Raw genomic sequence first — 57,671 nt, forward strand, 5'->3', positions numbered from 1 at the left:
GGTACAAGCCGCTTAGCTCCTTTTTCATCCACATCTTTACCTTTTCCAAACCATAGTTCTGTCCCGAGCATCAACAATAGTTACTTTTGGGACAGCCTCTTCTTTCCATTCAAGTTCAGAGATGAAGCGTAACGCCATTCTCGCGTCGCGTTGAGCATCTCTTTCCCCTTCCTACAGCCACAAGATCCGCATCCTCATTCCCAATCACAGCATTCGCCTACGACGGTTCATCTAATATTACTTCGTGTTTAGAGATGCTGCGTTTGGTCTAAACTTGCCGTCATTTGTGGTAAGGCTCACCCCGAATAATTTTAAACACCCGATACACCTGCTCCACCAGCACCAGCCGCATCAGCTGGTGCGGCAAGGTCATGCGCCCGAACGCCAGCTTCAGCTCGGCGCGCGCCAACACCGCGGGGGCTAGGCCCAGCGAGCCCCCGATCACAAACGCCACGTGGCTGCGCCCATACGTGGCTAAGCCCTCAACATGCCGCGCCAACTCGTCGCTCGTAAGCGGCTTGCCATCAAGAGCGAGCGCCACGACGTAGGCGTCGCTCTTGATTTGCGCGAGGATACGTTCCCCCTCGCGCTGCCTGACGAGCGCCTCTTCAGCGGCGCTCATGGAGTCTGGTGCCCGCTCATCGGGCACCTCAACAATCTGCACCTTGGCGTACGCCCCAAGGCGCTTCACATACTCGGCAATCCCTTGCACGAGATAAGCCTCCTTCAACTTGCCAACCGCAATAATCTGAATCTGCTGCATACGCAACCTCCTGTGATCTATTTTTTATGCTCAACAGCACTCCTACAAGCAGCCCCATACACAAAAAGAAGCCCCATGCCGCAACCAACACGCGACAGTAAGGCTTCTTTTCTTATCGGATGTTATCTGCTCTTACCCGCTATACAACCAAAAACCTTGCCTGCTCTGCACACCGCTCACAATGGACAGGTGGCTTCCATGCGGTAAAGGACACTTCCTGGATATCCACGATATCGGGTGCATCCTCGTACTCATCAACAAACTGATCAATCGCTAATTCCAAATGCTCCTTGCATACGACAAACATAACCTGACCCCACTCTTCTCTATACTAGATCCTCGCTGTTAGCGGTCCTTCAGCTCTGCCATCGTCATGGTAGCAGTCGCCTTTTTCCCGCCGCGGTAATACGTAATCGTGATTTTATCGCCAATTTTCTTTTGACTGTATATATATTTACGAAGCGCCAGCGTGCTGTCCACTGCCTGCGTATCCAATTGTACAATAACATCGTTTGTCTTCAAGCCCGCATCCTTGGCAGGACCTGTGACATCGAGCACGATAATACCAGCTTTCACATCAGCAGGCAGCTTTAATACCTCTGTCCCTGTAAAAGATTGCAAATCCTGCGTCACCACACCCATATATGGTCTTTTGATCTTGTGGTCCTTGATCAGCACCTCAACAATCGACTTCACCGAATTGATGGGAATGGCAAAACCTAACCCTTCCACGCCGGTGTCGGCCACCTTCAGCGTATTGATTCCGACGATCTTACCTTCCAGATTGACGAGCGCACCGCCGCTGTTGCCCTGATTGATCGCCGCATCAGTTTGGATGACGTCCATTTCCCAATCATAATCACCCTGTGCACCCAACGACACAGGAATGGTCCGCTTCGGCCAGCTGATGATGCCTCTGGTCACCGTTGGTGCATAACCCAAGCCAAGCGGATTCCCCACGGCAATTACCGTCTCGCCTGCCCGCAGCGCATCCGAATCGCCGAAGTCCGCTACCGATTTGATCCCGCTGCCTTCAATTTCCAGAACGGCCAGGTCCGTCATTTGGTCCCGACCGAGCAGCGTCGCTTTCTTGCGTTCACCGCTTGAGGTTACGACGTCCAGCTGAGCAAAACCTTCCACGACATGGTTGTTCGTCACGATCCGTATTTTATCTCCCGATCTTTGGAACATAACACCCGATCCGAGTCCCATCGATCCGCGCGCGCCTGCCTTTTCGCCTTCCTTTTGAGAGCCGATAATGCTGATGACCGTTGGGCCAATCCTTTCTGCCGCTTTGACAACCGAGTCACTGCTCAGCTTCTGGGTATCCGTTCCATTCCCGGATGCAGGTTCGGTTCCATTCGTAACAGCCGCAGCGACAGGTGCCGCTGCTGGCTCGGAGCCGCTGCCCAGACGGAACAACGCTAAGACAATCAGCATAATTGCGGCTCCTCCGAAAGCAGGAAGAAGCCAGGAAGGGACTTGTCGTCTTCTATAGCCGCCATGAAACTTCTTTCCTTTGACTGACCATTCATTACGGCGAGACACCTTTGTAGAATAAAAATCATCGTCAAACAACCCCATCGTCTTCCGCTCCCCCCTCTGCCGTTCCCCGTACAGAGCACCCATCCATACTAGCAATCTCAAAAACTTTCAAATAACAGGAATGATTTCTACAAGTTCGGACTAGACTAAGTATATAACCCTTGAATCCGGAAAGGACGAACCCTCCCATGAATCGTATTAATCAGCATTTGGACCAGGTCAATTGGATTGCCCAGCTAGCCGATCTGAAGCATGCCCATTACCATAACAGCCTGCTTGTTACAGCTCTTATCGAGCTGCTAGTCGAGAAAGGAATTATGACTGCCCATGATATTGCCGTGATGTCGGCCGAGCTCGACAAGTCGTTTACTCCTCTTCCAGCCGATCCCAAGCTGTAGCACGGTCATAATACGTATCCATCAGCCGGGCGCGGTGATCATCAGGAGCTAACCGCTCCTCCACCATCTGGCTGACCGTCAGTTTGGCTAAATCCATCATATTATGGTCGCGGCTCAAATGCGCCAAATACACACGTTGGGTTTTCTCTGTCATCACATCACACAAGCCGATACCGGATGCCTCATTGGATAAATGCCCGATATCACTCAAAATACGACGTTTAATATTCCACGGATATTTCCCGACGCGCAGCATCTCGACATCGTGGTTCGATTCCAGCACCAGCACGTCGCTATCGTCGATTTGCTCCTTTACCTTGGGGCTCATATAGCCCAGATCCGTTGCCACACTCAGCTTTTGATTCTCGTGATAGAAGCAATAGCCTACCGGCTCGGCAGCATCATGGGAAATCCCGAACGATTCCACTCTCAGCTTGCCCAGATCCAATACACCGCCTGTTTCCATCACACAGCGTTTGTCATTGGCAATTCCGCCTATCAGCCTATCGAGCTGCTCCCAGGTCTTTTCATTGGCGTAAACCGGCAAATCATATTTACGAGCCATGGCTCCAAGACCTTTGATATGGTCGGAATGCTCATGCGTCACGACAATCGCATCCAGATCGGCGCCCGACAAATCCTTTTCGTTCAACAGCTGCTCCACCCGTTTCGCACTCAAACCGGCATCAATCAGCACCTTGCTATCCTCTGTTGCCACGATCGTACTGTTCCCCGTGGAACCACTTGCTAACACACTAAACCGTATTCCCATCTAACTAGCTCCCATCTGACCCCTTAACCTGATGCATTACTTTTATTTTTCTGCGGCGGCTCAACAGCCCCGTTAAACGCATGCACATAATATATATCTCCGTTACCCAGCGTTACCCGCCAATACGGAACCAGGAACATCGTCTGTGAATCAAATACTTGGCCATGATAACCAAGCTTAATGCTGCTAACTACTGAACCGCTTGGGAAATAAGTTTCGATTAAGCTGCGAAGTACCGTATAAGGAGAGATTACCTTTTGCTCCTTCTGGGCACCTGTCAGCTGATCCTCCACATACCCCTGTCGGTAAGCAGTCACCATCCCATTTTGCTCAATCAATTCAAGCCTTACTTCGAACATCGGCAGTGTCCCATACAGCTGATGAAATACATACTGCTCATTAGAGCTCATCACCGGATCATATTGATACTTATCGAGATTCGGGATGGCGGCCCGCGCTGCCACATTATCCTTGGAAGAACCTTTACTTGCCAATGGGTTATACTTGAACGGAATTTCGAGATTAATCTGCTTATTCGAATTTCCCGGCTCTGTAAATCTGACCACAATCTCCTTCAGACGGGGCACTTCCTTGGGCAGCTCCGCTGAGATCTGAATATTTTTGCTTTTCAAAAGCCGCTGAATTTCCTCTGCTGCGCTCGTTGTATTGGCATCGAACTCCAGCAGGTCGGAACGGGTCGTCCACAGCTGGTAGCCGAGCACAGCATTCAATATAAAGAATGACACAATGAGAATCATTTTGGCCCGGCCCCAGTCCATCGCTTACCCCCTTCTCGGCTTAACCGCTTGCTGTACACTGCCGCATTATTCCAGAAACTCATAGCTTCCATCCCGCAGCTCCACAGCCCAAGCGGGTATCAGATCCATCGATTGATCATTGACAACGGTACGATATCCGGGGAATACGGAGATTACTGAATTCTTTTTGCTATATTCATTCAGCTTCTCATCCAGCGCATCGCCACCGATAATCGTCGTCTCCTTGTTGCTTATGCTGCTCATATCGGGAATAATCGTCGATCGCTCATAGCTGGCGACTACCCCTTTTTGCACAATAATTTTCATCGGTCCGAGCGTATACATCCGTTGATCAATCAACGGCAGCGAACCGTAATATTGCCGGAAAATAAAAGGCTGATTGCCCGGCAGCAGTCGCTGCGGAACCTTTTGCAGAGAATACACTCCATTCCAACCGCCATGCTGATTCACGAATTGAACGGCTGACAACAGGTTTTCCTGCAAGCCCTCTTTATTGTCAACAGCCGTTGCTGCTGCGACCGGGTCGGAATAGGTCATCCACCTCTGGTCGTTTTTGAGCTGGAGGCCTCGCTTGGCATCTGTATAAATTTCTGAACCGTCGCGCTCTGAGAGATTGCGGGTAATCGCCGGATCCACGAAAAAGCTTCGCTTCAGCTGATCTACGGTGAACTGTTTGAACGGCAGTCTTACCTCGGCAAACGTAACAGGCTTCAACGGCAAATAATAATCCCCGTTCGTTGTTTTATAAGGAATCATCACTTCCTTACCACTTGCATCCGGCTTCTGCACCTCAGTTACAAACCGTTCGATATCCTTGCCGGAAATATCTGATTTCTGCACTTCATACACGAGATTCGGTATATCGGTGAACAGTACCGTCCTTACCTCATCCTTGGTTTCCTTCGTAAAGATCCAGATTTTAGTGATAGTGTCATTTTCAAGCGGCATCTCACCCTTAAGCTGCATAACCCGTTGTAACACATTAATCGGTATGCCATCACGAAATTTCACTTCAATGCCTTGCTGCTTGTTACGTACATCATCCCAATTTATATTTAAGGCGCTCAGATTCATTTTACGAAACCCTTCAAGCGAACGCTGATTTACACCCTCTACTACCATCCGATAAGCAGGTGTTCCCCGATATAGAACCGTATGCTGCAGGTTACCCACATGCAAAACGACCTGATCCGGAAACAATAAATCCTCCAGCACCGCCTGTGAGCCGATACGATCCGTCTTTACATACTCGTCCTGCACTAAGGGATCAAAATTCGGGGAGCTGTAGGATAAAAAATAGCTTTGTACGAAACTGAGTCCAACAAGCAATATTAGAGTAGCCGATTTCAGCGTCTCCATCATAATGCAGCCTCCTCATCCCCAGGGTACGGCAGCGTGAATGTCACTTTCGTTCCCTGACCAAACTCCGAATCCAGCCATACGTTCCCACCATGCAGTCTTACTATTTCCCGGGCAATCGAGAGACCAAGTCCTGTCCCGCCCATATTACGCGAGCGAGCCTTATCCACACGATAAAACCGTTCAAATATCCGACTCAAGTCCTTCTTCGGGATTCCGATTCCGTTATCCTGCACAGCAATTTCCAGCATATCCGGGTCAGGAAGGCGAGCCCCAATCCTTATGTGTCCTTGCTCTGACGTATACTTAATGGCATTGGACACGAGATTATCGAGCACCTGGTCGATCCGGTCGCGGTCAATCTTGATTTCCTCCAGAAAAGGGGCTACCTCAATCACAATCTTGATTCCCCGCTGCTCCAATTGAAATGAGAACCGGTCTGCCACTTCTTCCAGCATCTCGAATACATTCGTGTATTCCTTGCTGAGTGTCGCCTGCTTCGAATCCAGTCTGGAGAGCTGGAGCAAATCGGTTACCAGCCGAATCATACGCTCCGTTTCGTTACGCGTTACACTAATGAATTTGCCAGCCAGCTGCGGATCGTTGATAGCACCATCCTCCAAGGCCTCCACATAGCTTTTAATCGTCGTCAGCGGTGTCCGCAGCTCATGGGATACATTCGCTACAAACTCCCGTCTGGAGTCCTCCAGCTTCTCCTGATCTGTCACATCCTGGAGCATCGCAATGGTGCCGGAGCGGCCCTTTTCCGTATTGGACAGGCCTGTAAAGCTTAGCTTCACAGACAGCCGTTCTTCCTCGTCATGTTCAATCTGCAGCAGCAGCGTCGGATCTTCACCGAATTCGAACTGTCGCAGCACATCCCTTGAAATACCGAGTACCTCATGCAGCTGCTTGCCCAGTGTCGTGTCCTCATTCACCTGCAGAATCTGCTTGGCGCGTCGATTAATCACAATCACCTTGCCATCATCGTCCGCAGCAATCAAGCCATCATTCATATTCGTGAGGATCGAGGCCAGCTTTTCCTTCTCCTCTTCATTCAAGGAGAGTGCTTCCTTCAAGCGCCCCATCATAAAATTAAACGTTTGCCCCAGCTGCCCGATCTCATCCCGGCCGAGTACCGGTACCTCCGCATTAAATCGTCCTTCAGCGACAGCCGTTGCCTGTTTCGTGATTGCTTTGATCGGGTTCGTAATGGTGGCTGACAGCATCACTCCGAGAATCGCCGTCAAGGCCAGCGCCATCAGCGTACCCGTGATCAAAAAACGATTGATTAAATTCATCGGCTTATACATTTCTTCCATGGAAGCGATAATATAAACCGCGCCGTTCACCTTGACGCCCGTACCTACAGGCTTGGCAATGATCATCTTGCGCACTCCGTCAAAGTCAGTAAACATCCGCTGGTTATCCTTAATTCCCTGCAAGGCACGAGTGACCTCGGTCTGGATGTTCTTCTGATTCACTACCGCCTGATGGCTTGCCATCGACGTCGACAGCACAATCCCGTTGGCATCGATAACCTGAATCTCCGCATTGCTGATCGCAAACAAATTATTGACGACATCATTAAGATCGGCATTCGTCTTACGTGCTTCCCCTGACTTCGTCTCTTCATTGTTCACAGATAAGTAAGGCTCCACATATTGGGCCAGCAGCTGTGCCTGCGTGTTATGGGAATTAATAAATTCGGTTTTAAAATAGCTCTCCAGCGTTCGGGTAAAGTAGACTCCGATCAATTGCATCGCTATGACAATCAGCAGCACATAAATAATAATCAGCTTAGCCTGGATCGATTGAAAAAACCGAAGACCTTTCATGGATCAAAAGCTCCCGGTCTTCGGATTACGCATCATATATCCGAGTCCACGGCGTGTCATAATATATTCCGGCCGGCTCGGGTCATCCTCGATTTTCTCACGCAGTCTGCGAATAGTAACGTCCACGGTGCGCACATCTCCGAAGTATTCAAAGCCCCATACAGCCTGCAGCAGATGCTCCCGAGTCATCACTTTACCACTTTGCTTGGCCAAATATTGTACCAGCTCAAACTCACGATGTGTCAGATCCAGCGGCTGCTCTCCCTTGTACACCATATACATATCACTGTCGATAAATAAGTCATGGATCTTAAAGCCTTGGCGGGCATCCGATTCCACAGGAGGTGTCAGCTGCACCTTCGTCTGTCTGCGCAAATGCGCCTTCACCCTTGCCAGCAGCTCCCGGGTTCCAAACGGTTTGGTGACATAATCATCCGCTCCCAGCTCCAGACCCAGTACCTTATCAATCTCGTTATCTTTTGCGGTCAGCATAATGATAGGTGTGTTCAGCTTCATTCGTACCTCACGGCACACATCCATACCATCCTTAACCGGAAGCATCAAATCCAGTAGGATCAAGTCCGGCTTCTCTTCAAAGGCAAGCTCTACCGCTCTGCCCCCATCATAAGCGCATATGACCTCATGGCCTTCCTTTTCCAAATTAAACTTTAATATATCCGCAATCGGTTGTTCATCATCGACAACGAGTATTTTCGCCATCCTTACGATCACCGCCTGTTCCTTCTCGAATTCACTATCTGTATCTTACCACATCCTGAAGCGAGGATAAACGGCTGTACCTGCTTTAGACCGTCAATTTACACATCATGGTAATAAAAAGAGAGATAACGAGCAGCCTTTCGCTGCCGGTTATCTCTCAAGCTATCATTCACGATTCCAATAACATATAATTACGGTTTTGGGGAATATCCTCAACCTGTATAAGTGCTAACGATTCAAATATTTCGATGGATTTTCGGCGGTATCATTTTTTTGTACCTCAAAGTGCAAATGTACACCTGTAGAGTTGCCGGTACTGCCCATAAAACCTATCTTCTCGCCTTTTTCTACGATTTGTCCAACTTTCACATACATTTGACTCATATGTCCGTACAACGTTTTGTAGCCATTCATATGATCGAGAATCACATGATTGCCATAGCCGTTATCATAGCTCGCATATACGACCTTTCCGTTATCCGAAGCCAGGATCGTTTTATTCGGTGATGTGAGATCAAGCCCTTTATGCAATGCGCCCCAACGGTAGCCGAATGTACTGGTAATACTGTAGGATTGAACCGGCCATGCAAATTTACCTGTACCCTGGCCTGTAATGACCTTCGTACCCTTACGCACAAGCGCCTTGACTGGCTGCACGACAACTTCCTCGCCCTGGACGGCTTCCTCAATGACCAAGCCATTCACTTTTGTAACGAGAATCGTTATTTTTTTCATGCCATTTTTGCCTTGCCTCAACGTCTCATCTGTCCCCAGCATCACGTTGCTGTCCTTTTCGAAATCCGTATCGAACTGGATCTCCTGGTTCTCGACTACCTTCTCTACGGTACGAACCGCTAATGTTGGCTGCAGCACGGTTAAATCAAGCTTTTGGCCTACTTTTAATTTATCATCTACGACCGTAGGGTTATTTTGATAGATGACTTGCTTGGAAATATTAAGCTTGGTTGCGATGCAGGAGACACAATCGCCCTGTACCACTGTATACTGTACCGGCTGCACATCTCCGGTTTCCAGCTTTTTTCTGAGCTCATCAGGATTGACTACATCCTGAGGCTGAATCGGAATATCGTGAAGCTCTACCTTTTGCACAAACTCTATCTTCTGCAGCTCCCCCGATTCTACGGGTGCCGCCGCTGATAGAATCCGAACCTTTGCGTCCTTCTTCTTATCGAGCACGTTCGTCTTGATCTGCTCCAGAACCTGATTGGCGGTTTCCTTGTTTTTCACAACGCCTACGTTTTTACCGTCAACCAACAGCTCGGTCCCGATCGGATAGGCTGATATATAACCTGTAAGCTTGTCCAATACTTCCTTATCGTTGGTTTTTCCCATGAAAGCCTTTTCAGCACTATATGTGACCATAGGCTCCTGAACAACCATTCTCAAATCTTGTTGGCTACTAGCTAATTCTTTGACTTTAGAAGCCTCAAACTGCTCAACCATCGATACATCAGACACGACACCAATCTCTGTACCATTCACGGACACATGATACACCTGGTTCATATTGCTAACAATATAATGGTTACCACCCCATATTACTGCCGTAATCACACTGGCAACAGCTGCCGTCTTGACTAGGGTCCACTTATGTCCAAGTCTAAGGATTCCTTTTGTTCTATGTATCGCTTCTTCAGTTGCTACTGACGCCAATACTTGCTCGGTTTCCACGGTTTCTGCTGCTGATAAGGTATCTGTACCTTCTACTTTCTCTACCAATTGTACGGTTTCTATCGATTCTGATGTTTCTACTGCTTGTACGATCTCTATCGATTCCTTAGAATCTACCGATTCTACGAGTTGGATTGCTTCTGCTGGTATATGTGATTGTTCATGTTCATTCGTCGATGCGGCCGATTTCAGATGACGCTTTAAGTTCAAATTGCGTAACGGGTTATTGGTAAGCTTCTGCTTCGACTTGTCCAGCAGCTCCTTAGCCCAGCCCATTCCTTTTAAAACACTCATGTTGTTCTCCTTTAACTTGTTTTTTGCCAAATACATAAACAAAACTTAAGTAGGCATACTAATGAAAGCCGTAGGCTCTTAATCAATTTAACATAGGTTAACTGTGAATTTCAACACATTGTTAAGGAAGCGTGTAAACGAAGGTCGAAACATGACGGGGGTGTGAAGCCATTAAATGGAAAGTTTAATAGCCAGTTTTAGCAGTCAGACAGATATGGAATCCGCAATCCGCTTACTGAAAGAGCAGGGAGTAATCGATATTAACATGCAAGCTGGGGATTTGGCTGCAAACAATGGAGCAGAGTCAGCGATCCCGAGCTTGTCGAATACTGCATCCGAACCCACCTCTGGATTCATGATGCAAGTCGTTGTCGAGTCATCGCGACTCCGCCAAACGGAGGATACGATTGCGAAATATGGAGGCATTGCAGGACAAGCCGGGGTGGAAGGCTAAGGTTTGATCATACCAAGAAGCTGGGAGAATTCTTCCGGCTTCAAATAATTTTTGAGGATCTTCTCGATTTCACTCAACTCACTGGCTGTGATCCCATCCTCCATCATACTGGAAATATGTTGAATTTCAGTCTGAGGGACACGGGTCAGCAGCAGTTTGAAAATCTGATTCTTATCCTCGTTGGATAGCTGCTCCTTTTTCTTCGTGAACTCTTCTCCGGAAACGACCACTTTTCCACCTGAACCAATATCCGTACTGCCGTCCGCTTTGAGACTGCTGCTTAAACTGTTCGGTGAAGCTTCAGAAACCGCTCCAGCATTTGGCTTATTTAACCCACTGCCAGCTTCAGAGGAATTCGGGGTATTGGTCGAGCTTCCTGTGTTAGCTTGATTTTCCGATTTGCTCTCTTCTTTCTTGTCAGTACCCTGCTGATGTCCAAATACAGCTATCGCATCATTCGGTGGTGTCTCGCGGTTAGTGCCTGTTCGATTATCAGGTTGTGTTCCTTTTGGTGGGATTTCGTTCTTACCCTCCGCAAATAAATGAAAGCCTTCCGCTTGCTTACCCAAATGGGCAATAAATTGCGACCAGCTTGGTGCTGTTAGTGTACTTGATTTCAGTTCATATTGATCAAGAACCATATCGACATAGGCATTCATGACTGTGAATGTACATACTACACATACGATAGAGGTGATCATGATGCTTACTAGCAGCTTGATCGTACCTTGAATTAGTTTCATTTGTTATCCGCTCCCGCCATTCAGTTCTCAGCAGCTGCTAATACAGCTTGCTTCCTTCAGTATGGACGGCTTTGCGCCAAATCAACCCATTTCAAGCAAAAAATCTCTCAAAACCTGTGAAACAGGCCTTGAGAGATTGAATAGAGCAAGCTTTAAAATTAGAAAATTTCATGTACCAAATTCGTTTGCTCACGGTTACGGCCTACAGAGAAAATCGAGATCGGAATCCCGGTCAGCTCTACAACACGTTCGATATATTTACGGGCATTAACTGGCAGATCCTCCAGCTTCCGAACGCCTGTAATGTCCTCGCTCCAACCTGGCAGCTCCTCATAGACAGCTACACACTCGGACAGCATTTTCAAGCTGGCTGGGTAATGCTCAATCGTTTCACCGCGGTACTGATACGATGTGCAAATTTTCACAGTTTCTAAGCCCGCCAGCACATCCAGCGAGTTCAGGGATAGTCCTGTAATACTACTTACTCTGCGAGCATGACGGATGACTACACTGTCAAACCAGCCCACACGGCGAGGACGACCTGTTACCGTACCGTACTCGTGGCCTTTTTCACGAATCCAATCACCGATATCGTTGTTAAGCTCGGTTGGGAATGGACCGTCGCCTACACGTGTTGTGTAAGACTTGGCAACCCCGATAACCTGTTGAATTTTGCTCGGTCCTACACCGGAACCGATACAAACGCCACCTGCGGATGGATTGGATGATGTAACGAATGGATAAGTCCCTTGGTCGATGTCAAGCATAACGCCTTGAGCACCTTCAAATAATACTTTCTTATCAGCATCGATCAAATCGTTCAGGATGACAGAGGTATCGGTTACATAAGGGCGAATCCGCTCTGCATATCCCAAATACTCAGTAATGATAGCCTCTGCATCTACAGCTGCTGCGCCGTATACTTGCTCGATCAACACATTTTTCTCGGCAACAACCTGACGTACGCGGTTCGTGAATTCCTCAGCATCCATCAAATCGGCAATCCGGATACCATTACGAGCTGCTTTATCCATATAGCAAGGACCAATTCCCTTACGTGTCGTACCGATCTTGTTCTCACCCTTGCGATCTTCTTCCAGACCATCAAGCAGCAAATGATACGGCATAATGACATGTGCGCGGTCACTAATTTTCAAATTATTCGTAGTAAAACCATTATCATGAATATATTGAATCTCTTCAAGCAGCGCGCCTGGATTAATTACCATACCATTACCAATAACGCACACTTTATTTTCATAAAAAATGCCTGAAGGAACCATTGTTAATTTGTACTTTTTTTCATCAATCAAAATCGTATGACCCGCATTGTTACCACCCTGGTAACGTGCCACCACTTCTGCAGACTCAGCAAGAAAATCGGTAATTTTACCTTTTCCTTCGTCGCCCCATTGGGTTCCGACAACCACAACCGTTGACATGCAATCTAACCCCCATCAGGTGAAAGTTTCACCTATAATTAGCCAAAAAGGCATAAAGCACCTTTAGTATTCTAGCAGTTACTTGACCTAAAGTCAATAAAAACGAACGTTTGTACAGCTTCGTGTTGAAATGTTCGTCCATTGGTTTATCGGCCTGCTGCTTCCTGATGCGTGCGATCCAGCCCGACAAATTTATTATAATTTTTCAAAAAGGCCAGCTCTACCGTACCTACCGGACCATTCCGCTGTTTGGCGATGATAATCTCGATAATGTTCTTTTTTTCGGATTCCTTATCATAGTAATCATCACGATACAAGAAGGCGACGATATCGGCATCTTGCTCAATGGAGCCCGATTCCCGTAAGTCCGACATCATCGGACGTTTATCCTGACGCTGCTCGACACCACGACTCAGCTGGGACAATGCAATGACCGGTACATCCAGCTCCCGGGCAATTTGCTTCAAGGTACGGGAAATTTCCGATACCTCCTGCTGCCGGTTATCGCCTTTACCGCGGCCATGAATCAACTGCAGGTAATCGATGAGGATCATCCCAAGCCCCCGCTCCTGCTTGAGTCTGCGGCATCTTGCGCGAATATCCGCAACCGTCACCGACGGGGAATCATCAATGTAGATGTTGGCTTCCGACAGGGAACCAATCGCCATCGTCATCTTCTCCCAATCCTCGGCCTCCAAGGAGCCCGTACGCATCCGAGTCGCATCCACGTTCGCTTCCGCACAAATCATCCGCTGTACCAGCTGCGGAGCACCCATTTCCAGACTGAAAATAGCAACGGTTTCCTTCTCCCGTACACCTACATTTTGCGCAATATTCAGGGCAAATGCCGTCTTTCCTACCGAAGGACGTGCGGCAACGATGATTAAATCCGAACGCTGAAAACCGGATGTCATTTTATCCAGATCCTGGAATCCAGACTTGACTCCGGTCGTTCCGCCTTTATTGTTATAAAGGTATTCGACCTTGTCAAAAACCTCCATTAACACATCACGAATCGCTATGAACCCGGTTGAGGAACGGCGCTGGGAAATTTCTAGAATCTTCTTCTCTGCTTCACCCAGCAGCTCAGCCACATCGTCCGTACTGGCATAACCATCCGTAACGATGTTGGTAGCCGCCCGAATTAACCGCCGCAGCATCGACTTCTCTTCCACAATCTGTGCGTAGTAGTCGATGTTGGCCGCAGTAGGCACCGCATTTGCAAGCTCAGATAAATACTTGATCCCGCCGATTTCCTCCAGCTGCTGCTTATTTTGCAGCTTGGACGTCAGCGTGATCAAGTCAATCGGCTCATCCTCCTCAGCCAGCTCCAGCATCGATTCAAAAATCCGCTGATGCGACGTACGATAGAAGTCGTCACTATTGATCCGCTCCATCGCAGTGACGAGTGATTCGCCGTCAAGCAAAATAGCGCCGAGCACGGCCTGCTCGGCTTCCAGATTTTGCGGAGGGATACGATCCAAAAACATGCCCTCGTTCAATGATTTCCCCTCCTGGGCACTTCCATCAAGAAAGTTTACTTATCCTCACTCACATGAATCTTCAGTTTAGCGGACACTTCTGTGTGCAGCTTCACACCAACCTCTGTCACACCCAACGTACGAATCGGCTCGTCCATAAGAATTTTCCGTTTATCCAGCTTCAGCTTGAACTGCTTTTCCAGCTCCTCAGCTACCTGCTTGCTTGGAATGGCTCCGAACAAACGGCCATCCTTACCTGACTTCGCCTTCAATTCCACGGTTAATGATTCCAGCTTCTTCCCAAGCTCTACAGCATCTGCCTTCTCTTGCTCTTTCTTGCGCTGCTCAGCTTTCTTCTGCTGGTCCAACATTTTCACTGAACCTTCGTTAGCGGCAGCTGCCAGCTTCTGTGGCAGCAGGAAATTCGTTGCATATCCCTCGGAAACCTCTTTAATATCGCCTTTTTTGCCTTGACCCTTAACGTCCTTTAATAAGATAACTTTCATTCAAAAAGCCCCTCCTCAGCATTCATCTCATTTAAAATTAATTTTAGCTTCTCAGCTGCTGCCTCAAGCGTCCCTTCGAACTGCGTAGCTGCATTCGTTAAATGGCCGCCGCCACCCATCCGCTCCATGACAACCTGTACATTCAATTGTCCCAACGAACGGGCGCTAATACCGACTAATCCATCAGGTCTTTCACTGATGACGAATGAGGCCGACACACCGGTCATCGTTAGCAGTGTATCGGCTGCCTGGGCAATCAGCAGCTGTGAATATTTACGATTTGGCTCCGTTACGGCCAGTGCAATGTGTTCATGAATGACCACTGCATTCTTAATGACATCCGCACGCTGGATATAAGCCTCCAGATCTTCCTTCAGCAGTCTCTGAATGAGCGAGGAATCCGCTCCATTGCGCCTCAGGAAGGAAGCCGCCTCAAAGGTACGGGCGCCCGTGCTGAGTGAAAAACTTTTCGTATCAACGACAATGCCTGCGAGCAGCGCGGTTGCTTCAAGCACACCCATTGTCAGACGATCGTTAAAATATTGCAGCAGCTCCGTCACCAGCTCGCAGGTCGAGGAAGCGTAAGGCTCCATATAAACCAGTGTCGCATCCTGAATAAATTCCTCGCCGCGTCGATGATGATCAACGACAAATTTACGATTCGTCAGCTGCAGCAGCTTCGGCTCGGCTACCATCGACGCTTTGTGGGTATCGACAACAACGGCCAGTGACCGTTGATTCGTAATCTGCATCGCCTGCTCTGGTGTGATAAACCAGCGGTTCAGCTTCTCGTCCTCATAGATCGTTTCCATCAGCTTCTGGATCGAAGGGTTTACCCCTTCCAGTACAATATAGCCTTCCTTATTGCTGACATGGGCCGCTTTCAGCACACCGATAGCCGCGCCAATCGAATCCATATCCGGATATCGATGACCCATAATGATAACCTTGTCACATTCCTTGATCAAATCACGCAGCGCATGGGATATTACCCTTGCCCGGACTCTCGTTCGTTTCTCAACAGCATTGGATCGGCCTCCATAAAAGGATAACCTTTCACCGATCTTAACAGCAACCTGATCACCGCCGCGGCCAAGCGCCATATCCAGACTTGTCTGCGCCAATTGCCCCAACTCCGTTAAGGAGTTGTTGCCGGAAGCGATTCCCATACTTAAAGTCAGCTGCAGCTTATGCTCGATCGTCAGATCGCGGACCTCGTCCAAGATTTCAAAACGTGACTGCTCCAGCATTTTCAGACCCTTCTGGTCAATCAATATCAAGTAACGATCCGAGGCCGTACGACGTAAATACACGTTATACTTTTGCGCCCATTCGGTAATCTCACCGGTTACCTTGGCCATCATGATACTCCTGGATTGATCATCCATACCTTGTGTCGCTTCTTCCAGATTATCCATCATAATAATACCGATCGACAATCGTTCTTCCTCATAACGTATGGATAGTGTTTTATAGGCCGTAATATCCGTCACATACAGCAGCCGTTCATTCGGCTTTACCTGCACCTGATAAATACATTTACCAAGAGTAATCTCGACCTTGCCTACATCCTTGTCCTTACGACCTTTCAAGATCGGGAACAATTCCAACAAACCTTCACCGATCAGAGAGTCCTTGCCGACCATTTTGGCCACAAATGGATTGTGCCACTCCACGATCTTTTCTTCGTTATACAGCAAAATGCCGATAGGCAATTCATTGATCACCTCATTGCCTGCCCGCTTGATGCGGTGGGACAATGTCGTTACGTATTTATTCATATCCTTGCTGAATGCCTGCTCGGCCCTCATCGTAAAAAATCCGAGAATCACGCATGCAAGCAAGGCGATCACACCAACTACCCATTGAAACAGCATGAGCACAAAAATTAATATCGTCATTACAGCAAAAATCCATACGATATGCGCGCCATGCCATCGATTTAACAGGAACTTCGGCATCCCTTTCGCCCCTAATCCAATCTTATTTTCGAGTCACACGTTCACGGAGCGGAAAAGCAGTATCGAACACACCCAGCAAACTTAATATAAAGGGTGCAAAAAGCAACGATACGATAATTCCGCAAATCGGCAAAACCCGGTTCCAACGTTTATAGTGAGCCAGGAAAAACAGAAAGGAAATGGCCTGCACCGCGAACAAGAACGACAGCATAGGCAGCAGGTTAATCAGGATCGTGAATAGCATCGAGCTCGTGTCTCTTACAAAAAACTCCATAAACAAAGCGATTACGTAATACCAAACTAACGATTTGTGAAGCTTCCAATCACGAATGGGTCGAAACCCTTGAATATGCTCGCCTGATCGATTGAGCAGCTTTCTGGCTGCCCAGTGCGTCACTAATACGATAAATAAAGAAATCCCGATCATGTAGAGGGGAAGCATATGACTTGCGATCTTTACCAGCATTTCTTTATCCATGACCAGTGAATTTTGCAGGTAAGCAGGCATCATGCTTATGCTTTCCAACATGAACATTTTCATTTTTTCGATCAAATTAATTCCAAAAGCATAACAGACTACCAAGCTAAGCAGCATCTCCGCCAGCAGGGTAAGTGTTCCCGCAGTGACTACATTTCGCGCTGGTGCGCCTTTTTTGTATTGATTGCCCATTTGGAAAACGGGGGGTAAAAAGAATATGGATACGGCAATAAGCATGACAGCAACCCATCCCACCATCAGCAAGGAGGTTACCAGATAAACGACAATCAGACTAATTGCGTAAAATACTAAAAAACGTTTCGTATCCAGCTTCACGTACTGTACCAGCAGTGGCACCATCAACAAGCAGATCGTAATGCTACTGACTAGCGGTACCATTATCGACAGCAATAAAACAACCGTCGCCAAGCCCCAACCCAGTAATCCCAAGGAACCGTTCCTCAATCCGTTCACCTCTTACACATATGTTCTCACCTTTAACCTGTTAACGACGACTTGACCATTATAACACATCTCACACCTTTTGTTCTGCCTGCCACAACTTGAAGCAATAATCAATAATTTCTCTTCTGCGAATGATTCCGATAAAAACCTCATTGTCATCGATCACGGGAACATAGTTCTGGTTGGTTGCGAGCAGGATCAGATCCTCCATCTGTTGATCAATCCGGACCGGTTTGATCTCCACATGCTGAGCAACGTCCTTCAACAGGACTTTGTGCGTATGGTCAAATCCGATTTGCGGCTCACGTTTGAGCTTCCACAATAAATCGCCCTCCGTAATCGTTCCGGCGTACTTGCCGGCATCGTCGATGAGCGGAACTGCCGAATACCGATGGTATTCCATTCTTTCAAGCGCTTGGCGCATCGTGGAATTCGGAGATAAGTAAATGACGTCTTCTTTAGGAACAAGAAAAAACGCGATGTTCACAAAACCAATCCTTTCCTGACTGAAATCACAGTATATCCTATCTACTTAATAATACACTATGACGCAATTAGAAGATATACAACTAAACCCCTTCTATATTTAACAATAGTAGACAATAGCAGGCTCACCTATTCCGACTATGACCGCCAAGCCACAATTTACGAATAGTAAGCGAGTACCCGGATGCGAGAACATATACCAAGAAAGTATCCCAAATGCCATGCTGCAAATGTTTGATCGTATATTCCAAGAAAAAGCACAGTCAGCGCGAGGCTGACTGTGCTTTTTCGTTGCCTGTCTCTATTATTTAACAGTGACCTGCACGTACCATCTGATATTGGAGAACATAACCGTTACTCTCGTTTTCCCTTTGCCGGTCGCTTTAATAACGCCGTCCTTTACATCGGCTATCATACTATTCGCTGATGTCCACATTGCAGGGATCGTAACATCTTCATCTGAGCCATCCGAGTAAGTTCCTGTTGCTGTAATCTGAACCTCTTGACCCTCTGTAAGATCTACCTTCACGACGTCAGTCTTCAAATATTTGAGCGTGTTCACATCGATAGGCAAGCCGATCGATTTTCCACCGAAGGTACCTGTCACGATCGCTTTACCGGAGCCTACAGCAGTAATCGTTCCTGCAGTCACATCGGCCACTTTATAAGCCGAAGTTTTCCAGGTAGCCGCGGAAGTCACATCTCTTGTGCTTCCATCAGACAACGTTGCGGTTAGCTTAACGGGAACTGACAGACCTGTCTTCATCGAAATGAAACGTTGATCGACTTCCAGCTTTTGTACAACACCGATTTCCACACTGATGGTAACACTTTTGCCACCATAACTCGCTGTGATCGTAGCTTTACCTCTGGATACAGGAGTAATAGTCCCCTTGGACACCTGCGCAATTTGTGCATTGCTCGTTTTCCATTCGGCCTCGGCTTCTACATTTTTGGTTACATTTAATGGATCTGTTGCTGTTAACACAATTTGCTTGATCTCACCCAGATCAAATACCAAATAGGTGCTGCTTGCGGTCAAGTCATCAGCCGTATCCACACTGACCGTAATGCTGACTGACTTGTTATCCAGGGTTGCGGTAATCGTAGATTGACCCGAACCCACAGCTGTCAATTTCCCAGCCTCAACGGTTACAGCCTTCAGGTTGGAGCTTGTCCATACCGCTTCAGCACCGGCATCCTCTTTGATCGTACCATCCTTATACTTCGCTTTTACAGCTATATTGTTAATATCGCCCTTTTTCAAAACCAGCTCTGTTTTTTCTGTAGTCAGGCTTTCCAGTACACCTACGGTTACCTGTATCGATACCGTTCTTGTTCCATATTTGGCTGTAACCACAGCGGAGCCTGTTGCAAGACCCGTTATAAGACCACCGGAAACACCAACAACGTCAGGAGTACTTGATTTCCACTCCGCTGCGTTGGTTACCGTATCTTTTCTGGTTGCATCATTGGCATATGACGCTTCCAAAGTGATTTGTTCATAGCTGCCAACCGCTAAATTTAGCGTTTTCTTATTCGCCGTTACAAAGCTCGGGATATCCACCAATACTTTAACCTGAATGGTTTTACCTCCGTAAGTAGCTGTAACCAGCGCCTCACCGGATTTATAAGCTGTAATTTTACCTTTTACTACATCGATCGCCGAGCTGTTGTCTACGGTCCATTCAGCACGGTCTGTGACAGCCTCTCTTGGCGCGGTGGAATCTGCATACGTAGCATACAGAATAATCTGGGAGTTTTCCCCTGATTTTAACGAGATCGTTTCTTCATCCACTTCCAGTCGGCGCGGTACATCAACATAGATGGTCCTTGTAATTTGCTTTTCACCATACTTGGCTGTAATCGTAACTTCACCGATCTCATTGGCTGTAAGCTTGCCTTTTAACGCATAAACAATACTGTCATCACTGGAGGACCATTCTGCACGATCCGTAATATTCTCTGTATTTCCATTGGCATAGGTTGCATTCAGCGTAAGCTGCAAGGTTCCATTTTTCTTCATCAAATGCGTCTGCTCAACGAAATCCAGCTTGATAGCATTGTCAACATCAACTTTAATCGTTGTGCTTTTTGTTCCATACGTAGCCTTTAACGTAGCTTGACCCGGGCCATATCCGGTAACCGTGCCTTTAAGCACATCAGCAACCGTAGATTTATCCGTTTCCCACTCTGCCTTTTCTGCCACATCCTCCGTCGTTCCATCTGGATATGTCGCTATCAGCTTGATCTTCTCTGTACCCTTAAGCAGCAACGATACCTGGGACTTATCGGCATCAATACGCTGAACGATTTCTACATTGACGGGCAAGCTTAAGCTTAAGCTATTATATTTCGCCGTGATCGTAGCTTTACCTGAGCTGAGACCCTTCACCTGTCCATTGGTAACGGTAGCGATGGAGTTGTTGTCGCTGCTCCAGTCGGCTTTATTGGTCACGTCAGCGGACGTACCATCATCATAATAGGCTGTAATCAATACGTTATCCGACTGATTCAAACGTAAATTAATCAACTGCTTATCTTTGGTTAATGATTTCACTTTTTTAGTTACAGTTACATGAATAATAACGGTTTTGCCCATGTAAGTAGCTGTTACCGTAGCGGTGCCTTCCTTCTTCGCTGATATGGCGCCAGCATATACGGTTGCCACATCCGTCGACCCGGAATTCCAATCTGTCTTGACCGTTACATTCTCAGTAGTACCACTTGTAAACACCGCAGTTGCTGTTATATTCGACGTACTTCCTACCTCTAGAGTGACCTCATTCTTGCTCACTACTAAACTTGCAATGTCGTCTGCCGCCAACACACGGGTTCCGTTCAAATTGCCTGCTGCCACAATCAGCACGAGTAACAAGGATAACACTCTAGCCATTCTAACCATCATAAATAATTTACCTCCAATAATATAAATCTTCATTCTTCAGGTCCAGCTATACTTGATCCTACTATCGACATTGGCATCAGGGCATTGATTTTCATGCAAATAACATGACTTCTAAGTTTTATCGGAATTTTGTCGATTAAAATGAATACCTGACTGTCGATTCTTTGTTTTATCCAACCCGGCTATCTGCAATTATTTACAAAATAGGGATAACGGGCCTTTGTTTTTTTTGTGATCGATTCTGTTATCATAGGATGTAGCACTATTCTGATATTCTAGCCTGTACACGAAGAAAGAAGGATTTATGTCATGAGCTTTCAACTGACCCAACGGGTTATTAAATTGTTATGCGGTCGTTTTGCCTACGAAGATGGAGAGGCCTACTTTCAGAACCATAAAGTAAAGCTGATCGAACAAAATACAGATGAGCGCATCTATGAAGCAGAGGTTCAAGGAACACGCCTCTATCAGGTCAAGGTCCAGATCGATCTGCAAGGTGATATTGATACCGAGTGCACCTGTCCTTCATATTCCCAGCATCCTTACTGTAAGCATATTGCCGCCTTGCTGCTGCACATACACGAGAGCCAACAGACAGACCGATCACCCGTTCGTTCCGGCATCTCCTCGCTCAGAGCTTCCGGGAGTTCAGCATCAGATCTGCGACTTATGGATGAAATGCTCGATCTTTTCAGTGAGAAGCCGCTGCGGCCCACCAGTTCACGATCTCTAATGCATACCCGACTGATGCTGGATATGGAAATCATTTGCCGGCCTTTCTCCTACAGCTATCGCAAGCATATGCTCGGTATTGAGCTGAAAATAGGACCGAAACGACTCTACATCGTGCAAAAAATAAGAGAGTTTCTCGACCACTTCGACAAGCGGGAAGCTTATGTGTTTTCCAAGCATTTTATTTATGATCCGCTGCTGCACAGCATTCAGGAGCAGCAGGCTGCCATTCTTCAACAGCTTATCGAGATTTATCACAATGAAAAAATGTACCGAGAAACGCTGAGTGGCTATTCCATGCATTCCAGCAGCTCTAGCGGTGAACGGATGCTGCTGATCCCACCGCTCTCCTGGGAGTCTCTCTACCCGCTGCTTGCAGCGGCGCCTGGTGTACAGCTCCATCAGGGTAACCGCATCTTCGAAGGTATTCATGTATCAGACGAGCCTATCCCGCTCCAGTTTGAGTTCGATGAGGCACAGGCAGAAGGCTACCAGCTGGACGTTCAAGGAATGGAAACTTTGACCGTCATGGAAGCCTATGGTCTTGTCCTGTCCGAAGGAAAGCTGTTAAAGATGCAGCCGAATTCGATCAAGCGGCTTTCGGAATTGAAGCATATACTGGCCGACTCTCGTAACCGCCACATTCAGATTCCACAGGAGCAAATGGAAGCTTTTATGGAAAAAGTCATCCCCAGTCTCATGAAGCTGGGCAGCGTCAGCATTGCTCATACGATTTCCGAACGTGTTGTTCACTTGTCTTTAAAGGCCAAGCTGTATTTGGATCGGGTCAAATCGCGGCTGCTGGCCGGATTGGAATTTCAATATGGTGATATTGTTATCAATCCTCTGGAGGCAAATGGCCCCGTGCGCGGTTCTGACCAGATTCTGATGCGGGACGGCGAGCAGGAACGACGCATTCTGGAGCTAATGGAGCAGTCTCCTTTTGCCAAAACCGATGCCGGGTATTTTATGGATGACGAAGATTCGGAGTACGAGTTTTTGTATCATACCGTCCCTGAGCTTGAAAAACTTCTTGATGTATACGCGACCTCTGCCGTAAAGGCAAGGCTTCACAGCGGCCCTGTTGCTCCCAAAGTAACCGTGGATATGAATGAACGGACAGATTGGCTCGAATTCCGCTTTGAGATGGAAGGAATCCCTGAATCGGATATTCGCAAGCTGTTACAGGCCCTTGAGGAGAAGCATAAGTATTACCGCCTGCCGAATGGTTCCCTGCTTCCGCTCGAAAGCTCGGAGTTTCAGGAAATCATTCGCTTTATGAACGAAATCGGTATCCAGAAAGCCGATTTGTCGGGACCGAACATAAGGCTGCCTGTGCTCCGCGGCATGCATTTGTTGGACTCACCCAGACAAGGCAATGCCATTAAGCTCGGCAAATCGTTCCGTCGACTGCTGGAAAATATGCGCAACCCGGACCATTTGGATTTCCCTGTGCCCGACAGCCTGTCTTCTGTGCTGCGGGATTACCAGCATTATGGGTATCAATGGTTACGGACGTTGGCCCACTACCATTTTGGCGGCATCCTGGCTGACGATATGGGACTCGGCAAGACGCTGCAAAGCATCGCATTTATCTTATCCATGCTTCCGGAGATTCGTAATCGACAGCAGCCTGCGATCATCGTCTCCCCTGCATCGCTGATTTATAACTGGCACAATGAGCTTAAGAAATTCGCACCCGAGCTGCGTGCTGTTATTGTGGACGGAAGCAAGGAAGAACGCAGCAATAAACTAAAGGTTACACACAAGTCTCAGGTGGATGTCATCATTACCTCCTACCCGCTATTGCGTCGGGACATCGAGCTGTACGCCAGGCTATCGTTTCATACGCTGATTTTGGATGAAGCACAGGTTTTCAAGAACCATACGACGCAAACGGCAAAGGCAGTCAAAGCAATTCAGGCGGTATACCGGTTTGCGCTTACGGGAACGCCAGTGGAGAACAGGCTGGAGGAATTATGGTCGATTTTCGACGCTGTATTTCCCGAGCTGTTCCCGAGCCGCAAGACATTTAATGAATTACCGAGAGAAACTGTCGCCAGGCGGGTTCGCCCTTTCCTGCTGCGCCGCTTGAAGACGGACGTGCTTAAGGAGCTGCCGGATAAGATCGAATCGCTGCAAGCCTCTGAGCTATTGCCCGAGCAAAAGAAGTTGTATGTCGCCTATTTGGCCAAGCTGCAGCAGGAAACCGTGAAGCATTTGAACGAAAAAGGCTTTCAGAAAAACCGGATCAAAATCCTTGCCGGCTTGACACGACTTCGCCAGCTATGCTGCCACCCTGCGCTGTTTGTCGAGGGCTATACCGGAAGCTCCGCCAAATTCGAGCAGCTTATGGAAATAATTGAGGAATGCCGAAGTGCGGGAAAACGAATGCTCGTCTTTTCCCAATTTACCGAAATGCTTGGTCTGATCCGACGGGAGCTCGGCTATCAAGGGTTACCGCATTTCTACCTCGACGGCAGCACACCTGCATCTGAGCGCGTAGCGCTGTGCAATCGATTTAACGAGGGCGAACGCGATCTGTTTCTCATTTCGTTAAAAGCAGGCGGTACTGGACTGAATCTGACTGGAGCCGATACGGTAATCCTTTACGATCTGTGGTGGAACCCCGCTGTGGAGCAGCAGGCAGCCGACCGGGCACATCGAATTGGGCAGAAAAACGTTGTACAGGTGATTCGTCTCGTCACCCAGGGCACCGTTGAGGATAAAATGTATGAGCTTCAACAGAAGAAAAAGAATCTGATCGACGAAGTCATCCAGCCTGGACAAGAGGCTTTATCTACGTTAACAGAGCAGGAGCTTCGCGAGATTCTGATGATACCATAAAGATGACGCTCAAGATTGCACTCAAATAGTAACATCATATATAAACCTTAGCCGTGTATATCACGGCTTTTTTTATTGATTTTATAAATTAAAGCTCGATTGCAGCCATGCTTCCAAACAAAACGAACAAAATATTTACGAGCGAGCCCAAAAATATTCCATTCAATTTAAATATCAGGATGACTATAATTTGAACAGTAAACGAACGAAAATCATCATTAGCCTTAGGGGGAATCAACTTGAATCATAAAAAGAAAATGTTATTACCGCTTTTGATATGCAGCAGCACACTTATTTTTACGGCTTGTGGTAATACACCTGAAGCGTCCACGGATGGTGGCAAAAAACCAGCTCAAGAAGGTGGGGCACTGACTCTATGGATGTTTGATACGACCGATTATATTAAGCCGGCAGCCGAAGAGGTAGCCAAAGAAATGAACCTGAAGTTGAATTATGAGTTCATTAATCCGGAAACGTACAAGACCAAAATTAAAGTCGCTGTTGCAGCCAATGAGCTGCCAGATGTATTCGGGCAATATAACGGCAGATCCGAACGCGAATTAATATTGAATTCAAAAATGGCCGCACCTTTAAACGATGTGTTGAAATCGACCGGGCTCGAATCCAAATATTTAAACGGCAGCCTGATTAAGGAAGCTGACGGTAACGTTTACTCCATGCCCTACCGTTCTGAGCAATCCGAGGTGTTAGTTTACAACAAAAAACTGTTGGCTCAAATGGGCCTGCAAGCTCCAAAAACGTGGGAAGAGCTTGTCAATGTCATCAAGGTTGCCAACTCCAAAAATATCGTTCCCATCGCTTTAGGCGGAAAGGACCGTTGGCCGGGAGATTTGATTTATAATACATTCGTGTTAAGAGAAGACATAGATGCTTACGCCAAAGCGCAAAAAGGCGAAATCAAATTCACCGATAAGCCTTTCGAGGATGCAGCTCAGAAAATCATTCAATTAGTCAACGAGAAAGCATTTCAACCCGGGTTTTTAGGAAATAGCGATCTTGAGGCGCGTGAAATGTTTTACAGCGGTAAAGCGTTGATGGTCATGAATGGCTCCTGGGTTTTTGCTAAAGCGATCCCTGCCCTTGGAGACGATCTAGGATATATCAAATTCCCACAAACCGGAGCAGCCAAAGATCCATTTAGCTCCAATACCGGAGATCGGAACAACGCGCCTTATGGTCTATTCGTCAACGTTCAATCCAAGCAGCTGCAAAAAGCAAAGGAATTCGCCATCCGCTATTCCCTGAAAGTTAACGATCAACTCGTCAAATCAGGTCAGCCTTCCTATGCGAATACAGAAGCTAAGCCGGATAATAAAATCAACGAATCGTATGCTCAATACTTGGACGATTACAAAGGCTACAAATTTATTCAAACGTATTGGTATGATACGGTACCGGCCGCTGTAGGGGACGAATATCGCGATCTGAATCAAAAGCTGTACACAGGGACGTTATCCGCTGCCGAGTTTACTCAAAAAATGGAACAAATTATGAAAAAACGATAGATGAATGTTGAGAGGCACTTATACCTCGGTAGTGCCTCTTTTACCATGTCTAGAATTGTAGAGGGGGATTTACATGGAAAAAGCTTTATCGAACCGCTGGGTGCTAAGTTTATTTTTACTGCCTGGTTTACTATTGTTCACGGTTTTCTTTATATACCCTGTTGCCCAAACCGTCTATTACAGCTTGCATCAATGGGATGGCGTAACCCCTATGAAGTTTATCGGAATAGATAACTACGTGAAGATGATGACTGACGATCCGAACTTTGTAAAAGCGTTCAAAAATGGTTTGATTTTCGTTTTTTTCTCATTGCTTTTCCAGCTTCCGTCAGCCTTTGTATTGGCACTGCTCGTTTCCAGAAAGGTTAAAGGAAGCAAATGGTTCCGTAACATCTATTTCTTCCCTGTTATCATGTCGACCACGATGGTTAGCTTGATGTGGGGGAAAATGTTCGACCCTACCATTGGTTTAATCAACAGCTTCTTCCGATCCATAGGATTAGGATCATGGGCTCAGCTATGGCTGGGTGATAGTCATACAGCGATCTATGCGGTTGCTTTTGTCCTTGTCTGGCATTATATCGGGTACCATATGCTGATTATGTACGCAGGTATTCAGAGCATCCCCGAACAGATTTACGAGGCTGCCAAACTGGATGGTGCTACAAGCTGGAGGCTGGTGTATCACATTACCATCCCGCTTTTGGCCGATGTGCTCAAAGTCAATGTGGTTCTATCCGTAGTCGGTTCTCTAAAAGTATTCGAGCAAATCTATGTCATGACAGGCGGCGGGCCTGACAATAGTACGACGGTTATCGCCCTGCGCATGTTCCAGGAAGCATTCCTGAAAATGAATTTTGGTTATGGAAGTGCGTTGGCTGTTTTTCTGGTAATCCAGTGCATGGGAATCGCTTACCTCATCAATAAACTTTTTTCCAGAAGTGTTGCTCGATTGTAGGAGGGATTTATGCCATATGATAATTGAAAAAAACAATTCTTCATCCTTTACTTCCACTAGGAGAAGGGATCGTAATTCAAAGTCGGTTAAGAAGCTCAGTGTGTATACGATAATGGTGATTATCGCTCTGCTGCAGTTGATTCCTTTAGCCTGGTTAGTCTTGATTTCGTTTAAAAATAATTCCGAAATACAACTAGGCGGCATATTTAGCCTTCCTAAAGTGTGGCTGTTCAGCAATTATTCATCCGCCTGGGTTCAAGGGCAAGTCGGCGAGAACTTTTTAAATAGTTTAATCGTTGGCATCATCACCGTATTTTTCGTTCTATTGCTTAGCTCTATGATGGCCTATGCGCTTACGCGTATGAGGTTTAAGTTCAGTAATATATTGCTGCTCATCTTGCTTGCTGGCGTCATGGTTCCGATTCATGCCACATTGGTGCCGCTTTTCATACTGTTGAAAAATCTCGGATTGCTAAAGACACAATTGTCGATCATTCTTCCTTACATAACTATCAATATTCCGGTAGGCATATTTATTCTTTCAAGCTTTTTGCGCAGCTTGCCCAAGGAATTGGAGGAAGCCGCATTTATTGACGGATACGGGATTATTCGCACCTTTTTCCAGGTCGTACTTCCCCTCTTGAAGCCGACACTTGCATCTGTTGGAATCTTTACATTCCTCCATGTATGGAATGAACTACTTATGGCCGCCACCTTTATTCAAAAATCTTCACTCCGTACGCTCCCCTTGGGCTTGATGAATTTTAGTGGAGAGTATAGTGTGGAGTGGGGGCCGCTATGTGCAGCAATGTTAATCTCGACCATTCCTTTGATTCTCATTTATATTTACTTTAGTGAACAAATGGAGAAAAGCTTTACAGCTGGCTCTATCTTAAAATAGACAATACCATCTATTGGATAGGTGACATTAAAGGATAACTGCATAGATTACCGAATACAGAAGGAGGAGCATGATAGGTAGCTCCTCTTTGATTTACGTGCATAACGTTTATGGGTGGGGATGTTATTAAACCAATCACATATTTTCAGGACATGCCGATTCGAAAAAAAATTCAGATTATTAATATACTGATCATTTTGCCCAGCATTCTTTTTCTTACGATCACTCTATACAATATGACACTTAATCAGGTCATGGAACGTGCCCTTCGCAGCTCCGACCATAAGCTGGAGTTAATCACCAACACGATCAACACGTTATTTAATAATATAGAGAATTATTCGAAGCTGGCTATAATTAACAAGCCCTACCAGTCCGTGCTGAATTCAGACGGTACCGACCCACAAAGCCTCGAAGATATTCAACTGATGTATGTAGGATTAACTTCATTGGTAGAATCGAGTCCGTACATTGATTCAGTCGTCATCCAATCGATTCAAGGGAATAAAACCTACTATACCAACAATTTAACTAATGTTACCGAAAATAACCTTTCCATCTATCCGGGAGATCAGCTTATCACGGCAAAAGGATCAGCGGTGTGGATTGAAACCTTCCAGAGCCCCTTTCTTGTCAATGCTCAACATATTAATTTGCTCGCCGTTGGGAGACGAATTATTAATATTAGCAACGGTATCCCTCTGGGCTATATTTATATCAATATGGATGAGAGTAAATTGTCCAAGCTATATGGCAACGATGAAGAAGGCCTACAAAGCAAGCTGATGATTATTAATGCTAATGGAACTATCATTTCTTCGAATGATCCTGGCTTGCTGCAGACCACCTTGGATACAGAGAAATTACAAATGATATTCAGCAATGACAACAGCTCGCAAATCTTCGATAACGGCAAAGAAACAACGATTATTTCCTCCAAGGCTTTAAGTAAAAAGGATTGGCGTATCGTTTATGAGGTGCCCAGCAAAGCGCTTATGAAGGATCAGTGGAAAATCACCCTGTTTATTTTGGGTTACGGCGCACTGGGATTATTGTTTGCCCTGGTCCTTTCGATTGTTTTCTCTAATTGGATTACGAAGCCGATTGTCAGGTTAAGCCGCGCCATGATGGCTGTTGGGAATGGTAAGCTGGACACACGATCACCCATCACTTCTAAAGATGAAGTCGGTCAGCTCGCTTATAAGTTCAATGATATGGTTGGAGAGATCCAAGGGCTTATGGACACTGTGAATCAAGAGGAGAAGCAAAAAAGGAGCTTGGAGCTCCGATTGATGTACTCACAGATTAAACCTCACTTTTTGTATAATACCTTGGAAACGATTCGTTCCATGGCATTGATGACGAAGGCACATGACATCAGTAAGGTAGTCAAAGCTTTGGGTGACTTTTACCGAATGTCGCTCAATAAAGGCCAGGAGCTTATCCCTGTCATACAGGAAAAGAAGCACCTGGAAAGCTACTTATATATACAAACGATCAGATACAGTCATATTGATTATATAATTGACTTTGATAGCCAGATAGAAAATTGCCGCATACCGAATATGCTTCTGCAGCCGCTCGTCGAAAATTCGATTCAACATGGATTAAGAGAAAAGCAGACAGGTGCATTGTGCGAAATATCGGGGTTCATTGAAACCAAGGACGGCGCGGACGTTGTATGCTTTGTCATCAAGGATAACGGTAAGGGTATGAATGAGGAACTGCTAGCCAATATATGGCATCGAGAACAGAACCAGCTTGATTTATCCAGCTTTGGTATCCGCAATATACAAGAACGTATTCAGCTCCGATATGGCCCGGGTTATGGCATTAGCATCTCTTCGGTCATTGGATCAGGTGTGGAAGTACAGCTGAGAATACCTCTTGCTTTTGACAAAAAAGGACTTCCAGAAAGGTCTGTAAAGAGTTCATGACATCTAACTGTTATCGCGTAATGATTGTGGACGATGAGTATTATTTTCGCAAGCTTCTTATCCATTTGATCGATTGGACTCAGCTCGGATATGTGATTGAGGATGAAGCCGAGAATGGCTCCCAGGCGTTGGAATTGGCACACAACCATCATTATGATTTAATTATCGTTGATATTAACATGCCAGGTATTACAGGACTCGATTTTGTTGAAGCATTAAGAACCGCGAACATCGAGGCCAAAGTCATTTTTATTACAAGCTATGATATTTTTGAGTATGCGAGGGCTGCCGTAAGCTTAGGAGCCTCTTACTATTTGCTGAAGCCGATCGACGAAGATGAACTGATGAAAGCATTAGTCGAAATTCGTGGCGACCTGGACCGGGAATTGGAAGACACCGACTATTTGATAACACTGAAGGAGCAGGCTGAGCGAGCGAAGCCTCTTATCAAGGATCAGTTTGTCCGCCAGCTTTTACTTCATGAGCCTTCCGTTCAACCGGAAATACTAGAGCGTCAAGCCGAGTACTATCACATTCCTATAAGTCCTATTTATGTAGTCATTGTGGCAGAGATTGATCAATTGAACCATCGGTTTAACAAAGAGGAAGAGCGCCAGCTTTGGCGATTTGCGGTCAAAAATATTTTACAGGAAAGTCTGGAGACAGGTGGAGCTTATTGTGAGGTCATTGATGGGGAGGACAACCACGTTGTTGTTTTGACCGGCTTCCCACAGATTACAGACTCCGAGCTTTACACCCTTTGCGAGCATGCCCGAACCTTTATTGATCATAGAATGAAACTTCGCATTACTTTGGCTTTTGGTCAAACGTATGAAAGCTTGAGTCAGGTACACCTTTCCTATTCAGAAAGTGTTCATGCTTTAAAGCAAAAGTTCATCAATGGGGGCAATCAGGTTATTGCCTATACCCATGATCATATCAGCTCAGAGGATGCCATATTTTCTCCGCCTCTGAATCGGGTTGAATGGCTTAGGGTCATTCGTCAAAGAAATCGTGAAGAAGTGGTTCTTAAAGTCGATGAAAGCTGTATGGAGCTTATCAACAATCGTGCGAGTAAAGAAACGGCGTTGTTTGTTTTGATGGAATGTATTTCTCTGGGCAACACAGCCATCCTGGAGCAAGGTGGGACTCTTCCTGTCGGCTGGATGACAGACCGCCACCCTTTGTTTCAGCAAATGCATGGTCTGGAGACCGTTACCAGTATGCAACAGTGGCTTGTTACTTTTTTTGATGACATTGTATTTAGAGAGCTGGATGATCAGCTGCCGCGCCGAAGAGGCTCTGACATTGTGTTCAAAGCAACAGAATATATCGAAAAGCAGTTCTCGCAGGAGTCCGTCACCTTGCAGCAAGCCGCGCGGGAATTATCCGTGAATCCGAGTTATTTAAGCCATATTTTCAAGAAGGAAACAGGGAAATCCTTTATTGAATTTTTGACAGATGTGCGGCTGGATAAGGCCATGGAATTGTTGAAGGATGTTCCTCATGGAACATCGGTATCGCTCAAGATCGTCGACGTTTCACAAAGTGTAGGTTATGCCGATCCCTATTATTTCAGTAGATGCTTCAAAAAGAAGTTTGGGGTTGTACCAAGTAAAATCCTGTTATAAAAACTCAATCCTACGTCCTTCATATATGTAAAAAACACAAAAGCTGCCTCCGAGTCATTACGACTTGGGGACAGCTCTTTTTTTGGGAATCGTTACCTATTCCGTTGTGTATGGCAGCAATGCGATTTGACGCGAGCGTTTGATCGCAATTGTCAATGCACGTTGGTATTTAGCAGAAGTACCTGTTACACGGCGTGGAAGAATCTTACCACGTTCGCTAACAAATTTCTTCAGAGTTTCGATATCCTTATAGTCAATGTGAGTAATTTTATTCACAGTGAAGTAACATACTTTACGACGTTTTCCGCCTTTGCCACCCTTACGGCCGCCAAATTTGCGTTCGCCACGTTCTTCGCTATTGTTATCTCTTCTTTGAAAACCCATTCGTTTATTCAGTCCTTTCTACGTCAAAATGGCAAATCATCATCGGAAATATCAATCGGTTTTCCGTCATCCTGAAATGGATCTTGATTGTTGTCGCGCGGTCCAGCATTACGCTGTTGACCATAGCCTTGATCTTGACGGCCGCCCATTCCTTCTTCACGATTTCCTCCACCACTATTGGAAGATTCCAGGAAACGTACATTATCAGCAACGACTTCCGTCACGTATACGCGGCGACCTTCGTTATTGTCATAGTTACGCACCTGCATTCTGCCTTCTACTGCGGCAAGTCTACCTTTACGCAGATAGTTGGCACATGTTTCAGCAAGCTGACGCCATGTCACAACAGGGATAAAGTCTGCTTCCCGTTCCTTCTGTTGGTTCGCATAAGGACGATCCACAGCTAGTGTAAACGTAGTTACAGCTACTCCCGCAGGAGTATAACGTAATTCAGGGTCTTTAGTAAGCCTTCCGATCAGAATCACACGATTTAGCAATCTAAACCCTCCCAGCATGTCAATTACAGCATTTCGTACTGTTTACGCTACATCTTGTGTGATCAGGAAACGAATGATTTCATCAGAAATCTTCATTACACGATCAAGCTCGGTCAATACCGTATTGTTAGCGTTGAACTTAACTAACACATAATGGCCATCACGATGCTTGTTGATCTCATACGCAAGACGGCGCTTACCCATTACATCATGCTTCGTAATTTCTCCACCGTTGTTGATGATGTTTTGAAACTTTTCAACCGTAGCCTGAACAGCTTCTTGTTCGATATCCGGACGAATGATATACATAATCTCATATTTGCGCATGGTTTCACCTCCTTTTGGACTAAACGGCTCCACAGATCGACAATGGTCAATCGGAGCAAGGAGCGAGCAATTAAATAGTATTCAAAACTCGCACTGTAATACTATATCAAAACGTGAGGACAATAACAAGTGCAAGTTCAAATGCTTCTTCTTAATGTCCCCAAAAGGGATAGTTGGCAATATTTATCGTCATGACTTGATGCCTTGCTGGACATTCTATCTATATACTTCGTAAGGAGGTCTAACAACGATGGGCGAATGGCGTCAATTCAGTCCAGGTGATACAGCTCCCAATGATGGGAAGTACATCGAGGTCGGAGAAAATGATTTTCACATGGGCATCAATGATCCCCAAATCATTACCTTGGTGAAAGGTGAGGCTTTCCCGCAAACCTCCAACCATAACCGCAAGTGGATACGTAGAAAAGCATAGGTCAAGCCCTCTACACCCACGCACACGGCCTTAAAGGGGGTGTAGAGGCCCATAACAACATTAAAGGAGCATCCTTATGAGATACACATACACCCTGCTCTTGACAGCTATAGGAGCCGCACTGTGCCTGATGCACATGATTGGCCACGATTCGGACCCTGTCTATATGATTTTTTACAGTCTTAGCGTCCCCGCCTGGATTTACTCTTTATTTACCTACACCAGAGTTAGCATGACTCTTCTCTATACTACGACTATTTTATCGTGGACTCTTATTGGCTACGTGATCGATCGTTTGTCATGGAGAAAAAGAGTTCGGCATTAGCTCCGTCGGTTTTTTATCTTGTTGAGAAGGATAATCGTTCTCATTTACTTATTTTTTATAACAAGCTTTACTTTAGTAAGTAAGTGTTATATACTTAACAATATGAAAAACCAAATAGGCAGGAGGCTACACAAATGGGTAAATGTGCATGTGGTAACACTCAAAACACGGAAGGCAACTGCGACGGATCTCACGCTAAGAAAGACAGCAAGTAATCAATAGCAGCTAGCAGCTGTATCCTCTTCAAAGGCTGCAGCACAAAAACGACCACGGATCTTTATGATCTGTGGTCGTTTTTGTGCTGCAATCTCATTTTTCATCATTGTGGATTCATTTTGTGGATATGTGAATAGGTAGCTGGATTCCTTGTTTAGTCCGGTTATCCACATGTGTACAACATCATGCTTTATGTTATCCCCAATGTTAACAAGTTCGGATGACTTCAAAGATATTCACAACGGGACAAAAAAAGCCTTTCACGACCTGAATCGTAAAAGACTTCTTTATACTTATTTAGCTTATGTACCTTGCCGTATATGAACCGCACGCAGCGGACCTTAAACGAAAATGGCGGAAAGAGTGGGAGTCGAACCCACGCACGCCTTGCGACGCCTAACTGATTTCGAGTCAGCCCCCTTGGACCACTTGGGTACCTTTCCATGAAAATCGGACAATTGCTATTGTATCACAGCCAAGAGATACTTTGCAACCCCCTGGCTGGATTTTTTTATTGGAGCTTTGGATCTAATCCTCACCCTCACGGGAAGCAGCTTCCGGATTGGAGCGCAGCACCTTTTTCAGCTTACTTTCAAATTTGGCACGAGGCACGAGTACGCTGTGCTTACAGCCTACGCATTTGATACGGATGTCCATGCCCAGACGAATGACCTCCATCTCGTTGGTCCCGCAGGGATGCGGCTTCTTCATCTGCACAATATCCCCCAATTGATACTGCTTTCTTTCCATGCTATTCCCCCCTTGAGCTAGCCACTTCCAGGCGATATTTGTCCAACGCCTTTTTCACCTCTGCGTTAAGCTCGCGTGATATTTGCAGCTGGCTATTAGGCTTGCATTCGACCGTTGTTCGAATAATGATCTCTGAAGCGCTTAACGTTTGTACGCCCAATACCTCTGGCTCCTTGACCATATTCACGTTATTTTCGTAATTTTTCATAACGGTATCTTTCAACACCTGTATCGCATTGTCTATATTCATATCTGCCGGGATCGACACATCTACAACGGCAATCGAGTTATTGACTGAAAAATTAGTTACCTGCGTAATCGTACCATTCGGAATAATATGAACCTCACCCGTCCAGCTTCTAACCCGAGTGATCCTGAGTCCGATTTCTTCAACTGTACCTTTGTAAGTGCCGGTTTGAATAACATCCCCAACAGCAAATTGATCTTCGAAGATGATAAAAAATCCGGTTATGACGTCTTTCACCAAGCTCTGTGCCCCAAATCCGATAGCTAGGCCCACTACTCCGGCACCGGCCAATAATGGCTCCAAACGAATCCCAAATTGATTCAGAACCATCAAGATCATAATAAAGTTGACGACATATGAAGTAATATTGCCCAGCAGCTTGCCAATCGTTTTGGTACGTCTACGATCCAGATTCAATGGATTGCGTTCCCGTTCCACCATTACATGCTCTAGAGCCTTGTTGGCCAGCTTAATAATGATTCTTGCACCTAATAATATAAAGGTTACCTTTACAAGAATGAGGATAAATCCTGTCCATACCGCAGGGTCAGCAATGTATTGGAACAATTGATCGCCAAGCTTCTCCCAGGATGATATTACCGAAGCTGCGCTCTCTCCTGTCAGGTATGATATGTGCCATTGCTTCATCTGTCAAACCACCTTATACCTCAACATAATAGTCTTCTTTTTTCATATAAATACCACGGATCTCTACATTTTCTTCGCTCACAATTTGCTTCACTTGGTCCAGGTCGTCCTCAGGGAATTCCAATGACAATGCACAGCCTGCCGTAATCTGTTTGGGAGTCGGACACATATCGTTTTCAATGTCAGCATATTCTAGCAGCATCTCGGCACGCAGCGCCTGCTGTGTGGAGTCAAATGCCATCAGCAGCATGTGGATTCCTCCCCCATTATTTATGGAGTTACGTATAAATTACCATCACTATCCGTATACTAATAAAAATATCATTCTTTCATAAAGATACGGAGGTTATAAGATGACATTGCCTTTTCGTAGAGAGATTGCAAGCCCTCAAATGATTGAAAATATTAAGGTATTACATTCAGACCTTAACACGATTGACACGCTCGCAGAAAGACTTTATTCGATATTGGGACAAATCCCCAGTCATCAGCCCATCCTCATCATTTGCGTAGGTACAGATCGTTCTACAGGCGATTCGTTAGGACCTCTGGTTGGCTCATATTTGGAAAAACAAAACCTGCATGGCGTCCACCTCTATGGGACACTCGATCAACCCGTACACGCTGTAAATTTAAAGGATACACTCGAGTCTATCCAGCAGCTCCACCATAACCCCTTTATTATAGCCATTGATGCTTGTTTAGGACAGCTGGCAAGTGTAGGCTGCATCCAAATCGGTAACGGCCCTGTCAAGCCCGGTGCAGGCGTTAATAAGGATCTCCCACCAGTCGGCAATATGCACATAACAGGCATTGTTAATGTTGGCGGATTTATGGAGTACTTTGTGCTGCAAAACACAAGACTTAGCCTGGTCGTAAATATGGCCGAGGTTATTGCACAATCGTTTCAGGTCGCGCTCAGCAGCCTCAATCGGTTCACTGCTACTTCTTTTGCCCAGATCGAAGGATAGCTTCCTTTTCCTCCGGTGAAAGCATGTATTTGGAAATCCCACGCTCTAGCGGCTTGGCAAATACATAGGTTTCATCCCGATTATGAATACCTGATATGACCACACCGTCCTGCTCATCATCCACTAATGCAATAGAAAAGCTCTGGTCGCTGCCGCTCTCTGCAAAAGCATTGAAGCGGTAGACGCCCAAATTTGATTTCATTTTTTTCATTTGGCCTACGATAGCATCCATTTGCTGCTGTGCATTGTCTGTCTCCTGCTTTAACACCGCATTGTTTTGTTGAATTTCTATCAGTGTCTCCTCGACGTTCAGCGTTCCACTGCCATTCAGCATACTCAGATACATTTTGCGAAGCTTGTTTAACTTGCTCCATAATATAATAACCACAATCAAAAATACAAGAATAAGGACGGAGCATGCCAAAAGAAGCAGTCTCGCGTCTAATAATTGTACCAGATTTTCCATGTTAATTCCCCCTGCAAGTCTGTCTAGCTTTATGATTTCATATGCTTGGCAATTTCCTTGACGGCTGTAACCAGTCGATCCACTTCTTCATCCGTTGTAAAATAACCGACACTTGCCCGTACCGCACCACGTTCAAGAGTTCCTGCAGCTTCGTGAGCAAGCGGTGTGCAGTGATAACCGGCACGAACCGCAATATTAAAGGTTTGATCGAGAATAAAAGCAACTTCAGAGGAATCCGTTTGATGAATAGTAAAAGAAACGATACCGGTTTTATTTTGCCCAAGATCCGGCCCTAATAGCTGTACCCCTTCAATCTCCATTAACGCTGACATGAGCTGCTGCGTCTGAGCCCATTCTTTGCCATGTATTTGTGCTACTGTTTCTTTCAGCACGAACTTCACACCTTCTCCTAACCCCGCAATACCAACTGTGTTCTGTGTACCCGACTCATATCGATCCGGACGCACGTTCGGCTGCTCAATCATTTCTGACTGACTGCCTGTACCTCCAAATAGCAGCGGCTCCAGCTCCAGCTCCGGTTCTATGTATAATCCGCCAGTCCCTTGTGGTCCCAACAAGCTCTTGTGTCCGGGAAAACCCAGCATGTGAATGCCCATCTTCCCAACATCGATATCAAGGGTTCCAGCTGACTGCGCCGCGTCCACTAACAATTTAATCCCATTTTTTTTGCAAAGCTCACCTAACTCTGCTACAGGCAGTATGCTGCCAAGTAAATTCGAGCTGTGACTGCATACCATAAGCGAAGTCCGATTCGTAACCGCTTCTTTGACTTTATCAAGGCTAAGCTCGCCTTTGGAATTGGTTTGCACATAAGTAATCTGAACACCACGCGTTTTTTTCACATATTCAAGAGGTCTGCGGACCGAATTATGCTCTACCGATGTACATATCACATGATCTCCCTCTTTTAGGAAACCAAGAATTGCCTGATTTAGCGCCATCGTGGTGTTTAATGCAAACGAAATATCATTTGGATTTTTGATTTTAAATAGCTTAGCCAATTGTTTACGAGTTTCAAATAAAATCCGGCTTGCTTTCACAGCCATTTGATGACTGCCTCTCCCCGGATTGGCTGCAGCATGCAGCATACACTCCTGCATCGCCAGCAATACTTCTGGCGGCTTAGGCCAGGATGAAGCGGCATGATCGAAATAAGCAACGTTCAACCGAAACACTCTCCTTCACAAAAAGTAGCATACCTATTCTGCCCAAGCGAGATGGCAATAATCAGGTATGCTACCTATGTTATCATGATTGATTTCACACTGAACCATTTCTAAAGGTTGTTCAAAAAGTCCCCTTTTGATCACGAAGTCACACAGGAAGCTTACAACATTTAAGAGATTTTACCTTGCAGGATCTCTAACAGCCTGTTCAAATCATCTTTGGAGTAATACAGCAATTCGATCTTGCCTTTATTATTGTTATGCTTAATTTTTACCGTTGTACTATATAATTCTCTTAAGTTTTCTTCCAGTTCATTGATATAAGGATCACTCTTTTTCGACTTGGATTTAGCTTTAGCCGTTTCCGGTTTATCCTCAAGTCGTTTAACTTCTTCTTCCAGCTCACGAACGCTCCACTGCTCTTTAATTGATTTTTCAGCTAAAGCACGAATCAACTTCGCATCCTTCAAACCAATAATGGCTTTTGCGTGACCCATCGAAAGTGTTCCACGTGAAACATACTGTTTTACCTCATCAGGTAATTGCAGTAATCTCAAAAAATTAGCAATATGCGATCTACTTTTCCCAACTTTAACGGATAACTCTTCTTGAGTCAAAGAAAATTGGTCAATTAAAGCCTGATAGGCGATAGCGATCTCCAAAGCATTCAAATCTTCCCTTTGCAGGTTTTCAATAAGAGCAATTTCCATTACTTGTTGATCCGTAAACTTCTTTATAACTGCAGACACGGTAGCTAACCCGCATACTTGAGAGGCTCTGAATCGACGCTCGCCTGCAATAATTTCATATCCCTTCAAAACACTTCTTACAATAATCGGTTGAATAATCCCATGCTCCTTAATAGAAGCAGCCAGCTCATTGATCGATTCATCATTAAAATTTCTGCGAGGCTGATAAGGACTCGGTCTGAGCTGTGATAATGGAATTTCCATTACCTTATCATCATCATTAATACTAAGCGCAGGAAGAAGTGCATCTAATCCTTTTCCAAGACGTTTACTCAAAACTGATCACTTCCTTCGCAAGTTCCATATACACTTCAGCACCTTTAGAACGAGGATCATAGGTTATTATCGACTGACCATGGCTCGGCGCCTCACTCAGCCTGACATTACGTGGAATAATGGTTTTATATACTTTTTGTTGGAAATATTTCTTAACCTCTTCAATCACCTGCATACCCAAATTCGTTCTGGCGTCAAACATCGTTAACAATACGCCTTCGATCTGCAGCGTTGTGTTCAAATGCTTTTGCACCAAACGAACCGTATTCAACAGCTGACTTAATCCCTCCAACGCATAATACTCGCATTGAATGGGAATAATAACCGAATCGGCAGCAGTCAAAGAATTAACGGTAAGAATGCCAAGTGACGGTGGGCAATCGATCAATATATAATCAAATAAATGTTTAACCAGCTGCAAAGACTTTTTCAATCTCACTTCACGGGAGATCGTAGGAACTAATTCAATCTCAGCACCTGCCAGTTGAATCGTAGCTGGAATGATTTTCAAATTCGGTATGTTCGTATCGACCATAACATCTTTAGGGTGAATATCGTTGATAATCATATCATAGATACAATAAACAACATCGGCTTTATTAATACCGATACCACTTGTCGTGTTTCCTTGAGGATCAATATCGACGAGCAGTACCCGCTTGCCTAATGCTGCCAGTGAAGCACCCAAATTTACCGATGTAGTCGTTTTACCAACCCCACCCTTTTGATTTGTAATTGCAATAATCTTAGCCAAAATCTGTTCACCTCAGTATCTAAATGAAAAACATACACACGAAATCTGCCCCTTAACGCAAAGCTGCATAACAAAGAAGTTTGGAACAAACAATTATTTTTTAGGAATTTTGATAACTATTTCGTAGTGATCCTCATAATCTTGCTCCGAGGTATTAATTTGCAGACCTGAAGACGTGACCATATCCACGGATTGTCTAATCGTGTTTAAAGCCAACCGAACATCCTTGGAGAAGGATACACGTTTTGTTTTTTTGACTGCAACTACTTCTTTTAAAAGCTGTATTCTCGCTTCTGTTTGTTTAACATTTAACTCCTTGGTAATAATTTCATCCAAAACTTTCTGCTGCAGCTCTTCCTGGCTTAATGATAATAAAGCACGCGCATGCCTCTCCGTGATTTTTCGTTCCATTAAAGCCTGCTTAACAGGCTCACTTAGATTTAACAGACGGATTTTGTTAGCTATCGTGGACTGACTTTTCCCGATTCGTTGAGCAAGACTTTCTTGCGTCAAATGATGCAAGTCGATAAGCTGCTGATAAGCGCTAGCCTCTTCAATCGCAGTAAGGCCTTCACGCTGCAAATTTTCAATTAATGCAATAGATGCAGCTTGCGAATCATTGAAATCGCGAACAATAGCAGGAATCGTATCCAGTCCGAGCTTTGTAACGGCTCTCCATCTGCGTTCCCCAGCAATCAACTCATACACATTATTCCGAATTCGAACAATGATAGGCTGTATAACTCCGAGGGTTTTAATGGTTTGACACAATTCTTCAATCCGCTCATCATCAAAAATAGTTCTGGGCTGATATGGACTTGGGACAATATCTTGGATGGAAATATTTCTAATTTCATCTGACGATGATTTTTCCGTAAATCCAAACAATTTCGAAAGTTGTTCCTTCATTCAATTACCATCCGATCTTTATTTGCATCAAAGTTTACCCAGACATCTGCATTGCCTTACTATTAAATATTCTCTAGTAATATCCTTTTTCCTGCCAGCCCGAGGCCAACTATATGAATATATCTTATAATTAATATGTTCTACGTGGAACATTATTTGATCAATGGCGTTTTCAATGGCGTACCTGCCTTACGCGGGTATGATTTCGGAGTAGGCGCAAACTTCCGTATAAACAATAGATTTCTGGAGGAATGTTCTGCGTCAGGTAATTCCAAACTTCGGGTGTAAATATATTTGCCACGAAGTTCATTCAAACTGTAGGAAGAATCCTCCAGTTCCTGTTGAAAATCGCTTCCTTTCATCGCTACAAAAGTACCGTTAACTTTAACAAAAGGCAAGCAAAGCTCATTCAACCCGGCCAACTTTGCGACTGCTCTCGCTGTTACAAGATCATATCGATCCCGATGCTCCGGCAGCCGCGCAATATCCTCAGCCCTGCCATGAACACAGCTTACATCACTCAGCCCCAATGCAGCAGTCAAATGATTTAAAAATTGAATTCGTTTATTTAAAGAATCGACGATTGTCACTTTCATATGTGGAAACATGATTTTCAGAGGAATACTTGGGAATCCTGCACCAGAGCCAATGTCGGCCATCTGCGTCACATCACGCATCGAAACAAAAAAAGAAACTGACAGAGAATCGTAAAAATGTTTTACGTATACTTCTTCTCTATCAGTTATACCAGTCAAATTCATTTTTTCATTCCAAGTAACAAGCTCATGAAAGTAAGTTTCAAATTGAGACAATTGATGCTCGCTTAATTCTATATTTTTCATGGCCAATTGTTCTCGGAAACGGGTTTGTATCAGATCCATTGTCATCTATCCTCTAGCCGCCAATACTCGGTTATAGTGTTCCAGGTGAACTAGTAGTACGGAAATATCTGCTGGCGTTACACCAGACATTCGGGATGCCTGACCAATCGAAAGTGGGCGAATTTTCATTAGCTTTTGTTTGGCCTCTGTTGCAATTCCGTATACTTCTTCATAATTAATATCGTCCGGAATTTTCTTTTTCTCCATCTTGCGAAGTCGTTCTACTTGAATTAATTGTTTATCAATATACCCTGCATATTTGATTTGTATTTCGACCTGCTCCGTTACTTCATCGGATAGCTCAATAGGTGCTGGAGACATCTGGTGAATATGTGCATAAGCTACCTCTGGACGTCGCAACAAGGAAAGCAGATCGATCGCGTTATTCACTTCCGCACTGCCTATCGAAATCAAAAGCTCCTGGATGTCTGCCGGCTTCACTTTAACCGATTTTAAACGCTCCACTTCTTCCTCGATAAGACGTACCTTTTCAAGGAAACGCTGATGACGCGCCTCGGGAATTAATCCAATTTTATAGCCAATCGGCGTTAGTCTTTGGTCTGCATTATCATGTCTGAGCAGCAAACGGTATTCGGCACGTGAAGTCAGCAATCGATAAGGCTCGTTAGTCCCCTTTGTCACGAGGTCATCGATCAATACGCCGATATAGCCTTCAGAGCGATCCAGTACAATCGCTTCTTCGCCTTGTACCTTGCGGGCTGCATTGATCCCGGCCATAACACCCTGACCAGCTGCTTCTTCATATCCGGACGTGCCATTGATTTGTCCAGCTGTAAATAAGCCGGCAACAGCTTTTGTTTCCAACGATGGTTTCAGCTGTGTTGGAACAACCGCATCATATTCAATCGCATAACCTGTTCGCATCATTTCAACCTTTTCCAGTCCAGGTATCGAACGAAGTATGCTTAACTGCACATCCTCAGGCATACTCGTAGACAAGCCTTGAACATAATACTCTGAAGTGTTGCGTCCTTCCGGCTCAAGAAAAATTTGATGCTTTGGCTTATCATTAAATCGAACGATTTTATCTTCAATGGAAGGGCAATAACGGGGCCCCGTTCCTTCAATTGCGCCAGAGAACATAGGAGCCCGATGCAAATTATCTGTAATAATTTGATGGGTTTGCTCCGTCGTATAAGTCAGCCAGCAAGGCAATTGATCAGGTATTTCCTCAGTGGAATCAAAACTGAAAAATCGCACCTTTTCATCCCCTGGTTGAATAACGGTTTGACCAAAATCAATCGAGTCCTTGTGTACACGCGGAGGTGTCCCTGTTTTAAAACGAACAAGCTCGAGACCATGCTCTCGCAGGGAATGAGACAACTTGACAGCAGGCTGCTGATTGTTCGGCCCACTCTCATACATCAATTCACCCATAATAATTTTGCCGCGCAAATACGTTCCGGTTGTCACAACCACTGCTTTCGCCAAATATTGTGCGCCTGTTTTGCTGATGACACCTTTACAGACACCATCCTCAACAATCAATTCTTCAACCAAACCTTGACGAAGGGTCAGCTTCGGTTCATTTTCCATCGTTTGCTTCATTGTGTGCTGATATAGGAATTTGTCTGCTTGTGCACGCAGTGCATGTACAGCCGGACCTTTTCCTGTATTCAGCATCCGCATTTGTATATAAGTTCTATCAATATTACGACCCATCTCTCCACCGAGAGCATCAATCTCACGCACAACGTGACCTTTAGCCGGACCACCTATGGAAGGATTACATGGCATAAACGCAACCATATCCAGGTTGATCGTAATCATCAATGTTTCACAGCCCATTCTTGCTGCCGCCAAAGCCGCCTCACAGCCGGCATGACCCGCGCCAACAACTATGACATCATAATTTCCTGCAATATAACTCATTATAAACCTCCTTAAATCGTTGTATTAGAATCGCTTACCCGAGTAAGCGAAATTGAAAGTATAACTTTATTTACCGAGACAAAACTGCGAAAATATTTGATCGATCAACGATTCACCGACAGAATCACCAATAATTTCACCCAGGTATTCCCAAGCATTACGAATATCAATTTGAATCAAATCTATCGGGACCCCAGCACCAGCAGCCTCAAAAGCATCATCTATCGCGATTTTCGCTTTTTTCAACAAAGCTATATGACGTACATTACTTACATAGGTCTGATCGTTTAATTCTACCTGCCCACTGAAAAATAGGCTAGCTATAGCTTTTTCCAAATCAGCAATCCCCTGCTGTTCCAGAAGCGACATCATGACAATACGCTCAGCTGGAAAATGGCCAGCCAGTATGTCATTCTCAATCTGCTGCGGCAAATCAAGCTTATTCACGATTACGATGGTTTGCTTATCCTTCAGCTGCTCGATCAAGCTCAGCTCATCAGACTCCAGCTTTTCCGAACCGTTGAACACGAGCAAAATCAGATCCGCATCCGCTAGAGCGCCTTTCGATTTCTCCACACCAATTCGCTCAACAATATCCGAGGTTTCCCGAATGCCGGCTGTATCCAGCAGCTTCAATGGAATACCATTAACCGTAACGAACTCTTCGATAACATCACGCGTTGTCCCTGGAATTTCAGTGACGATAGCTCTATTTTCCTGGGCAAGTGCATTCATGAGCGAAGATTTTCCGACATTGGGTTTCCCGATAATCGCGGTAACAATACCTTCACGCAAAATTTTACCCTGATTCGCCGTATTCAGCAATTGCTCGATCTTTCCAAGCGCCTGGGTACAACTGTTGGTTATAAAAGCATTGGTCATCTCTTCCACATCATGCTCTGGATAATCGATATTGACCTCGATATGAGCCATCAATTCCACTAGATTATGTCGCAGCAGTTTGATATTCGTAGAGAGACTGCCCTCTGCCTGCTTCAAGGCAATACGATGGGCACGATCCGATTTGGCTCGAATTAAATCAATGACTGCCTCTGCCTGTGACAGATCAATACGTCCATTCAAATAGGCACGCTTTGTAAATTCACCTGGCTCTGCCAATCGTACCTGCTGCTCTAACAGCAGATCGAGCACTTTTTTCACCGAAATAAATCCGCCGTGACAGCTAATCTCCACCACATCTTCCATGGTGAACGATTTGGGTGCTTTCATGACTGTGACCAACACCTCATCCACTCGTTCCAGTGTGAGCGGATGCTTAATAAAACCATAATGAACCGTATGTGAAGGCACTACACCTAATTCGCTTTTGCCAAAAAAAATGCGATCCGCCGCCGCAACCGCCTCATCGCCACTTATGCGTATAACGGCAATACCTCCCTCTCCCATTGGAGTGGAGATAGCAGCAATCGTATCCTGGATCATAATTCACACCTCAACTTCTTATATCTTATTCTTAGCAATTTCGAACTTAAAGAAAATCTATTAAAAAAAAGCAATGAGTCATAACGATGACATCATTGCAGCAGTTCACCTTATCTGAATACGATTACGACTCTTCGATTCGGTTCCTCACCTCTACTGAACGTACGGACCTTGGCATGATCCTGCAGTTGGGCATGAATCACCTTCCGCTCATGTGGTGACATCGGTTCGAGAATAACCTCTTTTTTGGTTCGAATGACTCTCTCTGCCAATCGATCGGCTAATTCCTCTAACGTTTTTTTCCGGCGCTCCCGAAAATTTTCCGCATCCAGTACGATTCGCATATGAGTGCTTGAATATCGATTAGCTACAATATTCATTAAATATTGCAGGGCATCCAAGGTTTGTCCTCTTCTGCCAATCAGTATCCCCAGATCAGCCCCATATAGATGAAGCTCCAAATTTTCGTTATCCAGCTTTTTTTCAATTCTGACTTCAAGCTTCATGGTACGAAAGACATCCTGTAAAAAATAAATGGTTTCTTCAACAGCATCAGGAATAAGCTCCAGTTCAACTTTCGCATCCCTGGTTCCTATTAGGCCAAACAACCCTCGAGAGGGTTGTTCAAGCACAACAATTTTTACCCGATCCTCCGTGGTATTCCATTGACGAAGGCCATTTTGCACGGCCTCCTCAATCGATTTACCCGTAACCAACAATTTTTTCATTTTGTCAGGCCACCCTTATTGTTTTGAGGTTCTTTCGGTTTTTTATAAATAAAGTAGGATTGTACGATTGTAAACGTATTACTGAATACCCAATACAATGGAAGGGCAGCAGCAAAATTCATTGCCATAACGAAAATCAAAACCGGGAAAATGAACATCAGATTTTGCATTTGTGGAGTCATTTGCGATGACATCATCTTCTGTTGGAAGAAGGTAGTGACCGCAGCGAGTAACGGTAGAATATAGTAAGGATCTTTTGTTCCCAATTGAAGCCAGAGGAAGGAATGCTCTGCAATCGAGTGGTTTCGCATAATCGCGTTATATAAAGCAATCAGGATCGGCATCTGCACAATTAGCGGAAAACAACCGGCTAATGGATTAACACCATTGCTTTGAAACAGCTTCATTGTTTCTTCCTGCTGCTTTTTGGCATCGTCCTTGTATTTCTCTTTCAACTTTTTGAGCTCAGGCTGTAAATCCTGCATCCGTTTGGAGCTTTTGTACTGCTTCAGCGTAAGCGGTAATATAATCAAACGAATAATAATGGTTACAACCAATATGGACAATCCGTACTGTCCCCATAGTGCTGCCGCAAACCAATCCAAAACATCAGCCAAAGGACCTACGAAATACTTGTCCCAAAAACTATTGGTAGGGTCGATTTTAGTTGTTGCCGGCGTACATCCAGCAAGCAGTAAAAAGACGAAAAAAAGCGGCCAATATTTAGCTAATCGACGGGTCAAAATGAAATCCTCCTAAATGTTCTTTTCCAATAATAAACTATAGCATATCTCACCCCAAAAAAGAAATGCAGCTTTCTACTTTCTTATAAGTAAAGAGCCGCGCATTAACACATGCAAAATACATTTTTCCATTTCCTTATATTTCATCCCGACTACGGGTTTGCGAGCAATCAATATGAAGTCATAGCCACCCATTACTTTGGGGGCATTCAGACGGACAATTTCCTTGATCATGCGGCGAATCCGGTTACGAACTACGGCATTACCCAGCTTTTTGCTGACCGAGATTCCCAGGCGAAAGGATGGCTGCCGAGCCCGGGTATAGGAATAGAGCACAAACTGGTGGTTAGCCACCGACTTTCCTCCGCGATATACCTTGTCAAAATATTCTCTCTTCGTTAGACGATGTTCTTTATCCACATTCAGCTCTCCATTACTTCCGGATCGTTGCGACTTGATTCCATTCATTTCATTATACATGTAGTTATCTGAACAACAAAAAAGACCACCTGATGAGTGGCCTCTTGTATTACGCGCTTAGAACTTTTCTACCCTTTAAACGACGAGCAGATAATACTTTACGACCGTTCACGGAACTCATTCTTTTGCGAAAGCCGTGTACCTTCTTGCGTTTTCTAGTATTCGGTTTAAACGTAGGACCCATCTATCCTGCACCTCCTTGAGGAAAAAGCATTCCCAAAAATACCTCTTAATATTAAACCACATAATCGCTAGAAAAGTCAATCTAAATAAAACCGCGCATTTTGCAGGCGGGTGAACAACTTTTACGTCGAAATTTACGACCTGTGTATAAAAATTAAAGATTTCCACACCTTCTGTCGATTTAATCACAGGGTACCAACAATATATAGTGCTGTTGATAAAACTTACACACAAGCTATAGACAATGTGGATAATTCTAAACAATACGTTGATAATGCCTACAAATTTTGATATTATGGTTATGCCCTCCCTGTGGATAGCCACTTTTTCATGATAATGTTATCAACATGCTGTGGATATCTTTGTGCACAAGTATTTGGCTTATGTATAAGTTATTAGATGTGCCTTGCACACTGTGGACAATATTCGACAGATTCCGATAATTTTAATATATACGTTTTCCGGCTTACGCCACATCGCTTAATTTCCAAAGGAGTGAACAGATTGTGGAAAGCCATCCTAACGAGCAATGGCAGCAAGTTCTTTCCATTATTCAAACACGGCTTAGTAAACCAAGTTTCGAGACCTGGTTTACATCCACAAGAGCCGTAACTTTTAATGATGCCAAGGTTGTGATATGTGCCCCTAACAACTTTGCCCGCGAATGGCTAGAAAATCGTTACACCAAGCTGATTCGTGATACCATCGTGGATTACAATGGGAAATCTACAGATGTCAAATTTATTATCGAATCCGAGGAAGACAAAAACGTTGATCTTCCCCCCTCTTCGGCGCAATCCAGTGCACAATCTACGCTAGCTGTCCCTGAAGAAACCTTCAGTCATATGATGAATTCCAAATACACATTTGATACGTTTGTCATAGGTTCAGGTAATCGATTTGCCCACGCAGCCTCGCTTGCTGTTGCAGAAGCACCGGCCAAAGCCTACAATCCTTTGTTTTTGTACGGGGGTGTGGGACTGGGAAAGACACATTTGATGCATGCGATCGGACATTTTGTTCTCGAGCATAACCCGCGTGCCAAGGTTCTTTATATTTCGTCCGAAAAATTTACAAACGAATTTATCAATGCGATACGGGATAACCGCGGCGAAAGCTTCCGCAACAAATATCGCAATATTGACGTGCTGCTGATCGATGATATTCAATTTTTGGCTGGTAAAGAAGGAACGCAAGAGGAGTTTTTCCACACTTTTAATGCTCTTCATGAGGAACGTAAGCAGATCATTATTTCCAGTGATCGGCCTCCCAAAGAGATCCCAACGCTCGAAGAACGATTAAGATCCCGCTTTGAATGGGGATTAATTACGGATATTCAGCCGCCCGACCTGGAAACCCGGATTGCTATCCTGCGCAAGAAAGCCAAGGCAGACAATCTTGAGGTTCCTATAGAAGCGATGGTGTACATAGCCAATCAAATCGATACGAACATTCGGGAGCTTGAGGGTGCATTAATCCGCGTCGTTGCTTACTCATCATTGATTAATGCCGATATTACATCCCATCTCGCAGCTGAAGCGTTAAAGGACATCATGCCAAGCAGTCGTCCACGTGTCATCACGATCCAGGATATCCAGCAGAAGGTTGGAGAATTTTATGGGATGAAGATGGAGGATTTTAAAGCACGCAAACGTACCAAAATGGTCGCCTATCCGCGTCAAATCGCAATGTATTTGTCACGCGAGCTGACCGACTTTTCATTGCCCAAAATCGGTGAGGCTTTCGGTGGCCGTGACCATACGACTGTGATTCATGCGCATGAGAAAATCTCTGTAGCGCTGAAGACCGATCAGGAGCTCTACAAAATTGTCCACAGCCTGATTGAAAAAGTAAAAAATGTAACTGCCTGAACCATCTATTAACAACCAAATATTCAGTCTGTATAACTTGAGGCCTATGCACAAACTATTCACATGTGGATAGGCTTTTGTATTGCGCCTTTTGTTCACATATCCACATATCCAGAGCCCCTACTACTATTACTAATAAAAAAAGAGTAATATAAGGGGATAAAGTTGTAATTACATTTTTGAATTCTAGGAGTGACAGAATGAAATTAACAATCCTTAAAGAATACTTGAATGAATCCATTCAACATGTATCAAAAGCCATATCGAGCAAAACTCCGATCCCCATTCTGAGCGGAATAAAAATAGATCTGGATTCGAGCGGAATGACGCTGACTGCCAGTGATACCGATATCTCCATTCAAAGCTTTATCCCATTAGAAAAAAATGAACTCAACATCATTGAAATAGAGCGTCAGGGCAGTATTGTGCTGTCAGCCAAATTTTTTGTTGAAATTATTCGTAAGCTTCCAGCCCAAAAGGTAGAAATTGAGGTCAAGGAAAATTTCCAAACGATCATTCGTTCGGGTTCTTCGGAAATTCAATTGGTCGGACTTGATCCGGAAGAATATCCAACCTTGCCAAGTATCGAAGAATATAGAAGATTTCAGCTTCCCAGTGATTTATTAAGAACGATGATCAAACAAACGACCTTTGCGGTATCGACTAATGAATCAACACCGATTCTTACGGGTGTTCTGTGGACTGTGGATAACGGAAAGCTTAAATTTACGGCCTGTGATCGCCATCGCTTGGGGACTCGTGAAACAAATATAGAAGTGGATGCCGACTTTAACCTTAATAATATTTCCATTTCTGGGAAAACTTTAAATGAACTGTCCAAAATTTTACCGGATCAAAACACGCTGATCGATATTATCTTTGCTGAAAATCAGGTGTTATTTAAGCTGAGCTCGATATTATTTTATACCCGGATTTTGGACGGCACTTATCCCGACACCTCCAAGCTGATCCCGCAATCCTATAAAACAGAGCTGGTCATTAACGCACACCAGCTGGCCGATGCGATTGATCGTGCTTATCTGCTTTCTAAAGAAGAAAAGACGAACATCGTCAAGCTGATCATGAATGAGGATCAAACCATCGAGATTTCTTCCAGCTCCTCCGAGCTTGGAAAAGTAACCGAACAGCTGGAAGTTTCAAGCTTAAGCGGAGAGCTGCTTCGCATTTCGTTCAATTCCAAATATATGCTGGACGCACTCAAGGTCATGGATAGCCAATTGATTCATATCGGATTCACAGGTGCGATGCAGCCGATCATTATCCGACCGGAAGAAACGACCTCTCTTCTGCAATTGATTCTCCCTTACCGAACAACTAATTAAGCAAAAGGAGCACGGCTTGTCATGAATCCTATATCTATTCATACGGATTACATCACGTTAGGCCAATTTTTGAAATTGGCAGATTGCATATCTACAGGGGGGCAGGCTAAATTTTTTCTGCAGGAGACCGTTATCCATGTCAATGGAGAGCTGGAAAATCGGCGGGGCAAGAAGCTGGTTCATCTGGATCAGGTCCGTGTCGATGGCTGCGGGGAATTTCAGGTCGTACGTTCTTAATAACCTTGTAAAACGGCTTTGCTTGGCAGAGTCAGTCTGTAGGAGGAACCGTTTTGCAGCTGAATAAGCTTTCCTTGCGGAATTACCGCAACTATGAAGAAGTGCATTTTGAAACCAGAGATATGGTTAATATCATTATCGGCCCTAATGCACAGGGCAAGACGAACCTGCTGGAAGCCATTTTCGTGCTGGCTCTGACCAAATCCCACCGTACCCATCAGGATAAAGAGTTAATTCATTGGGATGCACGCCAAACCATGCTGCATGGAGAAGTTGAAAAAAAGTACGGAACCTGCAAGCTGGATCTCACTATTTCTCCGCAGGGCAAAAAAGCTAAAATAAATGGCTTGGAGCAAAAGAAGCTGAGCCATTTTATCGGCTCTATCAATGTCGTGATGTTTGCACCTGAAGATCTCGAAATTGTTAAGGGCTCCCCATCTGTCCGACGGCGTTTTCTCGATATGGAAATTGGCCAGGTCCATCCCACATATTTGTACGATTTATCCCAATATCAAAAAGTACTGCAGCAGCGGAACAATTATTTAAAGCAGCTTTTTACTACACGGGACACGAAAGCAGTGCTAATGGACGTGTGGAATGAACAATTGATCCAGCTCGGTATTAAAATTATCAAAAAGCGTCAAAGCTTTATACAGAAGCTCCAGCGGTGGGCAGAAAAAATTCATTATGGCATAACGGCAGGTCAGGAGCATATTCAGATTACATATGCCAGCTCCTTTGACGCTAACAGCCTTGAAGATGAAACTGTTTTATTTGATCAATTTATGATAAAGTTATCACAGGTGAAAGAACAGGAGCTTCGGCGCGGTGTGACTATGGTAGGCCCGCATCGGGATGATTTGTTGTTTACGATCAATGGCAAGGATGTGCAGACCTTCGGTTCGCAGGGCCAGCAGAGGACCACGGCGCTTTCTCTGAAGCTTGCGGAAATCGAACTGATTCATGAGGAAGTAGGCGAATACCCTATTCTACTTTTGGATGATGTGCTATCCGAGCTTGACCAGTACCGACAAACTCAACTGATCGAAACGTTTCAAAATAAAGTGCAAACCTTTATTACAACAACCGGAATTGAAAGCATAGATCGTTCAAAGCTGGAAAACGCTTCTGTGATTCACGTACGGAACGGAAGCCTGATTTAAGTCATTGCCTGCAAGTAGTCTCACGTTTTGAGGAGATGTCCCCCATGTTCATTCATTTAGGCGGAGAAAAAATCATTCGTGCATCCGAGCTCGTGGCTATATTTGATCTATCCATAGAGAAATCATCCAAAATATCAAAGCAATTTTTAAGCTATGCCAATAAAGAGAAAAAGGTTGAAGTGATCGGAGAGGAAGACAGCAAATCGCTCGTCGTTACCAAATCAAAGGTATATTACTCTCCGATTTCATCTATGACCCTCAAGAAACGGGCAAACCAATTGTTAACAAACTAGATTTTACCTTGGAAAAGAGGGTGTCAGCATGTCTGTGAATGAAAATGCATATGATGAAAGTCAAATACAGGTGCTCGAGGGTCTCGAAGCTGTTCGTAAGCGTCCGGGGATGTATATCGGATCCACCAGCTCAAGAGGTCTCCATCATCTGGTTTGGGAAGTTGTAGATAATAGTATCGATGAGGCTCTTGCCGGCCATTGTTCCAAAATCGATGTTATCATTCATCGTGATAACAGCATTACGGTTATAGATAACGGGCGTGGTATCCCTGTTGGGGAGAACACCAAGCTGAAGAAGTCTACGCTTGAGGTTGTTTTGACCGTATTACACGCGGGCGGTAAGTTCGGCGGGGAAGGCTATAAAGTTTCCGGGGGACTGCATGGGGTTGGTGTATCGGTTGTTAATGCGCTTTCCAAGAAATTAATCGTTCAGGTCAAGCGAGATGGACACATCCACCAGCAGGAATATCAACAAGGTGCGCCTCAATATGATATCAAAGTGGTTGGAGACGCTGAGGATACCGGTACCAAGATTACTTTTTGGCCTGATGACGAGATTTTTACGGAAGTTACTGAATATGACTATGACACGCTGCAATCACGGATCCGTGAGCTGGCGTATTTAAATAAAGGCATTGAAATTACTTTGGCGGATGAGCGGACAGATGTAGCCAATTCCTTTTTGTATGAAGGTGGAATTGTCTCTTTTGTTGAGTATTTGAACCGTAACCGCGAACCGCTGCATGCTCCGATTTATACCGAGGGCTCCAAAGACAATATTCAGGTTGAGGTTGCCATTCAATACAATGAGGGCTACTCCGAAAATATTTATTCATTCGCTAATAACATTAATACACATGAAGGCGGTACCCATGAATCCGGGTTTAAGAGTGCTCTTACCCGTATTATGAATGATTTTGCGCGTAAATATAACGCGATTAAAGAAAGTGACGCCAATTTGTCCGGTGATGATGTGCGTGAAGGCTTGATTGCGATCATTTCCGTGAAAATTCCTGATCCGCAGTTTGAAGGACAAACCAAAACCAAGCTTGGCAACAGTGAGGTTCGCGGTATCGTGGAATCCTTGTTCTCCGAGAAGCTTAGTGAATTCATGAACGAAAATCCAGCGACAGCCAAGAAAATCGTGGAAAAAGGCATACAAGCCTCACGTGCCAGAGAAGCAGCCCGCAAAGCCCGCGAATTGACGCGTCGTAAAAGCGCTTTGGAAGTTAGCTCACTGCCAGGCAAGCTGGCTGACTGCTCTTCCAAGGATGCTTCGATCAGCGAAGTTTATATCGTGGAAGGTGACTCTGCCGGTGGTTCTGCCAAGCAGGGGCGTGACCGTCATTTTCAGGCGATATTGCCGCTGCGCGGTAAAATATTGAACGTGGAAAAATCGCGTCTTGATAAAATTTTATCCAATGCGGAAATTCGCGCTATTATTACAGCCTCAGGCACAGGCATCGGGGACGATTTTGACGTCGCCAAAGCCCGTTATCACAAAATTATTATTATGACCGATGCAGACGTCGATGGTGCACATATCCGAACCTTGCTGCTTACCTTCTTTTTCCGTTATATGCGTAAGCTGATTGAAGTCGGTTATATTTACATCGCTCAACCGCCGTTATATAAGATCGAACGTAACAAAACGATTCGATATGCCTACAATGACAAGCAGAAGGATCAGATTACGCAGGAATTCGGAGAAGGCGTCAAACTTAATATACAACGCTATAAAGGTCTTGGTGAAATGGACCCTGGACAGCTATGGGAAACGACCATGGACCCGGATACTCGTACTCTGCTGCAGGTTAGTATTCAGGATGCGATTGAGGCCGATGCGATTTTCGATACCTTGATGGGCGATAACGTAGAGCCGCGCAGAGACTTTATCCAGGAGCACGCCAAATACGTAAAAAATCTAGATTTTTAAGCCGATCATGCTTACGAAGTAAACTTTCCCTTAGGGAGAGTTCTGTATATGTTTACGAAGTAAACTTTCCCGCAGGGAAAGTTCTTAGGAGGACAAAATGTCGGAAGAACAGTTTTCTCAAATAAAAGAAATAGATATCGGGTTGGAGATGCGTACTTCCTTTATGGACTACGCAATGAGCATAATCGTCAGTCGTGCTCTGCCGGATGTTCGTGATGGCTTAAAGCCTGTTCATCGCCGAATTTTGTTTGCGATGTCGGAGCTTGGCATGTATTCAGATAAGCCGCATAAGAAATCAGCCAGAATTGTCGGCGAAGTTATTGGTAAATACCATCCGCATGGTGATTCCTCCGTATACTTCACGATGGTACGGATGGCGCAGGATTTTTCCTTGCGTTATATGCTCGTCGATGGTCATGGTAACTTTGGTTCGATCGATGGAGACATGGCAGCGGCGATGCGGTATACGGAAGCTCGTCTGTCGAAGATTGCGATGGAGCTTTTACGTGATATTAATAAAGAGACAATTGACTTTATACCCAACTATGATGGTGAAGAGCATGAGCCTGCTGTTCTTCCTTCGCGTTTTCCGAATCTGCTCGTAAACGGCAGCTCTGGTATTGCGGTAGGGATGGCCACGAGTATTCCTCCACACAATTTAACGGAAGTGATCAACGGACTTCAGCAGCTTATTGAAAATCCGGATGTCACGCCGATGGAATTAATGCAATCTATCAAGGGCCCGGATTTTCCTACAGCGGGATTTATTTTGGGACGAGAAGGTATTAAGCAAGCCTATAATACAGGCCGTGGATCGGTTACGATGAGAGCCAGAGCCGTTATAGAAGAAAACAATAACAAAGCAAAAATCTTGGTGCATGAGCTGCCCTATCAAGTAAATAAAGCTCATTTGATCGAAAAAATTGCGGAATTGGTCAGAGATAAAAAGATTGATGGTATCACCGATCTGCGCGACGAGTCGGACCGTAACGGAATGCGTATTGTAATTGAGCTGCGCCGCGACGTGAATCCGAATGTAATCTTGAATAACCTCTACAAGCAAACTTCGATGCAGTCTAATTTCGGTATCATTATGCTGGCTCTCGTTAACGGGGAACCGAAGGTCCTGAACCTGAAGGATATGCTGTATCACTATTTGGAGCATCAAAAGGTCGTTATTCGTCGTCGGACGGAATATGAACTGCGCAAGGCTGAAGCCAGAGCGCATATCCTCGAAGGTTTGCGTATCGCACTCGATCATCTTGATGAAGTGATCACACTGATCCGTTCATCACAAAATGCGGAAGAAGCACGTGAAGGGTTGATCGAAAGATTTTCATTAAGCTATGATCAAGCTCAAGCTATTCTGGATATGCGTCTACAGCGCTTAACCGGTTTGGAACGCGACAAGATTGAAGAAGAATACGCAGAGCTGTTGAAGAAAATCGCTGAGTACAAGGCTATCCTCGGAGACGAGCAATTAGTGTTAGCGATTATTAGTACCGAGCTTAATGAAATCAAGGAAAAATTCGGTGATGAGCGCCGTTCGGAAATAACGATTGGTGGAGAAAGCATCGAGGATGAGGATCTGATTCCTCAAGAAGAAGTGATTATCACTATCACGCATAGCGGTTATATCAAAAGATTGCCGGTTACCACCTATCGCAGCCAGAAGCGCGGCGGTCGAGGCGTCATTGGGATGGATACGAAGGACAAAGACTTTGTTGAACATTTATTTGTCACCAATACGCATCACTTCTTGCTCTTCTTTACGAATAAAGGCAAGGTGTACCGCCTGAAGGCTTATGAGATCCCTGACCTTAGCCGTACAGCTCGTGGAACGCCAATTATTAATCTGTTACAGATTGAGCAGGGTGAAACGATTAATGCGGTCATTCCAGTGGAGGGCTTTGAGTCCGAGCAGGAGCTTTTCTTTGCTACCAAAAATGGTCTGGTCAAAAAGACGGCTTTGAACGAATACGGGAATATCCGTAAGGGCGGATTGATTGCGATCACGCTGCGTGAAGATGACGATCTGATTGGAGTCAGACTGACAGAAGGCAATCAATCGATCATTATGGGAACTGCGCAAGGTGTCTCGATTCACTTTCCAGAGCAGGACGTCCGTTCAATGGGCCGTTCGGCAACGGGAGTCAAAGGCATTAATATCGGTGAGGACGATACCGTTATCGCGATGGATGTCGTTCATCCCGATGATACGGTGCTGATTGTAACGTCCAAAGGATTCGGTAAACGAACACCGGTTGCTGATTACAGACTTCAATCACGCGGTGGTAAAGGTATCAAAACTCTGAACGTCACTCCGAAGAATGGACCTGTCGTCAGTCTGAAGATTGTAAAAGATGATGAAGATCTAATGATTATTACAGCATTAGGTACGATTATTCGAACCAGTATGGCGGGAATTTCTGTTATGGGCCGTTATACCCAGGGGGTAAGACTGATTCATATCCGCGATGAAGATGAAGTGGCAACAGTAGCTAGAGTTGAAAAGAGCGAAGATGCCGCAGAGGATGAAATCGATGGAGAAGAAACAGCCTTGTCCCCAGAGAGTGAAGAATAAATAAATATATCAAAAAAGGTTGAAGAATGGGGTGACAGCCCCATTCTTTTTCGTTTAGAATAGGGAGAAGATAGAAAGTAAAGCGAGGGAATACCATGGCCACAATTTCCGTTTCCCAGTTAAAGACCGGCGAAAAGATGAGCGATAACGTACAAACGAAGCTCGGGAACGTTTTATTTATGAAAGGGAAAATAGTAAGCGAGAAGGATATAGAGATCTTGAAAGCCTTTTTAATTCCTTCCATTTCTATAGAATCCAAAGAAAATGATCCGGTCAATGACGATGTGATAGAAGAGCCGAACAACACCATTCTGCCTTTCTATGAACAATATGATAAGATGCTCTCGCTTTTAAAAAAGGTATTTAATTCGGCGAGTGGGCAAAACTTCCCTATACTTGAGGTTCGTACGCAGCTGGAAGCGCTGCTGCAGCATATTGATCAATATCATATTTTGACTTTTAGCCCCAAAACGTTTCAATTGAATGATTATCTGTTCCATAATAGCATCATGGTTAGTTTAACATCCTATTCATTGGCCAGATGGCATGGACTGGCTGCTAAGGACCTTATGCCTATTGCGATAAGCGGCCTCTTGCATGATATAGGTAATGCAAAAGTGGATCCCGGTATTTTATATAAACCGAACAAGCTGACTCCAGTGGAATTTGAAGAACTGAAGCAGCATACCACGATTGGTTACAATTTATTGAAGAATGTGGCTGCCATTAATGAAGGTGTGAAATTGACAGCGATTCAGCATCATGAACGTGAAGATGGATCAGGCTATCCACTAGGAATCAAAGGAGATAAAATTCATCTATACTCCAAAATCGTTGCCATCAGTGATATATTTCATGCGATGACATCGGATCGGTACCATAAAAAAGCGGCTTCTCCTTACCTGGTGTTGGATCAATTGTTTACAGAATCGTTTGGTAAATTGGATCCTGCGTTAGTTCAGACCTTTATACAGAAAGTAACGCAATTCCATAATGGGGTTCTCGTTAAGCTAAATGATAAACGGATTGGTGAAATTGTGTTTTCAGATCGTGCTAACCCCACTCGTCCTTGGGTCAATGTGAATGGACAAATTATTAATTTAACAACGGAGCGCAGTCTTTATATACAAGATGTTAT

Annotated in this window: 54 protein-coding genes and 1 tRNA gene (1 of these 55 running past the window's edge); 19 read left to right on the top strand and 36 right to left on the bottom strand. The window is 45.0% G+C overall.

Going from position 1 to position 57,671, the window contains the following annotated elements:
- Positions 1-280: 280 nt before the first annotated feature.
- From rlmH to BK127_RS36140, 3 genes are all read right to left on the bottom strand, one after another.
- Positions 281-763: a 23S rRNA (pseudouridine(1915)-N(3))-methyltransferase RlmH gene (rlmH, locus tag BK127_RS36130; protein ID WP_076237550.1), complete on the bottom strand. Its 483-nt coding sequence runs from the start codon at positions 761-763 to the stop codon at positions 281-283.
- A gap of 139 nt (positions 764-902) precedes the next feature.
- Entirely contained in the window at positions 903-1,070 is a 168-nt protein-coding gene (locus BK127_RS36135; RefSeq protein WP_076237551.1) for a CxxH/CxxC protein, read from the bottom strand.
- Between the two features lie 38 nt (positions 1,071-1,108).
- Positions 1,109-2,347: a S1C family serine protease gene (locus BK127_RS36140; RefSeq protein ID WP_076237552.1), complete on the bottom strand. Its 1,239-nt coding sequence runs from the start codon at positions 2,345-2,347 to the stop codon at positions 1,109-1,111.
- A 149-nt stretch (positions 2,348-2,496) separates the two neighbouring features.
- Between BK127_RS36140 and BK127_RS36145 the strand changes: the two genes are divergently transcribed.
- The gene (locus BK127_RS36145; protein ID WP_076237553.1) at positions 2,497-2,706 is read left to right on the top strand and encodes a hypothetical protein; all 210 of its coding nucleotides are present in this window, start codon (positions 2,497-2,499) and stop codon (positions 2,704-2,706) included.
- Here the strand turns inward: BK127_RS36145 and BK127_RS36150 are convergent.
- The 6 genes from BK127_RS36150 to BK127_RS36175 form a co-directional block, all read right to left on the bottom strand.
- Positions 2,675-3,478 (bottom strand): MBL fold metallo-hydrolase, encoded by an 804-nt coding sequence (locus BK127_RS36150; RefSeq protein WP_076237554.1) that lies wholly within the window; start codon positions 3,476-3,478, stop codon positions 2,675-2,677. The two genes, BK127_RS36145 and BK127_RS36150, sit on opposite strands and share 32 nt — an antisense overlap.
- A 23-nt stretch (positions 3,479-3,501) precedes the next feature.
- Positions 3,502-4,257, bottom strand: a complete 756-nt coding sequence (gene yycI, locus BK127_RS36155) for a two-component system regulatory protein YycI (RefSeq protein WP_076237555.1) — start codon at positions 4,255-4,257, stop codon at positions 3,502-3,504.
- A gap of 45 nt (positions 4,258-4,302) precedes the next feature.
- The gene (locus tag BK127_RS36160; RefSeq protein WP_076237556.1) at positions 4,303-5,619 is read right to left on the bottom strand and encodes a YycH family regulatory protein; all 1,317 of its coding nucleotides are present in this window, start codon (positions 5,617-5,619) and stop codon (positions 4,303-4,305) included.
- Entirely contained in the window at positions 5,616-7,454 is a 1,839-nt protein-coding gene (gene walK, locus BK127_RS36165; protein ID WP_076237557.1) for a cell wall metabolism sensor histidine kinase WalK, read from the bottom strand. Before walK ends, BK127_RS36160 begins: the two co-directional genes overlap by 4 nt.
- A gap of 3 nt (positions 7,455-7,457) precedes the next feature.
- A complete protein-coding gene (gene yycF / locus BK127_RS36170) occupies positions 7,458-8,174 on the bottom strand; it encodes a response regulator YycF (RefSeq protein ID WP_076237558.1) in 717 nt (238 codons plus the stop codon).
- A 228-nt stretch (positions 8,175-8,402) separates the two neighbouring features.
- Positions 8,403-10,160, bottom strand: coding sequence for a peptidoglycan DD-metalloendopeptidase family protein (locus BK127_RS36175; RefSeq protein WP_256711598.1), 1,758 nt, complete (start codon positions 10,158-10,160; stop codon positions 8,403-8,405).
- Between the two features lie 175 nt (positions 10,161-10,335).
- Here BK127_RS36175 and BK127_RS36180 point away from each other — a divergent pair, with 175 nt between their 5' ends.
- Positions 10,336-10,614, top strand: coding sequence for a hypothetical protein (locus BK127_RS36180; RefSeq protein WP_076237559.1), 279 nt, complete (start codon positions 10,336-10,338; stop codon positions 10,612-10,614).
- On the opposite strand, the gene BK127_RS36185 is transcribed toward BK127_RS36180, so the two are convergent.
- The 8 genes from BK127_RS36185 to BK127_RS36220 all read right to left on the bottom strand — a co-directional run bounded on the left by BK127_RS36185 (position 10,611) and on the right by BK127_RS36220 (position 21,084).
- Positions 10,611-11,357: a hypothetical protein gene (locus BK127_RS36185; protein WP_076237560.1), complete on the bottom strand. Its 747-nt coding sequence runs from the start codon at positions 11,355-11,357 to the stop codon at positions 10,611-10,613. The two genes, BK127_RS36180 and BK127_RS36185, sit on opposite strands and share 4 nt — an antisense overlap.
- A gap of 158 nt (positions 11,358-11,515) precedes the next feature.
- Complete coding sequence (locus BK127_RS36190; RefSeq protein WP_076237561.1) at positions 11,516-12,799, bottom strand: adenylosuccinate synthase; 1,284 nt, start codon at positions 12,797-12,799, stop codon at positions 11,516-11,518.
- 146 nt (positions 12,800-12,945) lie between these two features.
- Positions 12,946-14,289 (bottom strand): replicative DNA helicase, encoded by a 1,344-nt coding sequence (gene dnaB / locus BK127_RS36195; protein ID WP_179097727.1) that lies wholly within the window; start codon positions 14,287-14,289, stop codon positions 12,946-12,948.
- A gap of 47 nt (positions 14,290-14,336) precedes the next feature.
- The gene (gene rplI, locus BK127_RS36200) at positions 14,337-14,786 is read right to left on the bottom strand and encodes a 50S ribosomal protein L9 (protein WP_076237563.1); all 450 of its coding nucleotides are present in this window, start codon (positions 14,784-14,786) and stop codon (positions 14,337-14,339) included.
- Positions 14,783-16,747: a DHH family phosphoesterase gene (locus BK127_RS36205; protein ID WP_076237564.1), complete on the bottom strand. Its 1,965-nt coding sequence runs from the start codon at positions 16,745-16,747 to the stop codon at positions 14,783-14,785. Before BK127_RS36205 ends, rplI begins: the two co-directional genes overlap by 4 nt.
- A 22-nt stretch (positions 16,748-16,769) precedes the next feature.
- Positions 16,770-17,690 (bottom strand): DUF2232 domain-containing protein, encoded by a 921-nt coding sequence (locus BK127_RS36210; protein ID WP_076237565.1) that lies wholly within the window; start codon positions 17,688-17,690, stop codon positions 16,770-16,772.
- A gap of 70 nt (positions 17,691-17,760) precedes the next feature.
- Entirely contained in the window at positions 17,761-18,177 is a 417-nt protein-coding gene (locus tag BK127_RS36215) for a CBS domain-containing protein (protein WP_076237566.1), read from the bottom strand.
- 303 nt (positions 18,178-18,480) lie between these two features.
- On the bottom strand, positions 18,481-21,084 hold the full coding sequence (locus BK127_RS36220) for an Ig-like domain-containing protein (protein WP_076237567.1): 2,604 nt from the start codon (positions 21,082-21,084) through the stop codon (positions 18,481-18,483).
- Positions 21,085-21,393: 309 nt separating this feature from the next.
- On the opposite strand from BK127_RS36220, the gene BK127_RS36225 reads away from it, so the two are divergent.
- From BK127_RS36225 to BK127_RS36250, 6 genes are all read left to right on the top strand, one after another.
- Positions 21,394-24,663, top strand: coding sequence for a DEAD/DEAH box helicase (locus BK127_RS36225; RefSeq protein ID WP_076237568.1), 3,270 nt, complete (start codon positions 21,394-21,396; stop codon positions 24,661-24,663).
- Between the two features lie 239 nt (positions 24,664-24,902).
- Positions 24,903-26,189, top strand: coding sequence for an ABC transporter substrate-binding protein (locus tag BK127_RS36230; RefSeq protein WP_076237569.1), 1,287 nt, complete (start codon positions 24,903-24,905; stop codon positions 26,187-26,189).
- Positions 26,190-26,262: 73 nt separating this feature from the next.
- A complete protein-coding gene (locus tag BK127_RS36235) occupies positions 26,263-27,147 on the top strand; it encodes a carbohydrate ABC transporter permease (RefSeq protein ID WP_076237570.1) in 885 nt (294 codons plus the stop codon).
- A 16-nt stretch (positions 27,148-27,163) separates the two neighbouring features.
- Positions 27,164-28,048, top strand: coding sequence for a carbohydrate ABC transporter permease (locus BK127_RS36240; protein WP_083689853.1), 885 nt, complete (start codon positions 27,164-27,166; stop codon positions 28,046-28,048).
- A 152-nt stretch (positions 28,049-28,200) separates the two neighbouring features.
- The gene (locus BK127_RS36245; RefSeq protein ID WP_179097726.1) at positions 28,201-29,985 is read left to right on the top strand and encodes a sensor histidine kinase; all 1,785 of its coding nucleotides are present in this window, start codon (positions 28,201-28,203) and stop codon (positions 29,983-29,985) included.
- Between the two features lie 20 nt (positions 29,986-30,005).
- Positions 30,006-31,616, top strand: coding sequence for a response regulator (locus tag BK127_RS36250; RefSeq protein WP_076237572.1), 1,611 nt, complete (start codon positions 30,006-30,008; stop codon positions 31,614-31,616).
- A gap of 96 nt (positions 31,617-31,712) precedes the next feature.
- Here BK127_RS36250 and rpsR read toward each other — a convergent pair whose 3' ends face one another.
- From rpsR to rpsF, 3 genes are read right to left on the bottom strand one after another with little or no spacing between them, the layout of a single operon-like run.
- Positions 31,713-32,000, bottom strand: a complete 288-nt coding sequence (gene rpsR / locus BK127_RS36255; protein ID WP_076237573.1) for a 30S ribosomal protein S18 — start codon at positions 31,998-32,000, stop codon at positions 31,713-31,715.
- Between the two features lie 23 nt (positions 32,001-32,023).
- Positions 32,024-32,497 (bottom strand): single-stranded DNA-binding protein, encoded by a 474-nt coding sequence (gene ssb / locus BK127_RS36260; RefSeq protein WP_076237574.1) that lies wholly within the window; start codon positions 32,495-32,497, stop codon positions 32,024-32,026.
- Positions 32,498-32,539: 42 nt separating this feature from the next.
- Positions 32,540-32,824 (bottom strand): 30S ribosomal protein S6, encoded by a 285-nt coding sequence (gene rpsF, locus BK127_RS36265; protein ID WP_076237575.1) that lies wholly within the window; start codon positions 32,822-32,824, stop codon positions 32,540-32,542.
- Between the two features lie 250 nt (positions 32,825-33,074).
- Between rpsF and BK127_RS36270 the strand changes: the two genes are divergently transcribed.
- Complete coding sequence (locus BK127_RS36270; RefSeq protein ID WP_076237576.1) at positions 33,075-33,257, top strand: YjzC family protein; 183 nt, start codon at positions 33,075-33,077, stop codon at positions 33,255-33,257.
- Between the two features lie 76 nt (positions 33,258-33,333).
- Positions 33,334-33,582 (top strand): hypothetical protein, encoded by a 249-nt coding sequence (locus BK127_RS36275; RefSeq protein ID WP_076237577.1) that lies wholly within the window; start codon positions 33,334-33,336, stop codon positions 33,580-33,582.
- Positions 33,583-34,150: 568 nt separating this feature from the next.
- Here BK127_RS36275 and BK127_RS36280 read toward each other — a convergent pair.
- The 4 genes from BK127_RS36280 to BK127_RS36295 form a co-directional block, all read right to left on the bottom strand.
- A tRNA-Ser gene (locus tag BK127_RS36280) sits at positions 34,151-34,241 on the bottom strand.
- Positions 34,242-34,326: 85 nt separating this feature from the next.
- A complete protein-coding gene (locus BK127_RS36285) occupies positions 34,327-34,548 on the bottom strand; it encodes a DUF951 domain-containing protein (RefSeq protein ID WP_076237578.1) in 222 nt (73 codons plus the stop codon).
- A gap of 1 nt (position 34,549) precedes the next feature.
- Positions 34,550-35,443: a mechanosensitive ion channel family protein gene (locus BK127_RS36290; protein ID WP_076237579.1), complete on the bottom strand. Its 894-nt coding sequence runs from the start codon at positions 35,441-35,443 to the stop codon at positions 34,550-34,552.
- A gap of 13 nt (positions 35,444-35,456) precedes the next feature.
- Complete coding sequence (locus BK127_RS36295) at positions 35,457-35,693, bottom strand: putative Se/S carrier protein (RefSeq protein ID WP_076237580.1); 237 nt, start codon at positions 35,691-35,693, stop codon at positions 35,457-35,459.
- Positions 35,694-35,796: 103 nt separating this feature from the next.
- Here BK127_RS36295 and yyaC point away from each other — a divergent pair, with 103 nt between their 5' ends.
- Positions 35,797-36,414 carry a spore protease YyaC gene (gene yyaC / locus BK127_RS36300; protein ID WP_076237581.1) on the top strand — a complete coding sequence of 206 codons (618 nt, stop codon included), beginning with the start codon at positions 35,797-35,799 and terminating at the stop codon, positions 36,412-36,414.
- Here the strand turns inward: yyaC and BK127_RS36305 are convergent.
- From BK127_RS36305 to rpmH, 12 genes are all read right to left on the bottom strand, one after another.
- Positions 36,386-36,880, bottom strand: coding sequence for a DUF4446 family protein (locus tag BK127_RS36305; RefSeq protein WP_076237582.1), 495 nt, complete (start codon positions 36,878-36,880; stop codon positions 36,386-36,388). The two genes, yyaC and BK127_RS36305, sit on opposite strands and share 29 nt — an antisense overlap.
- Before the next feature lie 29 nt (positions 36,881-36,909).
- Positions 36,910-38,067, bottom strand: coding sequence for an aminotransferase class V-fold PLP-dependent enzyme (locus BK127_RS36310; RefSeq protein WP_076237583.1), 1,158 nt, complete (start codon positions 38,065-38,067; stop codon positions 36,910-36,912).
- A 170-nt stretch (positions 38,068-38,237) separates the two neighbouring features.
- Entirely contained in the window at positions 38,238-39,092 is an 855-nt protein-coding gene (locus BK127_RS36315; RefSeq protein WP_076237584.1) for a ParB/RepB/Spo0J family partition protein, read from the bottom strand.
- A complete protein-coding gene (locus BK127_RS36320; RefSeq protein WP_076237585.1) occupies positions 39,085-39,846 on the bottom strand; it encodes a ParA family protein in 762 nt (253 codons plus the stop codon). Before BK127_RS36320 ends, BK127_RS36315 begins: the two co-directional genes overlap by 8 nt.
- Positions 39,847-39,939: 93 nt before the next feature.
- A complete protein-coding gene (noc, locus tag BK127_RS36325) occupies positions 39,940-40,755 on the bottom strand; it encodes a nucleoid occlusion protein (protein ID WP_076237586.1) in 816 nt (271 codons plus the stop codon).
- Positions 40,756-40,907: 152 nt separating this feature from the next.
- A complete protein-coding gene (gene rsmG / locus BK127_RS36330; protein WP_076237602.1) occupies positions 40,908-41,636 on the bottom strand; it encodes a 16S rRNA (guanine(527)-N(7))-methyltransferase RsmG in 729 nt (242 codons plus the stop codon).
- 6 nt (positions 41,637-41,642) lie between these two features.
- Positions 41,643-43,529 carry a tRNA uridine-5-carboxymethylaminomethyl(34) synthesis enzyme MnmG gene (gene mnmG, locus BK127_RS36335; RefSeq protein WP_076237587.1) on the bottom strand — a complete coding sequence of 629 codons (1,887 nt, stop codon included), beginning with the start codon at positions 43,527-43,529 and terminating at the stop codon, positions 41,643-41,645.
- 66 nt (positions 43,530-43,595) lie between these two features.
- Positions 43,596-44,972, bottom strand: coding sequence for a tRNA uridine-5-carboxymethylaminomethyl(34) synthesis GTPase MnmE (mnmE, locus tag BK127_RS36340; RefSeq protein WP_076237588.1), 1,377 nt, complete (start codon positions 44,970-44,972; stop codon positions 43,596-43,598).
- Between the two features lie 110 nt (positions 44,973-45,082).
- The gene (gene jag, locus BK127_RS36345) at positions 45,083-45,700 is read right to left on the bottom strand and encodes an RNA-binding cell elongation regulator Jag/EloR (RefSeq protein WP_076237589.1); all 618 of its coding nucleotides are present in this window, start codon (positions 45,698-45,700) and stop codon (positions 45,083-45,085) included.
- Positions 45,697-46,443 (bottom strand): membrane protein insertase YidC, encoded by a 747-nt coding sequence (gene yidC / locus BK127_RS36350; RefSeq protein WP_076237590.1) that lies wholly within the window; start codon positions 46,441-46,443, stop codon positions 45,697-45,699. Before yidC ends, jag begins: the two co-directional genes overlap by 4 nt.
- A 75-nt stretch (positions 46,444-46,518) precedes the next feature.
- Entirely contained in the window at positions 46,519-46,863 is a 345-nt protein-coding gene (gene rnpA, locus BK127_RS36355) for a ribonuclease P protein component (protein ID WP_076237603.1), read from the bottom strand.
- Between the two features lie 109 nt (positions 46,864-46,972).
- Entirely contained in the window at positions 46,973-47,107 is a 135-nt protein-coding gene (rpmH, locus tag BK127_RS36360) for a 50S ribosomal protein L34 (protein WP_076237591.1), read from the bottom strand.
- Between the two features lie 505 nt (positions 47,108-47,612).
- Here rpmH and dnaA point away from each other — a divergent pair.
- From dnaA to BK127_RS36400, 8 genes are all read left to right on the top strand, one after another.
- The gene (gene dnaA / locus BK127_RS36365; RefSeq protein ID WP_218639068.1) at positions 47,613-48,977 is read left to right on the top strand and encodes a chromosomal replication initiator protein DnaA; all 1,365 of its coding nucleotides are present in this window, start codon (positions 47,613-47,615) and stop codon (positions 48,975-48,977) included.
- A gap of 200 nt (positions 48,978-49,177) precedes the next feature.
- A complete protein-coding gene (dnaN, locus tag BK127_RS36370; RefSeq protein WP_076237593.1) occupies positions 49,178-50,320 on the top strand; it encodes a DNA polymerase III subunit beta in 1,143 nt (380 codons plus the stop codon).
- A gap of 21 nt (positions 50,321-50,341) precedes the next feature.
- Positions 50,342-50,557, top strand: a complete 216-nt coding sequence (yaaA, locus tag BK127_RS36375) for a S4 domain-containing protein YaaA (RefSeq protein WP_076237594.1) — start codon at positions 50,342-50,344, stop codon at positions 50,555-50,557.
- A gap of 53 nt (positions 50,558-50,610) precedes the next feature.
- A complete protein-coding gene (gene recF, locus BK127_RS36380) occupies positions 50,611-51,720 on the top strand; it encodes a DNA replication/repair protein RecF (RefSeq protein WP_076237595.1) in 1,110 nt (369 codons plus the stop codon).
- Between the two features lie 44 nt (positions 51,721-51,764).
- Complete coding sequence (remB, locus tag BK127_RS36385) at positions 51,765-52,013, top strand: extracellular matrix regulator RemB (RefSeq protein ID WP_076237596.1); 249 nt, start codon at positions 51,765-51,767, stop codon at positions 52,011-52,013.
- 28 nt (positions 52,014-52,041) lie between these two features.
- Positions 52,042-53,949, top strand: a complete 1,908-nt coding sequence (gene gyrB, locus BK127_RS36390) for a DNA topoisomerase (ATP-hydrolyzing) subunit B (protein WP_076237597.1) — start codon at positions 52,042-52,044, stop codon at positions 53,947-53,949.
- A gap of 97 nt (positions 53,950-54,046) precedes the next feature.
- Complete coding sequence (gene gyrA / locus BK127_RS36395) at positions 54,047-56,533, top strand: DNA gyrase subunit A (protein ID WP_076237598.1); 2,487 nt, start codon at positions 54,047-54,049, stop codon at positions 56,531-56,533.
- Positions 56,534-56,628: 95 nt separating this feature from the next.
- Positions 56,629-57,671 carry the 5' portion of an HD-GYP domain-containing protein gene (locus BK127_RS36400; RefSeq protein WP_076237599.1) on the top strand. It continues 10 nt past the right edge of the window, so 1,043 of the gene's 1,053 nt are visible here — the first part of the coding sequence; the start codon lies at positions 56,629-56,631; the stop codon falls past the right edge of the window.

The sequence above is a fragment of the Paenibacillus sp. FSL H7-0331 genome (assembly GCF_001956045.1).

Coding starts and splice junctions, on each gene's coding strand:
- rlmH (WP_076237550.1), bottom strand. CDS start 763: ATGCAGCAGATTCAGATTATTGCGGTTGGCAAGTTGAAGGAGGCTTAT.
- BK127_RS36135 (WP_076237551.1), bottom strand. CDS start 1,070: ATGTTTGTCGTATGCAAGGAGCATTTGGAATTAGCGATTGATCAGTTT.
- BK127_RS36140 (WP_076237552.1), bottom strand. CDS start 2,347: ATGGGGTTGTTTGACGATGATTTTTATTCTACAAAGGTGTCTCGCCGT.
- BK127_RS36145 (WP_076237553.1), top strand. CDS start 2,497: ATGAATCGTATTAATCAGCATTTGGACCAGGTCAATTGGATTGCCCAG.
- BK127_RS36150 (WP_076237554.1), bottom strand. CDS start 3,478: ATGGGAATACGGTTTAGTGTGTTAGCAAGTGGTTCCACGGGGAACAGT.
- yycI (WP_076237555.1), bottom strand. CDS start 4,257: ATGGACTGGGGCCGGGCCAAAATGATTCTCATTGTGTCATTCTTTATA.
- BK127_RS36160 (WP_076237556.1), bottom strand. CDS start 5,619: ATGATGGAGACGCTGAAATCGGCTACTCTAATATTGCTTGTTGGACTC.
- walK (WP_076237557.1), bottom strand. CDS start 7,454: ATGAAAGGTCTTCGGTTTTTTCAATCGATCCAGGCTAAGCTGATTATT.
- yycF (WP_076237558.1), bottom strand. CDS start 8,174: ATGGCGAAAATACTCGTTGTCGATGATGAACAACCGATTGCGGATATA.
- BK127_RS36175 (WP_256711598.1), bottom strand. CDS start 10,160: ATGAGTGTTTTAAAAGGAATGGGCTGGGCTAAGGAGCTGCTGGACAAG.
- BK127_RS36180 (WP_076237559.1), top strand. CDS start 10,336: ATGGAAAGTTTAATAGCCAGTTTTAGCAGTCAGACAGATATGGAATCC.
- BK127_RS36185 (WP_076237560.1), bottom strand. CDS start 11,357: ATGAAACTAATTCAAGGTACGATCAAGCTGCTAGTAAGCATCATGATC.
- BK127_RS36190 (WP_076237561.1), bottom strand. CDS start 12,799: ATGTCAACGGTTGTGGTTGTCGGAACCCAATGGGGCGACGAAGGAAAA.
- dnaB (WP_179097727.1), bottom strand. CDS start 14,289: ATGTTTTTGGATCGTATCCCTCCGCAAAATCTGGAAGCCGAGCAGGCC.
- rplI (WP_076237563.1), bottom strand. CDS start 14,786: ATGAAAGTTATCTTATTAAAGGACGTTAAGGGTCAAGGCAAAAAAGGC.
- BK127_RS36205 (WP_076237564.1), bottom strand. CDS start 16,747: ATGCCGAAGTTCCTGTTAAATCGATGGCATGGCGCGCATATCGTATGG.
- BK127_RS36220 (WP_076237567.1), bottom strand. CDS start 21,084: ATGATGGTTAGAATGGCTAGAGTGTTATCCTTGTTACTCGTGCTGATT.
- BK127_RS36225 (WP_076237568.1), top strand. CDS start 21,394: ATGAGCTTTCAACTGACCCAACGGGTTATTAAATTGTTATGCGGTCGT.
- BK127_RS36235 (WP_076237570.1), top strand. CDS start 26,263: ATGGAAAAAGCTTTATCGAACCGCTGGGTGCTAAGTTTATTTTTACTG.
- BK127_RS36240 (WP_083689853.1), top strand. CDS start 27,164: ATGATAATTGAAAAAAACAATTCTTCATCCTTTACTTCCACTAGGAGA.
- BK127_RS36245 (WP_179097726.1), top strand. CDS start 28,201: ATGCCGATTCGAAAAAAAATTCAGATTATTAATATACTGATCATTTTG.
- BK127_RS36250 (WP_076237572.1), top strand. CDS start 30,006: ATGATTGTGGACGATGAGTATTATTTTCGCAAGCTTCTTATCCATTTG.
- rpsR (WP_076237573.1), bottom strand. CDS start 32,000: ATGGGTTTTCAAAGAAGAGATAACAATAGCGAAGAACGTGGCGAACGC.
- rpsF (WP_076237575.1), bottom strand. CDS start 32,824: ATGCGCAAATATGAGATTATGTATATCATTCGTCCGGATATCGAACAA.
- BK127_RS36270 (WP_076237576.1), top strand. CDS start 33,075: ATGGGCGAATGGCGTCAATTCAGTCCAGGTGATACAGCTCCCAATGAT.
- BK127_RS36275 (WP_076237577.1), top strand. CDS start 33,334: ATGAGATACACATACACCCTGCTCTTGACAGCTATAGGAGCCGCACTG.
- BK127_RS36285 (WP_076237578.1), bottom strand. CDS start 34,548: ATGGAAAGAAAGCAGTATCAATTGGGGGATATTGTGCAGATGAAGAAG.
- BK127_RS36290 (WP_076237579.1), bottom strand. CDS start 35,443: ATGAAGCAATGGCACATATCATACCTGACAGGAGAGAGCGCAGCTTCG.
- BK127_RS36295 (WP_076237580.1), bottom strand. CDS start 35,693: ATGCTGCTGATGGCATTTGACTCCACACAGCAGGCGCTGCGTGCCGAG.
- yyaC (WP_076237581.1), top strand. CDS start 35,797: ATGACATTGCCTTTTCGTAGAGAGATTGCAAGCCCTCAAATGATTGAA.
- BK127_RS36305 (WP_076237582.1), bottom strand. CDS start 36,880: ATGGAAAATCTGGTACAATTATTAGACGCGAGACTGCTTCTTTTGGCA.
- noc (WP_076237586.1), bottom strand. CDS start 40,755: ATGAAGGAACAACTTTCGAAATTGTTTGGATTTACGGAAAAATCATCG.
- rsmG (WP_076237602.1), bottom strand. CDS start 41,636: ATGGATCTGATACAAACCCGTTTCCGAGAACAATTGGCCATGAAAAAT.
- mnmG (WP_076237587.1), bottom strand. CDS start 43,529: ATGAGTTATATTGCAGGAAATTATGATGTCATAGTTGTTGGCGCGGGT.
- mnmE (WP_076237588.1), bottom strand. CDS start 44,972: ATGATCCAGGATACGATTGCTGCTATCTCCACTCCAATGGGAGAGGGA.
- jag (WP_076237589.1), bottom strand. CDS start 45,700: ATGAAAAAATTGTTGGTTACGGGTAAATCGATTGAGGAGGCCGTGCAA.
- rpmH (WP_076237591.1), bottom strand. CDS start 47,107: ATGGGTCCTACGTTTAAACCGAATACTAGAAAACGCAAGAAGGTACAC.
- dnaN (WP_076237593.1), top strand. CDS start 49,178: ATGAAATTAACAATCCTTAAAGAATACTTGAATGAATCCATTCAACAT.
- yaaA (WP_076237594.1), top strand. CDS start 50,342: ATGAATCCTATATCTATTCATACGGATTACATCACGTTAGGCCAATTT.
- remB (WP_076237596.1), top strand. CDS start 51,765: ATGTTCATTCATTTAGGCGGAGAAAAAATCATTCGTGCATCCGAGCTC.
- gyrB (WP_076237597.1), top strand. CDS start 52,042: ATGTCTGTGAATGAAAATGCATATGATGAAAGTCAAATACAGGTGCTC.
- gyrA (WP_076237598.1), top strand. CDS start 54,047: ATGTCGGAAGAACAGTTTTCTCAAATAAAAGAAATAGATATCGGGTTG.